The sequence below is a fragment of the Nocardia sp. NPDC056564 genome (assembly GCF_042793755.1).
Classification (GTDB): Bacteria; Actinomycetota; Actinomycetes; order Mycobacteriales; family Mycobacteriaceae; genus Nocardia.
In genome coordinates this window covers 1-57,098 of sequence record NZ_JBHTUR010000010.1, presented here as the reverse complement: position 1 = coordinate 57,098, position 57,098 = coordinate 1, and the positions used below count along the sequence as shown (strand labels likewise).

Below are 57,098 nucleotides of genomic sequence, written 5' to 3'. Positions count from 1 at the left end.
CTGGTTGTTGTTGGGGCGCTTCGCCGTCGGCGGCATCGGCGGGTCTCCCCTGCACCGGCTCAGCCGTTCCCAGCTCGATCGCACGCTGCTGCTGTGGATCATTCCGCTCAGCATCGCGCCGCCGTTGTTCAGCAACGACGTGTATTCGTATCTGGCCCAGAGCGAAATCGCGGCCCGCGGCATCGATCCCTATCAGGAGGGCCCGGTCGCCGGGCTCGGCATCGACAACGTGCTGACCAACAACGTGCCGAACATCTGGCGCGACACCCCGGCGCCGTACGGGCCGCTGTTTCTCTGGCTCGGTCGCGGGATCGCCGAGATCACCGGTGACAACATCATCGCGGGCGTGTGGGTGCACCGGATGCTCGCGCTGGCCGGCGTCGCGTTGATCGTCTGGGCGCTGCCCCGGCTGTCGGTGCGCTGCGGTGTGGCGCCGGTGAGCGCGCTGTGGCTGGGCGCCGCGAATCCGCTGGTGCTGTTCCATCTGGTCGGCGGCGTGCACAACGACGCGCTGATGCTCGGGCTGATGCTGGCCGGAATGGAGTTCTGCCTGCGCGCCATCGAGGACATCCATCCGTTCGACGGGCGGGCCTACACGTGGCTGATCGGCGGGGCGATCGTCATCACGCTGTCGTCGTCGGTGAAGCTCACCTCGATCGTCGCGCTCGGGTTCGTCGGCATGGCGCTGGCCCGACGCTGGGGATTCAACCTGCGCAATGTGCTCATCGCCGCGGCGATGCTCGGCGCCATCGCGCTCGGCACCACCCTGTTCATCGGGTCGATGAGCGGGCTCGGCTTCGGCTGGATCCACACGCTCAATGTCGCGAACAAGGTGCGCAGCTGGATGTCGGTGCCGACGGTGCTCGGCATCATCACCGGGTTCGGCGGGGTGCTGCTCGGGCTCGGCGATCACACCACCGCGCTGTTGAGCATCACCCGCCCGATCGCGGCGGTGATCGCCGGCTTCCTCACGGTGCGCATGCTGGTCGCCACCGGTGTCGGCCGGCTGCATCCGGTCGGCGCGCTCGGCGTCTCGATGGGTGCGATCGTGCTGCTGTTCCCCGTGGTGCAGCCCTGGTACGTGCTGTGGGCGATCGTGCCGCTGGCCGCCTGGGCGACCAGGCCGGCGTTCCGCGTTCCGGCCGTGGCCTTCTCGGCGGTCGTCAGCGTCATCCTGATGCCGCGCGGCGCCGACCTCGAGGTCTTCCAGATCGTCGGCGCGGCGATCGCCACCGTGATCGTCTCGGTGCTGTTCATCGTGATCACCAGGAACAAGCTGCCGTGGCGGGCGCAGCAGGGGGTGTCGGCTCCGTCACAACTGCCCACCTCTTACGGTGTGACATCGTGAACCGAGCCTCCGGACCTGCCGTTCGCGTCGACGGTGTCGTCAAGCGTTATGGCGAGACCACGGCGGTCGACGGGTTGAGCTTCGATGTCGAACGCGCGCAGGTGCTCGCCCTGCTCGGGCCGAACGGGGCGGGCAAGACCACCACGGTCGAAATGTGCGAGGGGTTCGTGACTCCCGACGCGGGGTCGGTGCGTGTGCTCGGGCTCGATCCGATCGCGGATTCGGATCGGTTGCGGCCGCGGATCGGGGTGATGCTGCAGGGCGGCGGCGCCTATCCGGGGGCCAAGGCGGGCGAGATGCTCGATCTGGTGGCCGCGTACTCCGCCGATCCGCTGGATCCGGAGTGGTTACTGACGACCCTCGGGCTGCAGGACAATCGGACGACGCCGTACCGGCGGTTGTCGGGTGGCCAGCAGCAGCGGTTGGCGTTGGCCTGTGCGCTGGTCGGGAAGCCGGAGATCGTGTTCCTGGACGAGCCCACGGCGGGGCTGGACGCCCAGGCGCGGCTCATCGTGTGGGAGCTGATCGACGCGCTGCGGCGCGACGGGGTGACGGTGGTGCTCACCACGCATCTGATGGACGAGGCGGAGCAACTGGCCGATCAGCTGGTGATCATCGATCACGGCCGGATCGTCGCCTCGGGGACGCCCGCCGAGGTGACCGCGCACGGCGCCGCCGGGCAGTTACGGTTCTGCGCCCCACCGAAACTCGACCTGGAGCTGTTGAAATCGGCGCTGCCGGAGGGTTTCTCGCCGCGCGAGACGACCCCGGGCACGTATCTGGTGGAGGGCGAGATCAATCCGCAGGTGCTGGCCACGGTCACCGCGTGGTGTGCGCGAGTGAACGTGCTGGCCACCGACATCCGGATCGATCAGCGCAGGCTCGAAGACGTCTTCCTGGAACTCACCGGACGGGACCTACGCGGATGACTCAGCCCGACCTGACCGCCAACCGCTTCACCCCGGGCACCTTCGCCCCTGACCCGCGGCCGAGCTCGCGCGCGGCGATGATGCTCGCGCAGACCCGGCTCGAGCTGATCCTGTTGCTGCGCAACGGCGAACAGCTGCTGCTGACCATGTTCATCCCGATCACCCTGCTGGTCGGGCTCAGCCTGCTGCCGTTCGGTGACCTCGGCGACGACCGGGTGGACAAGATCGTGCCCGCGGTGATGATGGTGGCTGTGATGTCCACCGCGTTCACCGGGCAGGCCATCGCGGTCGGCTTCGACCGCCGCTACGGCGCGCTGAAACGCCTCGGCGCCACCCCGCTCCCGCGCTGGGGCATCATCGCGGGCAAGAGCGCGGCCGTGCTGATCGTCGTTGTGCTGCAAGCGGTTCTGCTCGGCGCGATCGGCTTCGCGCTCGGCTGGCGACCCGAGCCCGCCGGACTCGCGTTGGGCGCGCTGGTGATCGCGCTCGGCACCGCGACCTTTGCGGCGATGGGCCTGCTGCTCGGCGGCACGCTGAAGGCGGAGATCGTGCTGGCGCTGGCGAACATCCTGTGGTTCGTCATGCTCGGCATCGCCAGCATCGTGTTCGCCTCCGACGACCTGCCCACGGCGGTGAATGTGCTTGCCCGCCTGGTCCCCTCGGGCGCGCTGGCGGTCACCCTGGAGGACGCCATGCGCAGCAGCGTCGACTGGTTCGGCATCGCCGTGCTCGCCGCGTGGGGCGCGATCTCCGGGCTGCTCGCCGCCCGCTACTTCCGCTTCGAATAGACCGCTCGAACGGTACCAACGACAGCGTGTAGTTGACCGTGCTCTACCATCGTGACGTGCTGTATCGCGCCTTCCTGCGACTCGTCGACAAGCTGCCGCTGCCCTCGCTGCGAGTGCAGCGGCTGATCGCGATCGCGGTCATCCTCACGCAGGCGGGCATCGCGGTCACCGGGGCCGTCGTCCGGGTCACCGCCTCCGGCCTCGGCTGCCCGACCTGGCCGCGGTGCTTCCCCGGCAGCTTCACCCCGATCGGCGTCTCCGAGGTGCCGGTGCTGCATCAGGCCGTCGAGTTCGGCAACCGGCTGCTGACCTTCGTCGTCTCGCTGTTCGCCGCGTTGATCGTGCTCGCGGTGATCCGCGCCCGGCGCCGCCGCGAGGTGCTGATCTACGCCTGGCTGATGCCCGGCGGCACGCTCCTGCAAGCCGTCATCGGCGGCATCACCGTGCGCACCGGCCTGCTCTGGTGGACCGTCTCGGTGCATCTGCTCGCCTCGATGCTGATGGTCTGGTTGTCCGTGGTGCTCTACGCGAAGATCAGCGAACCCGACGACGGCGTCGACACCGTCCAGGCACCCGCGCCGCTGCGCTGGCTCACCGCGCTCAGCGGTGTCGCGCTGAGCGGCGTGCTGATCGCAGGCACCCTGGTCACCGCCGCCGGACCGCACGCGGGCGACAAGAGCATCGAGCGTCAGGTGGAGCGGCTGCAGATCGAGATCGTCACCCTCGTGCACCTGCATTCCCAGCTGCTCGTCGGCTATCTCGCGCTGCTGATCGGCCTCGGCTTCGGCCTGTTCGCGGTCGGCGTCACCCCGGCGATCCGCAAACGCCTGTTCGTGCTGCTCGCGCTCGCCTGCGCGCAGGCCCTGGTCGGTATCGTGCAGTACTTCACCGACGTCCCGGCCGCCCTCGTGGTCGTGCACGTCGGCGGGGCCGCCGCCTGCGTCGCCGCCACCGCCGCCCTGTGGGCATCGCTGCGCACCCACGAACCGCTTCCGGCGACCGCCACCGCGAAGCAGTCCGCCTGACCGACGCGATCGCCGCCGCGGCGGGATCTGTGCTCGCGCTAGCATCGTCCCAGTGACGCAACCATTTCCGGAGATCGAGCCGTACGCGCGTGGCCTGCTCGAGGTCGGCGACGGCAACCGGATCTACTGGGAGACCAGCGGCAATCCGGAGGGCAAGCCGGCTCTGGTGGTGCACGGCGGACCGGGCAGCGGCGGTAAGCGCGGCGCTCGGCGGAACTTCGATCCGGCCGTCTATCGCATCGTGCTGTTCGATCAGCGCGGCTGCGGCGAGAGCCTGCCGCACGCCTCGGATCCGGCAGTCGACATGGCGCACAACACTACCGAGCACCTGATCGAGGACATGGAACGCCTCCGCGGGCACCTCGGCATCGAGCGGTGGCTGCTGTACGGCGGTTCCTGGGGTTCGACCCTGATCCTCGCCTACGCCGAACGCTATCCCGCCCGGGTGTCGGAGATCGTGCTGGTCAGCGTCACGATGACCAGGCCGGAGGAGACCGACTGGCTCTACCGCGGGGTCGCGCGCTTCCTGCCGGGCCCGTGGGAGACATTCCGCGACGGACTCCCGGAATCCGAACGCGACGGGAATCTGGTTGCCGCGTACAGCCGTTTGATGAACCACCCCGATCCGGACGTGCGCGCGGCCGCGGCGCGCAACTGGTGCGCGTGGGAGGACGCCGTGATCGCGCACGAAACCCTCGGCCGCCCAGGGGCATACAGCGACAAACCCGATGACGCGCTGCTCGCCTTCGTCCGGATCTGCACGCACTACTTCGCCAATGACGCCTGGATTCCGGACGGCCGGCTCCTGCACGAGGCGCACAAGCTGGCCGGCATCCCCGGCGTGCTGATCCACGGGCGGCTCGATCTCGGCACCCCGCTCCGGAACGCTTGGCAGCTGGCCAGGGCCTGGCCGGACGCGCGACTGCACGTCATCGACGAATCCGGCCACACAGGTAGCCCGGCCATGCGCGCGACCATCCTCGACGCCATCGACCGCTTCGGCCGCCGCTAGGGTTCGAGCGCCGCCCTGGCGAACCCGACCAGGTCGGTGCGCACCCGCGCCTGATCCAGCCCGTCCGCGCCGGCCCGGATCGCGGACAGCAACGCGGACAACAGGATCGAGAGCAGGATCTCCCCGGTCAGCCGCGGGTCGAGCGCGGAATCCAGATATCCGAGCGCGATTCCGTTCTTGATCCACGCGGTGGCCTCGTCGCCGTACATGGTCAGGTTCCGCACCGAACGCTCGGCCACCCGGTCATCGATCGAGGTCGCCTCCAGCAGGATGAAGGTCACCAAACCCGGTTCTTCTCGGACCAATTCGTAGCATTGATCGATGACCAGGGCCGACAGCGCACAGAACTCGTCCAGCGTCTGCGGCCGCTGTCCGGCCACCACCCGGCCGAACACCCGGTCGCGAATCAACTCGAAGTAGTGATCGATGACCGCGTCGAGAATGTCGCGCTTGTTGGTGAAGTAGTTGTAGAAGGTGCCGTGGCCGACCCCGGCCCTGGCGACGATATCGGCGACGACGACCGCGCGGTACCCCTTGTCCACGAACAGCTCATAGGCGGCGAACACGAGCTCGGCGCGCCGTCGGGCGGCATTCATAGCCCGGGTCCGGCCGCGACGGAATCGCGTGGCCGCAACGCCTTTTCGAGCATGGTGAGCACCCCGGCGGTGACCCGCTCCCGCGCCTGCGGCGTGTTGTCCCCGCGCATCTCCTGCAACAACCCGGGCACCGCCAGGGTCATCGTGATGTGCGCGGTCACCTCGGGATCTATGTCCGCGCGAATCCACCCGGCCGAGACCCCGCGCCGAAGCTCCTGCGCCACAAAGGTACTGACGAGCATCTCCAGCCCCAGCAGCCGATCGCTGAGCTCCTTGTCGATCGCGCTCGCCTCGACGAGCACCAGCCGGATGAAGTCCGGGTCGTGCTCGAGCATGGCGTACAGCCGCGCGATGGCCGCCCGCACCCCGTCCAGCAGCTCCGCCGCCGACGTCGGACGGCTGAGCAGGGTCTGCGGCTCCAACGCGCCGATCAGCTTCTCGAACCCGAAATCGACGACATGGTCGAGGATTTCGCGCTTGCTCGCGAAGTAGCGGTACACCGTGCCCTGCCCGATACCGGCGTGCGCGGCCACATCGGAGATCGCGGTCGCCTCGTACCCCCGCGCGACGAACACGGCGTACGCCGACTCGATGATCTGCCGCCTGCGCCGTTCCGGCAGACCGGCCAGCGGTGGCCGACCACGACGGGCGGCACGGGGCTGCTCCGGCACAGCACTCCTTCGTCAGAACCAAGCACAAACAGCTCGTCAGCCTATCAACGGGCCGGTGCCTCGCCCTTCGGCCCGTAGTCGACGACCTGCCAGTCACCGTTGTTCTTCGCCACGGTGACCACCAGCAGATTCGGCACGGTGGCCGGCGTCGGCTGCTGGATGTTCTGCGTCTTCTGGGTCGCGAACACCGTCACCGAGAACTGATCGTTGCCTTGCGCGTCCACCGCGGTGCCGAGCACCTGCCCGGTCGCCACCACCTGCGCCTCGTTCATGATCTTGGCCAGCGTGTCGTGCACCTCGTCGTAGCGCTTGCGCAGCGCGTCGGAGGTGCCGCGCCGCACGCCGTCGAAGAACCCGGGCAGATTCTTGTAGTCGTAGGTGAGCGAGCGCAGCGTGTAGTCCTTCGCGATCTCGGCCGCCCGGTCCCGGTCGGTGTTCTGCTGGCGCAGCGCGCCGAGGTCGTCGGAGGTGGACTGCCAGGACAGGCCGAGCGCGATGCTCAGCACGGTGAGCAGGACGGTCAGTCCGCCGAGAACATAGCTGACGCTGTTGCGGCGCAGCGAACCATCGACCGGTGGATGAGTAGCGGCTTCGCGCGGCGATGCGGCGCCGGTATCGGGTGTCGAGTCGGCGAGCGGTGTTGAATCCGTGCCGGTTTCGGCCGCGTCGGCGGGCTCGTTCGTGGTCATGCGGTCCTCAACTCTCTATTTCGGAACGTCGAGCGTGATGCGGGCGGTGCCGTCCGCCGGGAAGGCGGCCGACAGCAGATCGATGATCGAACCGGCGTCCACCCGAACGGGTTTCAGCACGCTGGTGGACGGCTTCACCGCGGTGGCGATGTGCGCGAGATCGGGGCCGAGCACCGCGAGGTACTGATCGATCTTCTGCACCAGCGGTCCGAGCGGCTCGTCCCAGACGTGCTCGCCCGCATAGGAATAGCCCTGGAAGCCCTTGATCAGGTGCACCACCTCGGGCAGCACCGAGGTGAAATCGTCGGCCCAGCCGCCGATCACCGGCCCGTACCCGTCGAAATTCTCGGCGAGGTTCTGTCCGTTCACATACAGCCGGGTGATCTCGTCGCGCTTGTCGTGCAGCATCCGCGCCGTCATGGTCAACGCCAGGGTGAGGTTGGCGATCTCCTTCTCCCGGCCCGCGTAACCCTGGGACAGGATGGCGGCCAGCCGTTCGATCTTCGCCGGATCGATCTGCGCGTTCAGTACATCGAGCTTGGCCAGCGCCTCGCTGACCGTCGTCGCGATGCGCACCTGGTGCGCGGGGATCACGCTGCCGTCGCCGAGATACGGGCCGGCCAGTCCGGTCGGGCGGAAGTCCATGAACTGCTCGCCCGCCGCGGACAGGTTGCTCACATGCACCTCGCTGCCGATCGGCACCCGGTACTTCGCGTCCAGCTCGATCCGCACCGCCAGACCGGTGCCGGTGGCGGTGATCGCCCGCACCTCGCCGATCCGCATGCCGCGCAGGTCGACCTGGGAGGTCTGCATCAGCCCGCCGGACGAATCCATCAGCACCGTCACGGTATTCGTCGTACGCCGCGGATCGATGTCGAGCACGCCGACGGCCATGTACGCCGCGCACACCACCGTCATGACCAGCAGCAGGGCCAGCGAGACCGGGCCGGAGAGCTTCATCGGACCATTCCCATCGAGCGCAGGACGTGGATCATCTGGTCCGCGCGGGCGGAGGCGTCGGCGGCGATCGCGTCCGCGCCGACCCGCTGCACCCGAATGTTCGGCGACGCGCTGAAGAACGGGATCAGCTTGTCGCGCAACAACCGGTTCATCGTGTCGACATTCATCGGGACCGTGGTGTCCGCGCTCCCGATGGTCCGCGCCGCGGGCGCGAGGACGCTGATCACGTCGTGCAGGTCGCCGCGCAGCGGCAGCGCGAGATCGCCTACGTACCTGGCCAATTCGCCGCCGTCGATGATCAGTTGGACCAGGCCGAACAGCACGTCGGACAGGCCGGCGGCCCGGCTCGGCCCGAGGGTGAGCGTGCGGTCGACGTTGTTCTTGTTCGCCTCCAGGGTGGTCGTCACACTGGCCGCGGCGGCCAGGATCCGGTCGATGTCCGCGCCGTGCGTGGCCAGATCGTGCAGCGCGTTCTTGCCGCCGGCCAGGATCTGCGCCAGGTCCGCCGGATCGGCCGGGAACGAGGCGTTGACGCTCGACACCAGCTCCTGCATTTCACCGAAACGCCCGCCGGTCACGATGTTCGACAGCGCCCGCAGGATGTCCTCCACGTTGGCGGCGGGGACGGTACGCGAGCGCGGGATGACGTCGCCGTTCACCAGGAACGGCGGGCCCGCGTTCGGCGGCGCCTGCAACGCGATGTGGATGTCGCCGAGAATGGTGCTCTGCCGCAGTTCCGCGGTGGCCGACTTCGGCAGTCGCACATCGGATTTGAGGTCGACGGTGGCGACGGCGGTGTCGCCGGTCAGTTCGATCCGGTCGAGCATGCCGACCTCGACGCCTTCGGAGATCACCTTGGCCCGGTCGGGCAGGTTGAGCACCGAGCCGAATTCGATCCGGATGGTGAAGGTGTCCCCCGCCAGATACGTTCCGGGAATAGGCACGTCGGTCGCGCGCAGCCCACAGCCGGTCAACAGCAGCAGCGACGCGGCGAGCGCGGGTATCAGTCGCTTCACCGCGCCCCCAAGGAGCCGAGGATCACCCGGGCCAGACCCGGCTGACTGCCGTCCGCCGATTCATAGTGCGGCGGCCGGTAATTCACCCGCAGCGCGCCGGTCGCCGGATCGAACACCTGGGTCAGTTGATTCGCCAGCGGCGGCAACTGCACGAGCAGGTCGACGATGCTGCCCGCCAGCACCGCGTACCGGTGCGCCTCCGGCACGATCCGGTCCAGGAACTCGTAGGACTGCTGGTCGTACTTGCCGACATTGCGGGCGATCACCGGCAGGAATTGCAGCGCGAGATCGACCGCCCTGGACAGTTCCGCGGAGAAGCCGTCGACCAGCTGCACGCCGTTCTGCAGATTGTCCAGCAGCGCCTGCATATCCGGCCAGTTGGTGATGAACATGGTGGTGAGCTGATCGAGGTTGTCCACCAGCCTGCGGATCACCACATCCCGGTCCGCCGGATCGCCGATGACCTGAGACAGGCGTTGCAGCAGGGCGTTCCACTGCGGCCCGGTGCCGTCGAGGGAACGGACCGCGCCGGTGATCGTCTGGTCGAGCAGGGTGTCCGAAGGTGCGCCCGGCGTCGGCGACTGCTGCCCGCCGAGCAGGTCGCCGGAGAGCTTGCCGAGCGCGTCCAGCGCCTCGCTGATGCCGACCGGCGTCTTGGTCCGCGCCAGCGGGATACAGTGCGCGGTATCGAACTTCGGCCCGCCGGTGTAGGTCTTGGTCAGCTCGACGTGCCGGTCGGTGACGATCGAGCTGGACATGGTCACGGCCTTGATGTCGGCGGGCAGGTCGCGCGTGCCGTCGATGCTCATCGTCACCTTCATGCGATCGCCGAGCGCCTCGATGCCGGCGACGGTGCCGACCTCCACGCCGAGCATGGTGACGGTGTTGCCTTCGTAAAGCCCGACGGTGTCGGTGAATTCGGCGCACATGCGCTGCTTCGCCGGCCGCGCCCGGTCCAGCCAGGTCGCGCCGCTCACCCCGGCCACCACCGCGACCGTGACCACCACGGCGGCGAGCACCGAACCCGTTCTGCCCCAGGTCCGCATCAGCACGTCCTCCCCTCGTACGGAATGCACAGTGCCGGGCCACGAATCACGCTGGCGGACTGGTCGATGGTCACCCCGTCCGCGCCGAGCATGGCCGAGATCTTCCCGATGAAGTCCTTGATCCCCGCGATCACCGAGTCGAGCCGGCCCGGATCCTGCACGAGCTTGTTGAACAGTGCCTCGAACTCCGCGACGGACGGCTCGATCGACTCGCCGTAGGCCAGCACCGGCCGATGCAGAACGGCGAAGAACCGCTTCAGCAGCTCGAAGACCTGGACGACCTCGCCCCTGCGCTGCCCGAGCACCACCGCGACGACACCGAGTTCCCGGACGAAGTCGGCGAGCACGGCCCGGTCGGTGGCGATCGCGCCGACGTACTCGTCGGACACCCGCACCGCCGAGTCCAGCTGCTGCGACCGGTCGGCCAGCACGCCGGTCAGGTCGGTGAAGTTGCCGATGATCGAGCGCACCGCGTCCGGCTGGCCGGCCAGCGCGGCGTTCACCTCGGCGATGGTGCCGCGCAGCGTGGTGCCGTCGACCTGGTTCAGCACCGGGGTGGCGACGTCGATGATGTCGGTCAGCTCGAACGGGGTGCGGGTCCGTTCCGGCGGAATGTGCTTGCCGCCCAGCGCTGACTCCCCCTGCGGAGCCAGCGACAGGTAGTGCCCGCCGATCGGGGTCAGCATCTTCACCGCCACTGACGAGGCGTCGCCGACCTGCACCTCGCGGTCCACGCCGAAGCGCACCTCGACGTGGTCGCCGACCAGTTCCACCGAACGGACCTGTCCCACTTTGATTCCCGCGATCCGCACCTCGTCACCGGTGCGGGTGCCGCCGGAACTGCGGAAGTCGGCCGTGTACGACTGCTCGCCGAACGGCACCACGTAGAGCACCGCGGCGGCCACCAGCGCGAGCACGCTCACCAGCACTCCCGCGATGCCCCAGCGCAATTGGGACCAGGATTCCGACTTCTCGCTGCGCAACTGCTTCAGCTCGCCGAACAGCCGCGACGGAAGCCCGGCCAGTTGCCTTGCCGCACCGGTCATTTGCACACCACCAGCTTCTGATTGCCGAGCACGACATCGCCGATGCCGGGCAGCCCGAGTTGCCCGCCGGCACAGGAGTACGTCTTCGCCTCGCCGCCGGCGGGGATGTTCTGGTTGAGCCCGGTGAGCAGGGACGGCACCAGCGAAAGGATCTCGACCAGCTGATCGGTCTGCGGCAGCAGCCTGCGCAGCAATCCGTCCAGCGGGAGATAGCTCTGGTCGTAGGCGCCTTGCAGCTCCTCGAGCAGCGGGATGAGCGGCACCAGCGTGCGATTGGCCTGTTCGATGGCGGTGATGATGGTCGCGGTCCGGCTGCCGAACGCGCTCAGCACGCCGTTCAGCTGTTTGACCAGATCGCCCACCGCGGCGGACTTTCCGCCGATCGACCGGGAGATCTCGCCCAGGTTGTGGATCAGCAGCACGACCACCGCCTCGCTGCTCTTGGCGTGCTCGGTGAGCCGATCCAGATCGGCCAGCGCGGGCCCGATGCCGCTGCCGTCGCCCTGCAGCACCCGCAGGATGTTGGTGCCGAACTGGTTGAGCTGCGCGGTATCCAGCGTCTCGAACAGCGGCTTGAAGCCGTTGAACAACTTGGACACATCGAAGCTCGGGATGGTGCGCTCCACCGGAATGGTGGCGCCCGCGCCGAGCCGCACTCCGCCGGTTTTCGGCGTCATCAACTCGATGTAGCGCTGCCCGATCAGATCCTGGTACCGCACGGCGGCCTCGGTGTTGTCGAACACCGGGCGCTGCCGGTCCACGGTGAACCGCACCCGTGCCCGCGGACCGTCCAGCGCGACATGGTCGACCTTCCCGACCGCGACACCGGACATCCGCACCACGTCTCCGGTGTAGAGCCCCGAGATATCGGTGAAGACCGCGTCATAGGAGACCTTGTCCTCCGGCACCGGCGTATTCAGCGCGGCCACAATGAAAGCCGAGCACACCGCGACGAGCGCGACGAAGACGCCGAGCTTGACCGCCGCCCCGGTCACGCCGTTCATCGTGGCGCCCCGATGATCGAATCGGCCAGATAGGGCATGTTTTTCACGATCACCTCCAGCTGCAGCTGCACCCGGCCGTCGACCACCGGGAACGCGCTGTCGATCCGGGCGAGCAAGGCGGGCAGCCGGTTGTACGCGGGCGCGACGGTGCCGATGGACGCGCTGATCGGCACCACCAGATCCAGTACGCCGCCGAGAATGACCGCCAGGTCGGGATTGTCCCGGCGCAACAGATCGGTGACCGGCAGCAGCAGCGCGGTATCCAACGTGGACAGCGAATGCTTTGTCCGCTCCCGGTTCTCGGCCGAGCCGAAGTACTCGCTGTTGTCGAGCACGCCGAGGATCACGTCGACCACCGGCGGTGTCGTCTGCGCGACGCCGGTGCTGACGTCCGCGCCGATGTCCAGGTAGTGCGCCAGCGGCGCGCGCTGATTCATGGCCAGCACCCTCGCGGTGGCGAAGAACGACTGCACCGCGGGACCGAGCGAGGCGGTGTTGTCCAGCAGCAGATCGAACAGCGCCCGCACGGTGTCGGAATCGAGCACCTGGGTCAGCCGCGCCGCCCGGCGGAACACGCTCGACACGGTCGCGTTGCTCGCGTTGGCGCCGATGAACAGCGTGGTGTTCTCCGGCAGTCGTCCGCCGTGTCCGGTGTTCACCAATTCGATGGCGCTGGAACCGAAGATGTTCGACGAGGTGAACCGCGCCGACACGTCGTCGGTCAGCGCCGCGGCCTGGGCACGGTCCAACGCCAGCTCGATGCGCTGGTGCCCGTAGTCGACGGTCTGCACCGTGCGCACGGTGCCGATGCCGAAGCCGCGGAACTTCACCTCCGCGCCCGGCGCGAGCCCCTCGCCGAGGGTGGCCGCGTCGATGGTCAGGATGAACTGGCCGGCGAACTTGCCCTGCGCGTACTGCGTGGTGAACACGGCCACCACCAGGATGACGGCCGCGACGACCAGCCCACGCAACCGCAACATCCACCGCCCGGCGGCGCGCCCCGAATGATCAACGAATATCGGCACGCGTCACCCCGAAATCTTGATTCCGACATCGACACCCCAGAAGACGATCGTCATGATCATGTCCGCGATCACCACCAGCACCAGGCTGGCCCGAATGGCCCGGCCCGACGCGCGGCCGACCCCCTCGGGGCCGCCGGTCGCGTAAAACCCTTGGTAGCCATGGATCAGGATGATCATCACCACGAACACGCTCGCCTTGATCAGCGACGCGATCACGTCGCCGGGTTGCAGGAAGGCGTCGAAGTAGTGGTAGTAGGTGCCCGAGGACTGGCCGTGCAGCACATTGACGACCACCGCGCAGGACAGATAGCTGAGGATCAGCGTCAGCAGATAGAGCGGGACGATGGTGATCAGGCCGGCGATCACCCTGGTGGTCACCACGAACGGAATCGGCCGGATACCAATGGCTTCCAGCGCGTCGATCTCCTCGGAGATGCGCATCGCGCCGATCTCCGCGGTCATCCGGCACCCGGCCTGCGCCGCGAAACCGATCGCGGCCACCATCGGCGCCATCTCCCTGGTGTTCGCGTAGGCGGAGACGAATCCGGTGAGCGGTCCCATGCCGACCATGTTCAGCGCGGTGAAACCCTCCACGCCGATCGAGCCGCCCACCGCGACGCCGAGGAAGACCAGCACCGCGACCGTGCCGCCGCCGACGATGATATTGCCGCTGCCCCAGGTGATGTCGGTGAGGATCAGCATGGTCTGACGGCGGTAGGCGCGCAGCGTGTGCGGCACCGCGGCGAGCACCTGGATCACGAAAGTCAGTTGGTGGCCGAGTGATTCGAACAGGGTCAGCGGGCCGCGGGCGCCCCGCTCGACGATGCGGCCCGCGCGGCCGAACGGCCGGTACTGGGCGGGAACCTCCGTCATCAGCCCACCTTCTGCGGCAGGAACATCGAAACCAGCTGGGTGATCACGAGATTCACGCCGAACGCGGCGATCACCCCGATCACCACGGCCGCGTTCACCGCGTTCGCGACGCCCTTCGGCCCGTGCGTCGCCTCCAGCCCGCGCTGGCAGGCCACGATCAGCACGATCACGCCGAACACGACCGACTTGGCGATCGCCACCGCGAGGTCGGCCATGGTCGCGAAGGCCGCGAACGACGACAGGTAGCTGCCCGGCGTCACGCCCTGGAAGCCGACCGCCACCACGTAACCGGTGAACACGCCCATGAAGATGACCAGCAGGCACAGCAGCGGCGTCAGCACGATCATCGCCGCCAGCCGCGGCGCGACCAGCCGTCGCACCGGGTCGATTCCCATGGTGCGCAACGCGTCTACCTCCTCGCGGATGGTGCGCGCGCCGAGGTCCGAGGCGATCGCCGAGCCCGCCGCGCCGCCGAGCAGCAGCGCGGTCACCATCGGCGCGCCCTGCCGGATCACGCCGAGCCCGCCCGCCGCGCCGGCCACCGAGGTGGCCCCGACCTGCTGGGTCAGGCTGCCGACCTGCACCGAGACGATCACGCCGAACGGAATGGCTACCAGCACAGCGGGGATCGCGGTGACGCTGACGATGAACCAGCCCTGCTGAAGCGTGTCCCGCCACGGATGGCGCAGGGCGAGGATGTCGCCGACCAGGAAACTGAACGCGGCGGCGGCCAGTTGTAGCGTCCGGCCGAAGGTCCGCAAACTCTTCAGCACCAGATCGAATCCCCACCGCACCAGTGGCTCGGACACCCGAGCGACCCTGTCTACGACCACCGCGACCTCGATTCCACCGGCTCCCCCCGGCGAGGCACAATTTAACCGACTGATATGTCACTCTGCGGTCGTTTTGACGCAATCCGCCCACCGACTGAGACAGTTGCGGACAAATGCGTTTCCCAGGGCCGACCGGCCGGAAAATGTCCGGACACCAGCCTGCGCGTCCGGTACCCCGGCCGCTAACCTGGCCTGCATGGCGGTCATTGTTCTGGTGCCGGACGACTACGGCATGACGGCGCTGTCCGGAATCGACGGCGTGCAACTATTGCGTTACCACGCAGGGGAAGCACTGCCGGACGGTGCCGAGCAGGCGGAGGTGCTGGTCCCCAGGTTCTTGTCCAAGGCCGACTCGGTCGACCTATCCCGGCTGACCAAGTTGCGCCTGGTGCAGACGATGACCGCGGGCGCCGAGGGCTGGATCAGTCAGTTGCCCGGCGACGTGCGTCTGTCCACCGGACGCGGCGCGCACGGCGGTAGCTCGGCCGAGTGGGTGATGGCCGCGTTGCTGCACATTTACCGCGACCTCGGCGCCTTCACCGACGCCAAGCGGGCACAGCACTGGGACTTCCATCAGACCGAGACGCTGGTCGGCAAGCGGATCCTGATCGTCGGGGCCGGCGATCTGGCCGCCGAACTGGTCCGGCGGCTCACCGGATTCGACACCGAGGTCACCCTGGTCGGCAGCCGGGCACGCGACGGGGTGCACGGCGTCGACGAACTGCCCGGCCTCATCCCCGGGCACGATGCTGTCGTGCTGACTGTCCCGGTCACCTCGCGCACCACCGGCCTGGTCGACGCCGCGTTCCTCGCCGCGATGGACGACCACGCCATTCTGGTCAATATCGCCCGCGGTCCGATCGTCGACACCGACGCCTTGGTGGCCGAACTGCTGTCGGGCCGGCTGCGGGCCGCGCTGGACGTCACCGACCCCGAGCCGCTCCCGCCGGGTCATCCGCTGTGGACCGCCCCGAACCTGGTGCTCACCCCGCACGTCGGGGGCAACAGCACCGGCAGTTTCGAACGCGGCTATGCCGTGGTCCGCGCGGAGATCATCCGCTTCCTCGCCGGCGAGGAGCCGAAAAACCTGGTGCGGGGCGAGTATTGAGCGCCGCACACCAGGCTTCGGGTCACGCTACGCGGCGCGACCGGCGCCGCGATGGCGCAGATTCACTTCGACAGCTCCGCCCCGGCGTGACCGTTCTCCGCCGGATTGACGCCGGAAGTCATTGCCGGAAGCAATGATTCGCGCGCCATCGAGGTGAGCGCGCCGGCCTGCTGAATGATCTCGGCCAGCGCCGAGGTCACCCCCTGGGCGCCGTTGAGCACGGTGAACTTGTCGATGTGCTCGAACGGTGCCGCGGCCGCGGCGACGATCTGCGGCAGCTTCTCGGCGATCTGCTGCGCGATCACCGCCTCCTGGTTCTGGCTCATCGCCTCCGAGCGCAGCTGGATGCCCGCCGCCTCCGCCGCCATGTGCGCACGGACCGCGTCGGCCTCGGCCAAGCCGCGCGCCTTGATCGCGTCCGCCTCGGCCTGGCCGGCCAGGCGGGTGGCGTCGGCCTGCGCCGCCGCGCGCAGCTTGATCGCCTCCGCCTCCGCCAGCGCCTGCATCTTCGTCTGTGCCGCAGCGGCTTCCGCGCGCAGCCTGGTCTCCTGGGCGTCGGCCTCGGCCTGACTGATGCGGGCGTCGCGGCTGGCGGTCGCGAGGGTGGTCTGCCGGTAGGCCTCCGCGTCCGCGGGCTTGCGCACGTCCACCTGCAACTGCTGTTCCATCTGCTGCGCCTCGAGCTGGGAGACCTTCGTCGCCACCTCGACCACGGCCTGGCGCGCGGTGGCCTCCGCGAGCGGACCCTGTTGCGCGGCTTCCTGACTGGCGCTGTCGATCTCGGCCTGGTATTCCGCCTTCTTGATCTGAGTGTCGCGCATCGCGAGCGCGATCTGCCGCTGCGCCGCCTGCTCCTGCTCGATGGCCTCCCGGTCGGCGTTCGCCCGCGCGATCCGCGCCTGCTGCTCCACCGCTGCCTGATGCGGAATGGCAAGGTTGGCAATGTAATTGGAGCCGCTGGCGATCGACTGGATCTGGAAGCTGTCGATTACCAGGCCGAAGGACTCCATCTCCTGCGAGCAGCGATCGCGCACCTGCTCGGAGAACTTGTCCTGATCGCTGATCATGTCCTCGACGGTCATCGAACCCGCGATCGCCCGCAGATGCCCGACGAACACGTTCTGCACCTTGGTTTCCAGCTCCTCGGCGGGCCGATCCAGGAAGCGGCGCGCGGCGTTGGCGATCGAGCGGTAGTCGTCGCCGATCTTGTAGACCACCACGCCGCCCAGTTGCAGGTTGATCTTCTGCTGGCTCACGCACGGCACCAGGATCTGACTCTCGTGCGCCTCCAGCGAGATGAAGCGCACCTTCGTCAGGCCGGGCATGACGAAGCAGCCGCGGCCGGTGACGATGCGAAAGCCCATGCTCTCGCCGACGCCCGACGGTCCCTCGCCGGCTCGGAAGCCCGAAATGATCAGTGCCTCATCGGGTTCGGCGACCCGCCAGGACAGGCGGAACAGCGCGGCCAACAGGATGAGAGCGACGACGATCCCGATGACGACCAAGAGTTGGACGTCCATGATGCACCTTCATTTCAAGGGAGTGACTTCGACCGTGCGACCACCCAGGCTCCCGATCACGAGCACCTGGGTGTGCTTCGGAATGGTTGTCTCCCCGTCGGCGGCCCGCGCCAGGAATCGTTCGGTCCCCGCCCGCACCTCGATCACCACCTCGCCGAGATGGTCCGGCCGAATCGCCGCGGTTACGCGCGCGACCTTACCGATCACGTCCGTCGCCACCGACACCTCCGACCCCTACGGTTCGACCCTTCACGGTGACCCCGCCGAATCCCCTGCCGCAAGCATCTTTACGAAAACCATACGGGCATTCGCAGGCGCGCGAGTCCCCGGCTGGGTGGGGCCCCTCGTTCGTCGGACCAGACGGCTCAGCCGGCCGGGACGGTCGCGTTCGGCCCGATCCACTGGTCGAACAGCCGGTCCACACCGCCGGTGGCGAGTTGCGTTGCCAGCCACGCGTTCAGCGCGGTGGACAGCACCGGATCGTCCTTGCGCACCAGCAGCACCTTGCCGAACGAGTCGAACGGCTTGTCCGGGTGCAGCACCTGAAGACCGGGATGCCGGCGAACACGGTAGCGGCCCTCGACGCCGTCGGTGACGAAGACGTCGGCGCGGCCCTGTTCCACCTCGTCGAAGATGGTGAGATTCTCCGGCCAGAGGGTGAGCTGGGCGTCCGGGAAGTTCTTGCGGGCGAACTCCTCGTTGGTGCCACCGCGATTCGCGATCACCCGCACCTCGGGGCGGTTGATCTGCTCGATGGTCGAGTAGTCGGTGTCGTTGCCGCGCCGGGTGATCGGCGTCTTGCCGTCGGTGCCGTAGGTGATCGAGAAGTCGGCGAAGGCGCGGCGAGCGGGCGAGTCGGAAATGCCGCCGACGGCGATATCGCACTGCCGCTCAGCGAAATCCGTCTTCAAGCCGGCCCAGGTGATCGGGACGAATTCGACCGGCCGCCGCAGGACGTCGGCGAACCCGCGGGCCAGATCGATGTCCACGCCGCGATATCCGCCCGCGGCGACCGAATACGGCGGATAGTCCCCCGGCGTGCACACGCGCAGGGCATTCGGCTCGGCGCCGGCCGGAATCGCCGGTGCGGCAACGACCGTCCCGGCCAGCAGCAGCGCGCCGAGCAGTCGCGTTCCACGCATGGCTCAGCTCTCGTTGCGCGCCTTGGGGAACCGCTTCTGGTGGGCTACCCAGCCCGCCATCTTGGCCCAGTGCGACTTGCGCGGGGTGACGATCGAGGTCAGCTCGCGGTCCCACTCGTCGGCCTCGGTCAGGCCGTCGACGGTGGCGACGAGCTCCTTCGCGGTCGCCAGGTCGGCGACCATCCGGTCGCCGAGGATGCCGTCGGCGCCGACCAGCGTCACCCGGACCCCGGCCCGGCCGACCGGCTGCAACACGGCGGTGGCCGAACCGTCGTGATCGGCGACGAAACCCTTGACGGACTCCACGAGGGCGCCCGACAACTTCACTGGCGCCGTGGCGGCTTGAGCACTCATGGCAGGAAGTTTACCGACCAGTAGGGAACCGTCCAGCATCTGTCGGTGTAGAACAGATCTCATGCGTGCGATCCAGGTGTCCGAACACGGTGGTCCCGAAGTGCTGAGCTATGTCGAGGTGCCCGATCCGCAGGTCGGCCCGGACCAGGTGCTCGTCGACGTGCAGGCGATCGGCATCAACTACATCGACACCTACATCCGGACCGGGCGCTACCCGCAGGCGGTGCCGTACATCCCCGGTTCCGAGGCGAGCGGGGTGATCGCCGAGATCGGCGCGAATGTCACCGAGTTCGCCGTCGGCGACCGGGTCGCGTGGGCCAGCGGGCCGGGCAGCTACGCCGAGCGGGTCGCGGTGGACGCGAGCGTCGCGATCAAGGTGCCCGACGCGGTCGAGCCGGCGGTCGCCGCGTCCGCACTGCTCCAGGGCATGACCGCGCACTACCTGATCGAATCGATCTACACCCCGCAGCCCGGCGAGTCCGTCCTGGTGCACGCGGGCGCGGGCGGCGTCGGCCTGATCCTGACCCAGCTCGCCGCGGCGCGCGGCGCCCGGGTGATCACCACGGTGTCCACGGACGCGAAGGAGCAGCTGTCCCGCGAGGCGGGCGCCGCCGAGGTGCTGCGCTACGACGACGATCTCGCGGATCAGGTCCGGGCGCTCACCGACGGGGTCGGCGTCGCCGCGGTCTACGACGGCGTCGGCGCGGCCACCTTCGAAGCCAGCCTCGCCTCCTTGCGCGTGCGCGGCATGTTCGCCCTGTTCGGCGCAGCCAGCGGCCCGGTCCCCCCGTTCGACCTGCAACGCCTCAACGGCGCGGGCTCCCTCTTCATCACCCGCCCCAGCCTCGCCTTCTACACCCGCGACCGGGACGAATTGGCCTGGCGCGCAACCGATATCTTCAACGCCATCGCGAACGGCACGCTGCGCATCCTGGTCGGCGCGACCTACCCCCTCGGCGAGGCCGAACAGGCTCACCGCGACCTCGAAGCCCGCAAAACCACCGGTTCGATCGTCCTGATCCCCTGACTCGACGCAACCAGCCGAGCTCTGCGGCGACAGCCGCACTGACACGCGTGCGGATGTCAAAAGGCGTGCGGTGGGAGCGATACCGCAGCTAAGTGTCCGGCCGCGTCAGTAGTCGAGGCCGGTCAGTCCGCGGTAGATGAAGCGGGTCAAGGCTTCTACGGCTTGCTTGTCGGTCAGCTCGACGGTGCCCTCCTCGACGGCCTGCACCATGCTGGTGGTGAGCAGGAACATCATCGCCAGGCTCGCGTCGGGGGTGGTCGGCAAGGTGAGTCCACGCGGACCGAACTGGTCGAGGTGATCGGCGATGTCGCGCCGCTGCTGGATCGCGAACTGGCCTGCCTGCCTGGCGAATTCCTCGTTGACCAGGGCCGCCTGCTGGATCGATCGATACACCGCCCAGTGCTGGCGGGCCGCGAGCCAGTAGCCCTCGACGTGGAAGCGGATCGCCGCCGGATCGGTGAAGTCCGGGTTGTGGTCCGGACCCTCCGCGGTCACGTCGCCCGCCGCCGCGACGTCGTTCAGCAAAGCCTGGAGTAGTTCTTCCTTGCCGGCGAAATGGTTGTAGAACGACCCGGCCGCGCGGTTGGCCGCGGTCGTGATGTCGGCGATCTTGGTGTTCAGGTAGCCCCGCTCCGCGAACAGCCGCAGGGCCGCCGTCTTCAGCGCGAGTTCGGTCTCGGCCGACTTCTCCTTGCGACTCATCGACACCTGCACCCACCTCCTTGACAGGGAAGGTACCAACTCCAATACTGAATCAGAATTCACTGAATTTAAGTTCATATAGGAGAAGAGCATGCGAACCCAGGTACTCGTCGCCGGTGCCGGACCCACCGGACTGACCCTCGCCCTCGATCTGGCCCGCCGGGATGTGCCGGTTCGGATCATCGATCAGGCCACCGAATTCTTCGCGGGCTCGCGTGGCGACGGCATCCAGCCGCGCACCCTGGAGGTGTTCGACGACCTCGGCGTGCTGGACGCGGTGCTGGCCGCGGGTATTCCGACGCCGATCATGCGGGCCTACCTCGGTGGCGAGTTCGTCGGCGAGCGCCGGATGTGGGAGCCGATCGAGCCGACGCCCGCGCTCCCCTACCCGAATCCGTGGGTGCTCGGGCAGGCCGGGACCGAGGCGATCCTGCGCGCGCGGCTCGCGGAATTCGGTGTACGGGTCGAACTCGGCACGGCGCTGGCCGGATTCGAGCAGGACGCGAGCGGGGTCACCGTCACCTTGCGCAGCGGCGACGCCGCGGAGACCGTGCGCACCGGCTACCTGGTCGGCGCGGACGGCGGGCGCAGCACCGTGCGCAAGCGGCTCGGCATCGCGTTCGAGGGCAGCACCGACGAATCGTTGCGCATGCTGCTCGGCGACGTCCGTGCCGACGTCCTCGATCACGAGTTCGGCTACTGGTTCGCGGGGGCCGATCGGCCGATGGAGGGAATCGCCCTGTCCCCCTTGCCGGGTGGGCGGCAGTTCCAGTTCGCCGCCCCGCTGGCCGGCGACGCCGAGCCGACCCTCGCGGTGTTGCAGGAGTACGCCGACCGCTATTCCGACCGCGCCGACCTCACGCTGACCGAGCTGACCTGGGTCACCGTCTGGCGGCCGAACGTCAGGCTGGCCGAACGGTTCCGCGCCGGACGCGTGTTCCTGGCCGGCGACGCCGCCCACGTGCATCCGCCGACCGGCGGGCAGGGCATGAACACCGGCGTCCAGGACGCCTACAACCTCGGCTGGAAGCTGGCCGCCGCGCTCGACGGCGACGAATCACTGTTGGACAGCTACGAATCCGAGCGCCGGACGGTCGCCGCGCGCGTGCTCGGCGTGAGTTCCGCATTGCTGGACAAACTGGTCGACGGCGACGAGGACGCGATGGAACGGGGCCCGGAAACCCAGCAGCTCGACATCAGCTACCGCGACCTCGACGACCACGGACCGCTCGTCACCGGCGATCGCGCGCCCGACGCGCCGCTGAAAGACATGGCGGGCAACTCGATCACCCTGTTCGACCTGTTCCGCGGGCCGCACGCGACGCACCTGCACTTCGGCGAAACCGGCGACCTCCCCGCCGACGCCTACGCGGTCGTCCGTCCCGGCACCGTCGCGGCCGACCGGCACGTCATCGACGTCGAGGGTCACGCGTACGCCGCGTACCACGCGGTCGACGGGACCAGGGTCACCGTCCGTCCGGACGGCTACCTCGGCGAACGAATCAGCTGAACAGGCTGCCGATGGTGTCCCAGCCCAGCACGGAATCCACCGCGAGGCCGCAGAACACCACGGCGAGATAGTTGTTCGACTGCAGGAACAACCGCAGCGGCTTCACCGACTCGCCACGCCGCACGCCCGAGTACAGCTGGTGCGCCATGAGCAGGAACCACGCTCCGGCCACCAGCGCCACGGCCGCGTACACGACACCGGTCGCCGGGACCAGGGCGAGCGTGGTGAGCACGGTGAGCCAGGTGTAGATGACGATCTGCTTGGTCACCACCTGCTCGGTCGCCACCACCGGCAGCATCGGCACGCCGGCCGCGCGGTAGTCCTCCTTGTAGCGCATGGCCAGCGCCCAGGTGTGCGGCGGCGTCCAGAAGAAGATGACGCCGAACAGCGCGATGGCCGGCCAGCCGATGCCGCCGGTCACCGCGGACCAGCCGACCAGCGCGGGCATGCAGCCCGCCGCGCCGCCCCACACCACGTTCTGCGAGGTGCGGCGCTTGAGGCCGAGGGTGTAGACGAAGACGTAGAACAGGATCGTCGCGACCACGAGCACGCCGCTGAGCAGGTTCGCCTGCCACCACAGCCAGGTGAACGAGGCCAGGCCGAGCAGCACGCCGAACACGAAGGCGTGCGAGGTCGGCACCGCCTCCCTGGCCAGCGGGCGCTTCGCGGTCCGCTTCATCACCTTGTCGATATCGGCGTCGGCGACGCAGTTCAGGGTGTTCGCGCTGGCCGCGCCCATCCAGCCGCCGAAGAGGGTGACCAGGATGAGCCGGATGTCGATGTGCCCGCGGTCGGCGAGCAACATCGTCGGAATCGTCGCCACCAGCAGCAGTTCGATGACCCGCGGCTTGGTGAGCGCGATATACGCCAGCACCCGCCGGGTCAATCGGGACGGCAGGCCCGGACCCGCGAACCGGTCGGCCAGCGCCGTCGGAGCGGAGCCGTGCGCGCCATTGCCACCCGGCTGTTGCCCAATCCGCACTGTTTCTCCTCGCACGCTGTGCATCGCATCCGGCATGGACCAAGCAGCGCGCTCGGTCCCGCCGACCTGGATGCGCGAGAGCTGGACCTTCGCCCGCCTCGGCGCCCCTTCAGCCGTGCGGCGCGGCTACTACTACAGAGGATGGTAGACCCCCACCGACCCTGCTCCGCGCATAGCCCCACGCAACAACATCCGAAATGTGGTCCAGCACACGGGGCACCACCCCCACGCAGCGACCCCGCCGCGAGCTAACACCCAACCCACCCCAACACAGCCAACCCCGCCGCAAGCTACCCACCCAACCAACCCCAACGGAGCGAGTTTTGCGAGCGACCGTTCGCGGCCCGTCTCGTGTCCGAGCGGTCGAAGCGCATGCGCCGCAGGCGCGAGTCTCGACCGCTCGGACACGAGACACCCGGGGGCCGCGAACACGTCGCGCCCGCGCGACCAAAAACACAGGGTTCCCCTCGTAGCGCTGAGCGGGCACATCTAGGGTGGTTGGGTACACACCGGCTTGCACGCGCCGCTGCCGTGCGTTCATCGCCGCCAGTAATGCCGCCGTCGACGAAACCAATGTCAGGAGAACCTCGGTCGTGTCAGTCACAGACGACATCCGCGCCCTCACTCAGCCGAATCACCCGGACGACTGGACGGATCTGGACACCAAGGCCGTCGACACGATCCGAGTGCTCGCCGCGGACGCGGTACAGAACGCCGGAAACGGGCACCCGGGCACCGCGATGAGCCTGGCGCCGCTGGCGTACTCCCTCTACCAGCGCACCATGCGGATCGACCCGAGCGATCCGAGCTGGGTCGGCCGGGACCGCTTCGTGCTGTCCTGCGGTCACTCCAGCATCACCCAGTACATCCAGCTGTACCTGGCCGGTTTCGGCCTGGAGCTCGATGACCTGAAGAACCTGCGCAAGTGGGGCTCGCTCACCCCGGGCCACCCCGAGTTCCGGCACACCGACGGCGTCGAGATCACCACCGGCCCGCTGGGTCAGGGTCTGGCCTCCGCGGTCGGCATGGCGATGGCGGCGCGCCGCGAGCGCGGCCTGTTCGATCCGAACGCCGCGCCGGGCGCCAGCCCGTTCGATCACTTCATCTACGTGATCGCCTCCGACGGCGACATGGAGGAGGGCGTCACCTCCGAGGCGTCCTCGCTCGCGGGCACCCAGCAGCTGGGGAACCTCGTGCTGATCTACGACGACAACAAGATCTCCATCGAGGACGACACCACCATCGCGTTCGACGAGGACGTGGCCAAGCGCTACGAGGCCTACGGCTGGCACGTCCAGGTCGTCGAGGGCGGCGAGGATGTCGTCGCCATCGAATCCGCGCTGGCCGCGGCCAAGGCGGAGACCGGCAAGCCGTCGATCATCGTGCTGCGCACCATCATCGGCTACCCGGCGCCCAACAAGATGAACACCGGCGCCGCACACGGCGCCGCCCTCGGCGCGGACGAGGTGGCCGCCACCAAGAAGATCCTCGGCTTCGATCCCGAGCAGACCTTCGAGGTCGACGCCGCGGTGATCGAGCACACCCGCAAGGCGATCGAGCGCGGCAAGCAGGCGCACGCCGCCTGGCAGGAGCAGTTCGACGCGTGGGCGCAGGCCAACCCGGACAACAAGGCGCTCTTCGACCGGCTGGCCAAGCGCGACCTGCCCAAGGGCTGGGCGGAGAAGCTGCCGACCTACGAGCCGGACCCGAAGGGTGTCGCCACCCGCAAGGCCTCCGGCAAGGTGCTCGCCGCGCTCGCGCCGGTGCTGCCGGAACTGTGGGGCGGCTCGGCCGACCTCGCCGAGTCCAACAACACCACGATGCCCGGTGAGAGCAGCTTCGGCCCGGAGTCGATCTCCACCGGCATGTGGAAGGCCAACCCGTACGGCCGCACCCTGCACTTCGGTGTGCGCGAGCACGCGATGGGCGCGATCCTCAACGGCATCGCGCTGCACGGCCCGACCCGTCCGTACGGCGGCACCTTCCTGGTGTTCAGCGACTACATGCGGCCGGCGGTGCGCCTGGCCGCGCTGATGCGCGTGCCCGCCATCTACGTGTGGACGCACGACTCCATCGGTCTCGGCGAGGACGGCCCGACGCATCAGCCGATCGAGCACCTGGCCGCGCTGCGCGCCATCCCCGGCCTCAATGTCGTTCGCCCCGGCGACGCCAACGAGACCACCTACGCGTGGCGGACCATCCTCGAGCGCGACAGCAGCGAGCACACCTCGCACTTCTCGGTCTCCGAGCCGCCGCACCAGGACGGCCCGTCGGCGCTCGCGCTCACCCGCCAGGACCTGCCGATCCAGGCGGGCACCAGCTACGAGGGCGTCGCCAAGGGCGGCTACATCCTGGCCGAATCCTCCACCGGCACTGCGCAGGTGATCCTCATCGCCACGGGTTCGGAGCTGCAGCTCGCCGTCGAGGCCAGGACTACGCTGGAGGCGCAGGGCATCGGCACCAGGGTGGTTTCGATGCCGTGTGTGGAGTGGTTCGACGCGCAGGACAAGGCGTACCGGGACGAGGTGCTCCCGCCCTCGATCCGCGCCAGGGTCAGCGTCGAGGCCGGCATCGCGATGCCGTGGCACCGGTTCGTCGGTGACGCGGGCGAGATCATTTCGATCGAGCACTTCGGTGCCTCGGCCGACTACAAGACCCTGTTCCGCGAGTTCGGCTTCACTCCGGACCACGTCGTTGCCGCCGCGCAGCGCGCACTCGAGAACGTGAAGGGATAAGCGCTCATGGCACAAAACGCGAATACCGCCGCCCTGTCCGCGGCAGGTGTGTCCGTATGGCTCGACGACCTGTCCAGGGACCGGATCCAGTCCGGCAACCTGGCCGAGCTGATCGAGACCCGCAACGTCGTCGGGGTCACCACCAACCCGACGATCTTCCAGGGCGCGCTCAGCAAGGGGCACGCCTACGACGGCCAGCTGAAAGAGCTCGCCGCCCAGGGCGCGGATGCCGACGCCGCGATCCGCATCATCACCACCGACGACGTGCGCTTGGCCTGTGATGTCTTCGCCGACGTCTTCGAGGCGTCCAACGGTGTCGACGGCCGTGTCTCCATCGAGGTCGACCCGCGCTTCGCCTTCGACGCGGACAAGACCCTCGCGCAGGCGATCGACCTGTGGAAGACCGTCGACCGGCCGAATCTGTTCATCAAGATCCCGGCCACCGAGGCGGGCCTGCCCGCGATCACCAAGACGATCGCCGAGGGCATCAGCGTGAACGTGACGCTGATCTTCTCGGTCAAGCGCTACCGCGCGGTGATGGGCGCCTACCTGGACGGCCTGCGCAGCGCCAAGACCGCGGGCCACGACCTGGGCAAGATCCATTCGGTCGCTTCGTTCTTCGTGTCCCGGGTGGACACCGAGATCGACAAGCGGCTGGAGGCGATCGGCACCGACGAGGCGCTCGCGCTGCGCGGGCAGGCCGGAATCGCCAACGCGCGCTTGGCCTATGCCGAATACCAGGACGTGTTCGACGGTGGCGCGCACACCTCCACCTACAACCACCTGGCCGCCGCGGGCGCGAATCGTCAACGGCCGCTGTGGGCTTCGACCGGCGTGAAGAACCCCGAGTACTCCGACGTCATGTACGTCACCGAGCTGGTGGGTGCGAACACGGTGAACACGCTGCCGGAGAAGACGCTGGAGGCGGTCGCCGATCACGCCGAGATCCGCGGCGACACGCTCACCGGCACCGCCGCGGCGTCGCAGGAGGTCTTCGACAAGCTCTCCGCCATCGGCGTCGACCTGGACGACGTGTTCCAGGTGCTCGAGACCGAAGGCGTGGACAAGTTCGAAAAGTCTTGGGCGGAACTGCTTTCCGCCACGACCGAAGAGCTGGCGGCCGCCGATGGCGACGCGTCGGCCGAGGCCGGGGACAACTGACGACGATGGCCGGCAACAAGAACCCGACCTGGCAGAACCCGCTGCGCGACGAGCGGGACAAGCGGGTGCCGCGGATCGCGGGCCCGTGCAGCATGGTGATCTTCGGTGTCACCGGTGACCTGTCCCGGAAGAAGTTGATGCCGGCCATCTACGACCTCGCGAACCGGGGGCTGCTGCCCCCGGGCTTCGCGCTGGTCGGCTTCGCCCGGCGCGACTACGCCGACGAAGACTTCGCCGAAGTCGTGCTCGACTCGGTGAAGACGCACGCCCGCACGCCGTTCCGCCAGGAGGTCTGGGACCACCTGGCCGAGGGAATCCGGTTCGTGCAGGGCAGTTTCGACGACGACAAGGCCTTCGCCACCCTCGCCGACACCCTGACCAAGCTGGACAAGGAGCGCGGCACCGGCGGCAATCACGCCTTCTACCTGTCGATTCCGCCGAACATGTTCCCGGTGGTGCTCAACCAGCTCTCCGAGCACGGACTCGCGCAGCCGAGCAGCACCGACGCCGCCGGGCGCAAGCCGTGGCGCCGGGTGGTGATCGAGAAGCCGTTCGGGCACGACCTGGAGAGCGCGCAGGAGCTCAACGCGCTGGTCAACGGAGTGTTCCCGGAGGAGACGGTCTTCCGGATCGACCACTACCTCGGCAAGGAGACGGTGCAGAACATCCTGGCACTGCGCTTCGCCAACCAGCTCTACGACCCGATCTGGAACGCCAACTACGTCGACCATGTGCAGATCACCATGGCCGAGGACATCGGATTGGGCGGGCGCGCAGGCTATTACGACGGCATCGGCGCCGCCCGCGACGTGATCCAGAACCACCTGCTGCAGCTGCTCGCGCTCACCGCGATGGAGGAGCCGATCAGCTTCCAGCCCAAGCAGTTGCAGGCGGAGAAGATCAAGGTGCTCTCGGCGACGAAACTCGTCGAGCCGCTGGACGAGACGACCGCGCGCGGGCAGTACGCGGAGGGCTGGCAGGGCGGCGAGCACGTGGTCGGCCTGCTCGACGAGGAGGGTTTCGACCCGCAATCGCGCACCGAGACCTACGCCGCGATCACGCTGGAGGTCGACACCCGCCGCTGGGCCGGCGTGCCGTTCTACCTGCGCACTGGAAAACGGCTGGGGCGCAGGGTGACCGAGATCGCGGTGATGTTCAAGCGAGCGCCGCACCTGCCGTTCGACCAGACCATGACCGAGGACCTCGGGCAGAACGCGCTGGTCATCCGGGTGCAGCCGGACGAGGGCATCACCACCCGGTTCGGCTCGAAGGTGCCGGGGTCGAGCATGGAAGTGCGCGACGTCAACATGGATTTCAGTTACGGCGAGGCGTTCACCGAGTCCTCGCCCGAGGCCTACGAGCGCCTGATCCTCGACGTGCTGCTCGGGGTGCCGTCGCTGTTCCCGGTGAACGCGGAGGTCGAATTGTCCTGGGGCATCCTGGATCCGGTGCTCGAACGCTGGGCCGCCGAAGGCAAACCCGAACCGTACGAGGCCGGCACCTGGGGTCCGGCCTCGGCCGATGAGATGCTCGCCCGCACCGGGCGCGAATGGCGGCGGCCGTGATCATCGACATCCCGAACACCACCACCGGCGAGGTCACCAAGCGCATCGTGCAGCTGCGCGAGAGCAACGGCGTGATCACCATGATGCGGGTGCTCACCCTGGTGGTGTGCACGCTGGACAGCTCCGAGGCCGAGGACGCGATCGACGCCGCCAACGACGCGAGCCGCGAACATCCTTGCCGGGTGGTTGTTTTGGCCCGCGGTGACCGCGAGGCCGAAACCAGGCTGGACGCGCAGATCCGGGTCGGCGGTGACGCGGGCGCGGCCGAGGTGATCGTGCTGCGGCTGCAAGGCGAGCTGATCAATCATGAGAGCAGCGTCGTCATCCCGTTCCTGCTGCCGGACACCCCCGTGGTCGCCTGGTGGCCGCGCGGCGCCCCGGAGTTCCCGTCCAAGGATTCGGTCGGACGCCTGGCGACCCGGCGCATCACCGACGCCACCTTCGCCGCCGACCCGCAGGCCGCGATCAAGAAGCGGCTCGCGTCCTACGCCGCCGGCGACACCGATCTGGCCTGGAGCCGGATCACCTACTGGCGGGCGCTGCTGGCCGCCGCGCTGGACGAGCCGCCGTTCGAGCCGGTCGAATCGGTGCTGGTCTCCGGGCTGCGCGATGAACCGGCGCTGGACACGCTGGCCGGGTGGCTCGCCATCCGCCTCGACTGCCCGGTGATCCGCCGTTCCGGCGCGCTGCGGGTGGAGATCCACCGCCCGTCCGTATCGGTCACCATCGAACGACCGCAGACCGGGCGCACCGCAACCCTGACCCGCACCGGCGACCCCGATCAGCGAATCGCGTTGGCCCGCCGGGAAACTCGCGACTGCCTCGCCGAGGAACTGCGCCGACTCGACGCCGACGAGATCTACGCCGAGGCCCTCGCCGGAATCGAGAAGGTGACCTATGAGTGAGTCCGCCGAAGATACCGTCGAAGTCCACATCGACACCGAATCCCTGATCGCCGCCGCGGCCGCGCGCTTCGTCGACGTGGTGGTGGCCGCCCAGGCCGAGCGCGGCACCGCCTCGGTCGTCCTGACCGGCGGCGGCACCGGCATCGGCCTGCTCGAACTGGTCCGCAAGTCTCCCGGTGACATCGACTGGTCCAACGTCGACTTCTTCTGGGGCGACGAACGTTTCGTCCCCGCCGCCGACGCGGAACGCAACGATCGCCAGGCCCGCGAGGCGCTGCTCGACCACGTCCCCGTGGACCCGGCCCGGGTCCACCCCGTGGCCGCCTCCGACGGCGAATACCCCGACCCGCTCGAGGCCGCCGCCGAATACTCCGCCGCCGTCCACGCCTACCTGGCCGAGCACGGCTCCTTCGACCTCCACCTCCTCGGCATGGGCGGCGAAGGCCACATCAACTCCCTCTTCCCGCACACCGACGCCGTCCGCGAAACCCACGACCTCGTCGTCGCCGTCACCAACTCCCCCAAGCCACCCCCCGTTCGGGTAACCCTCACCCTCCCCGCCATCCACCGCACCCGCCACGTGGTCCTGGTCGTCGGCGGCGCAGCCAAAGCCGACGCCGTAGCCGCCGCCATCTCCGGCGCCGACCCCATAGACATCCCCGCCGCCGGCGCAATAGGCCAAGAATCCACCACCTGGCTCCTCGACCAAGAAGCAGCCTCCGCCCTCCAACTCCCCGACTGACCCCCCACCACATCCCGTCCGGCGCCACACCCTTCGCCAAACGGGACATGAGTGAGCCAAACATCGAGTGATGGCTCCGTCAGGTCCCGACCGATGCACCAGCGCACAACCGGCGGGACATAGATGAGCCAGACGTCGAGTGAGCGCTCCGTCAGGTCCCGGTCCACGCACCAGCACACCACGAGCGGGACACGGCTGAGCCAAAGGCCAAGTGAGCGCTCTGTCAGATCCCGGTCGATGCATCAGCGCACAACTGGCGGGACGTGGCTGAGCCAAAGGCCGAGTGGGCGCTCCGTCAGGTCCCGGCCGAAGCACCAGCACACAACCAGCGGGACATGGATGAGCCGAAAGGTCGAGTGGGCGCTCCGCTGTGCCCCGTTTCGGGCATCGGGTGCGCCGAGTGGGACACCCGAGGTACGCATCGAGTACGCGATGGGTGACGTCCCGTTCGGCACCATACCCTTCGCCAATCGGGACACCACTGAGCCAAACATCGAGTGGACGCTCCGTCAGGTCCCGGCCGAAGCACCAGCACACAACGAACGGGACATGGAGGAGCCAAAGGCCGAGTGGGCGCTCCGCTGGACCCCGTTTCGGGCATCATGCGCGCCGAGTGGGACACGGCCGAGATAAGCATCGAGTCGGCGCCCGGTGACGTCCCGTTCGATGCCATACCTTGCGCCAAACGGGACACAGCTGCGCCAAACATCGAGTGGACGCTCCGTCAGGTCCCGGCCGAAGCATCGGCGCACAACGAGCGGGACATGGAGGAGCCAGACGTCGAACAGACGTTCCCCTTAGGCCTACTCGGTGCGCCGTCGCGCAGGGCATTGTTGAGGCAAGCAGGAGGGGGCGCTCCGCTATGCCCCGTTTCGGGCATCACGCGCGTCGAGTGGGACACGGCCGAGATAAGCATCGAGTCCGCGATGGGTGACATCCCGTTCGATGCCATATTTTGCGCCAAACGGGACACGGCTGCGCCGAACATCGAGTGGACGCTCCGTCAGGTCCCGGTCGATGCATCAGCGCACAACTGGCGGGACGTGGTTGAGCCAGACGCCGAACAGGCGTGCCTCCTAGGCTTACTCGATGCGCCGGCGCACAGGGCATTGTTGAGGCAATCAGGCGAGTCGCGCTGCGCTGGACCCCGTGTCGGGCACCATGCGCACCGCGCGGGACACGGCTGAGGTCGGCGGCATCGGGTGACATCCCGTTCGGCACCATACCCTTCGCCAAACGGGACACCACTGAGCCAAACACCGAGTGGACGCTCCGTCAGGTCCCGGTCCACGCGCCAGCACACAACGAGCGGGACGTGGATGAGCCAAGGCCGAAAAGGCGTTGCTCCTAGGCCTACTCGGTGCGCCGTCGCACGGGGCATTGTTGCGGCAAGTAGGCGAGTCGCGCTCCGCCATGCCCGTTTCGGGCATCGGGTGCGTCGAGTGGGACGCGGCCGAGGTACGCATCGAGTCGGCACCGGGGAAGTCCCGTTCGGTGCCATACCCGCCGCCAAACGGGACACCGCTGGGCCAAACGTCGAGTGGACGCTCCGTCAGGTCCCGGTCCACGCACAGCACACAACGAGCGGACATGGAGGAGCCAAAGGCCGAAAAGTCGTTCCTCCTAGGCCTACTCAGTGCGCCGTCGCACGGGGCATTGTTGAGGCAAGCAGGCGAGTCGCGCTCCGCTATGCCCCGTTTCAGGCGTCATGCGCGTCGAGTGGGACACGGCTGAGGTAGGCATCGAGTCGGCGCTGGGTGACGTCCCGTGCGGTGCCATACCTTTCGCCAAACGGGACAACACTGAGCCAAACATCGAGTGGACGCGCCGTCAGGTCCCGGTCCACGCACCAGCACACAACGAGCGGGACACGGCTGAGCCAACGGGCGAGTGGGCGCTCTGTCAGGTCCCGGTCGGTGCGTCAGCGCGCGGCGCGTGGGGCGGGGTTGAGTCAAATGTGGAGTGGGCGTTCGTCGTAGGGCTGCTCGGCGTACCTGTAGTGCGCCGGGTGGGGCGTGGTTGAGGTACGAGAGGAGTGGGCGCTCTGGGGGGTTCTGTTTCGGGTATCGGGCGGGGCATGGCTGGGGTGGGCGTCGAGGTGGGGGGTGGCGTCCCGATCGGTGCAGTGTTGTGGGATCTGGGCGTTGGGGGCACCATTCGGGGCCGGTTTCAGGTCTGGTTGGGTGCTGAGACAACAGGTCTTCGACTGGGGGGTTGGGCATGGGGGCGTCGGTGCGTTGGGGGGTGGAGGGATGGCGGGCTGATGCCGCCGGGGCCGACCATTCAGGTGGAATGGTGGGGGATGGCGGGAATTTGTTCGGTGGGGGTGGCTATTGCGCGCAAAATCATCGGGTGGGCGATATGCTGGCGCGAATGAGCGAGCGGGACGCGAAGGCTGGATCCAGTCCGGGCAAGGTTCTTGATGATCGGTTTCGGGCGGCGGTCGAGGCGCTGACGCCGGGGCAGGCGGCGGTGGCGGAGATTGCACCGGGGATCACCGGCGAAGTGCTGCTGGAGCTGTTCGAGTCGCAGGCGACGAGCAGGCAATTGGATCTGGCGGCTCGGCAGTTGGGGGCGAGCAAGCGCGGTTACTACAGCATCGGGTCGTCGGGGCACGAGGGGAATGCGGCGCTGGGCGTGGCGCTTCGGGTGACCGATCCGGCGTTGCTGCACTATCGGTCCGGCGCATTCTTCGTGCAGCGGACTCGGCGGGTGCCCGGCCTCGATCCGATTCGCGACGTGCTGCTCGGCATTGTCGCCGCGGCGGCGGATCCGATTTCCGGTGGGCGGCACAAGGTATTCGGCAGCAAGCCGGCCGCCATCATCCCGCAGACCTCGACCATCGCCTCCCATCTGCCGCGAGCGGTCGGGCTCGCGTTCGCGATCGATCGTGCCGCGCGACTGGGCGTTTCGAGCGAATGGCCGTCGGATGCGGTGGTGCTGTGCAGTTTCGGTGATGCCTCGGCCAACCACTCCACCGCGGCGGGCGCGATCAATGCCGCGATTCATACTGCGCGCCAGGGTGTTCCGCTGCCGATCCTGTTCCTCTGCGAGGACAACGGCATCGGGATCAGCGTCCCCACCCCGGCGGATTGGATCCAGCAGGCGTACGGATCGCGGGCCGGCCTGGAGTATTTCGGCGCCGACGGCTGCGATCCCGTTGACGCACTGACCACGTCGATCGCGGCCGCCGACTGGGTCCGCGAGCACCGCAAGCCCGCCTTCCTGCACCTGCGCACGGTCCGGCTGATGGGCCACGCCGGTTCCGACGTCGAGGCCGCCTACCGCAGGCCCACCGACATCGCCGCCGACATCCTCCGCGACCCGGTCACCGCGACCGCCCGCCTGCTCGTCGCCACCGGCGTCGCCACCCCCACCGAGATCCTGGCACGCTACGACGACATCGCCCACCGCGTCACCGCCACAGCCGAACTCGTCTGGCGCGAACCGAAATTGACCTCGGCTACCTCGGTGATCGCACCACTCGCCCCGGCCCACCCGGCACAGGTGCGCGAGGATGTATTCCGAGGCGCGGAACCGGTGGAGACCGGGCGGGTGACGTCGCTGCCCGACACGGCGGGTAGCGGCACATCACAACGCGCCGTTCCGGTTTCCGCGAGCGATCCGAATCTTGTTGCGGGAGTGCCGGATCCCCTGACCCTCGGGCAATCGATCAACCGCACCCTGGCCGGTCTGCTGACCCGCGACCGCGACGTACTCGTCTTCGGCGAGGATGTCGGCCGCAAGGGTGGCGTGTACGGCGTGACCAAAGGCCTGCAAAAGCAATTCGGCAAACGCCATGTCTTCGACACCCTGCTCGACGAGCAGAGCGTGCTCGGCACCGCACTCGGCACGGCCCTCGCCGGGTTCATCCCGATCCCCGAGATCCAGTACCTGGCCTACGTGCACAACGCCGCCGACCAGTTACGCGGCGAGGCGGCCACCCTGTCGTTCTTTTCCGCTGGGCAGTACCGCAATCCGATGGTCGTTCGGATCGCGGGCTACGCGTATCAGAAGGGTTTCGGCGGGCACTTCCACAACGACAATTCGATTGCCGCGTTGCGTGATATCCCCGGGCTGGTGATCGCGTCACCGTCCCGCGCCGACGACGCCGCCGCCCTGCTGCGCACCTGCGTTTCGGCCGCCCGGGTAGACGGCCGCGTCTGCGTCTACCTCGAACCGATCGCCCTGTACCACACCCGCGATCTCTACGAACCGGGCGACAACGCCTGGCTCGCAACACCTTCCGATACCGCCCACGCCGAGATCGGCCGCGCCCGCGGCTACGGAGACGGCACCGACCTCACCATCGTCACCTTCGCCAACGGCGTCCCCATGAGCCTGCGCGTCGCTCGCCGCCTGGCCGACCGGGGCATCCGAACCCGAGTCCTCGACCTCCGCTGGCTCTCCCCCCTCCCCCTCGACGACCTCCTGCACCATGCCCGCGCCACCGGCCGCGTCCTCATCGCCGACGAAACCCGCCACAGCGGAGGCGTTTCCGAATCCGTCTGCGCCGCCCTCATCGACGCCGGCTTCGACGGCCGCATCGCCCGAGTTACCAGCGAGAACAGCTTCGTCCCGCTGGGCCCCGCCGCCGACACCGTCCTCCTCGACGAAACCAAAATAGAAACCGCCGCAGGCAAACTCCTGGCCGAGTAGTCCCACCAAGACCACCGCCGGTCAACTACAGCGCGGCAAACGATCCACCTCAACCACTCCCGACATCACCCACGTTCGACAACCACACTCAACGCACGTCGCCCGAACCCGCACCCTGCCTCGGGACGCGCACCGAGAATGGGCCCATTGCGCGTGCGATCCGAGAGAGTGCGAATCCCGAGAGTGGGTGCCCCCACCCGAGCACGTGCGCCAACCCTGAACGCAGGCACGCACCCAAGCACGAGCGCCCAACCCACAACACAGACACACACCCAAGCACAAGTCCCCAACCCACAACACAGACACACACCCAAGCACGAGCCCCCAACCCACAACACAGACACACACCCAAGCACAAGTCCCCAACCCACAACACAGACACGCAACCCAGGCACGGACGCGCGCCCGAGTCGCGCTACGGATGGAGGGGCAGAAGTGTAGGCCGGTGTGCCGTCAGCCCAAATGCACTGGGAACGCAGCCAAGTCGTTCTGAGTCAGGACGGGGAGGTTGCGGATTTCCGCGTCCGGGACTGCCAGGCGCAGGTTCGGGAAGCGCTCGAACAGGGCGGGCAGGGCGATGCCTGCCTCGAGGCGGGACAGCGCCGCGCCGGGGCAGATGTGCGGGCCGTGGCCGAAGGTCAAGTGGCGGTGGGAGGTTGCGCGGGTGATGTCGAAATCGTCGGAGTCCTCGCCGTGCACGGCGGTGTCGCGGCCGATGGCGCGGTAGGACATGACCACGCCCTCACCCTTCTCGATCACGGTGTCGCCGATGGTGATGTCCTCGGTGGCGAAGCGCATCAGCAGGTGGCTGACCGGGCTGTCCCAGCGCAGCGTTTCCTCCACCACCTGCTTCCACTCGACGTCGCCGGTGCGCACCTTGTCCAGTTGTTCGGGCCGGGCCAGCAGCGCGCGAACCGCATTGAGGATCAGCCCGACCGTGGTCTCGTGCCCCGCGGCGACCAGCGCCTTCAGGTTGCCGACCACCTCCTCCTCGGTCAGCGGCTCCCCGCCGTCGGCGGCCAGGATGAGCGCGCTGGTCAGATCGTCGGTCGGATTCGCGGTCTTCTTCCGCACCAAATCCGTGTAGTAGACGTCCATGTCGTCGATCACCCGCAACCGCTCGTCCTGCGGTGTGAGCAACGAGAAGAACGCTTTGTACCAGGTGAGCAGCATGGGATGATCGGCGCGATCCACGCCCATCAACTCGCTGATAACGCGCATGGGCAGCGGATAGGCGAAGACCTCCTTGAGGTCGACGACCGAATCCCCGCTGCCCACGGCACTGAGATCGTCCAGCAGTTCCGCCGTTAGTCGCTCGATGACCGGGCGGATATCCGCTAGTCGGCGCGGCGACAACGCCTGCGTCGTCTTGATCCGCAGCCGCCGGTGCTCGGCCCCGTCCACGGTGAACATCGAACGCCCGGCGTCGATCATGCCGATCAGCGGCCACTGCCGGGTTACCACACCGGAGTTCCACAGCGACCATCCGCTGATGTCCTTGATCAGCCGAGGGTCGACGAGCAGTTGCCGCGCCACCGCGTGCTCGGTGATGGTCCACGCGGGAACGCCGAGCAGTTCGATCCGCGCCACCGGACCGTTGGTGCGCAGATAGGTGGTCTCTCCAGCGAGGTCACCGACCATCGGATCGATGGCGAATGGACATGTTTGGGTCACTGGGTACCTCCGACTGCACGAACTGGGGTGAAACGAACCGGCAAAGAAGTCATGCCGCGCAGGAACGCCGACGGACGCCGGACCAGGTTCTGTGCGGGAACGGACAGGTCGATGTCGGGCAACCGGTCGAGCAGCACCTCGATGCTGGTCCGCGCGATGATCTCGGCCAGTTGCTGCGCCGGGAACGGGCACCGGTACTCGCCGTAGCTGAACGCGAAGTGCGCGCTGTTGCCCGTGTGCGCAGGTTCGACGCCGTCGACCAGATGCTGGCGCACGTGCGGATCCGCGTTGGCGGCGGCCAGGCCGAGCAGCAGCAGGTCACCGGCGCGAATCACCTTGTCGGCCAACCGGGTATCACGCGCCGCCCAGCGTCCGGCGAGGATCTGGGTGGGCGTGTCCTCCCACAGCACCTCGTTCATCGCCTCGCCGACGCTGCGCCGCCCGCCGCCGAGCGCCGCGGCGAACCGGTCGTCGGTGAGCATCAGCCGCACCGAGTTGCCGATCCAGTCCGCGGTCGGCAGGTGCCCGGCCGCGGTGACCGCCATCAGGTCCTGCACGTACTCCTCGTCGCTGAACGGGCCGGGGTGGGCGAGCATCCTGGACACCAGGTCGGTGCCGGGCCGCGCCTTCTTGGCGGCCAGCACCTGCTGCATCTGCTCGTAGTAGCGGCCGTACGCGGCCTGCGCGTCGGCGCCGCCGTCGGCGAGCGCCTTCATGCTCCAGGCCAGCCGCGGGCCGTCCTCGTCGGGGAAGCCGAGCGCCCAGGCGAGCGCGAGCACCGGCATCGGCACCGCGAACTCGGCGACCAGGTCGGCCTCGCCGCGACCGCAGAATCCGTCGATCAGCCGGTCGGCCAATTCCTCACAGGTGCGGCGCAATTCGAACGGATCGACCGATTCCAGCGCGGGCTCGACCATGGCCACGTGCCGGCGATGCTCGGCGCCGGCAGTGAAGTAGATCGACGGTCGCGGTTGCCCGACCATCGGCAGCAACGGCCAATCCTCAGGGATGTTCGGCCACTGGTTCCACAGGCTGACGTCGCGCGGAAACAGCTCGGGGTCGCTGGTGACCTGATGCAGCTCGCGGTACCCGATGACCAGCCAGGCGGGCACGTTGCCGGGCAGTTCGACGGCGACGACGGGACCGTGCTCGCGGCGCATCTCCCGGTAGAGATGCTGCGGGTCGGTGTGGAAGCGAGGGCCGCTCAGCGGCACCGCGCCGGTGACCGGGCAGCCGCCGGTGGCGGCCGCGGCTGCGCTGGAGGTGGTCATGATGCGGTCTCCGCTCGCGGGGCATCGGCGTAGATGTGCTCGACCAGGGTGATCAGCACGCCTTTACAGGATTCGCGCGACCTCGCGTCGCAGTCGACCAGCGGCACCTGCGGATCCAGATCGAGGGCGTCGCGGACTTCTTGCAGCCGGGTGGGCTCGCCGAAGTTGTTGCAGGCCACCACGAATCGAGTACGTTGCGCCTCGAGCCGGTCGATGGCGTACCAGGAGTCGGCGATCCGGCGCTGGTCGACCAGCACGATCGCGCCCAACGCACCGGAGAACAGCCGGTCCCAGAGGAAGAAGAACCGTTCCTGCCCTGGCGCGCCGAACAGGTAGAGCACGTTCTCGGCGTCGATGGTGATGCGGCCGAAGTCGAAGGCGACCGTGGTGGTCGACTTGCCCGGCGCGCCGCTCGGATCGTCGATGCCGATGCCCGCGTTGGTCATCGTGGCCTCGGTGTCGAGCGGGCGGATCTCGCTGACCGCGCGGACCATGGTGGTCTTGCCGACCCCGAAACCGCCGACGATGACGATCTTCAGTCCCTGGCGGGTCGCGCTGTTCAGCGGTGCGTCGGCACGGGCGGGCCGAGCGTCAAAGGTTGCGGAGTCCAACGAGCACCTTCTCGAGGGTGGTGGAGTCGGGCACCGAATTCCACGGCGCGTCAGGGTAACTGGGGCCGGTACCGGGGTGCCGGACGGTGATCTTGCCTGCGTGCAGCAGATCCGACAGCAGGATGGTGGCGATGCCGACCGGGATGCGCAGCTCGGCGGCGATCTCGACGACCGCGGTCGGCGCGCGGCACATGTCCAGGATCGCGACGTGCTCGGACTGCATACCCTGGGTCGGATCGCATTCGCTGACCACGAGCGTGACCAGGTCGAAGCTGTCGGAGTCCGGTTTGCTGCGTCCTCCGGTCAGTGTGTAGAGCCGGTCCGGATCGTCGTCGCGCCCTGGCCTGTTCACGACACGCTCGCTCCCCCGACTCGTGGCTTCGACGCTAGGTGATGGCCGAGTTGCTCGACCAGCTCCCGCATGTTGTGCCCGACCAGGCCCGCGTCCGCGTCCTCGGCGGCGACGACCGCGATGTGCGCGGCCAGGCCCGCCTCGACGATGAACAGGATGCCGCCGTAGAACTCCGTCATCGATTGGCGCACACCGCCTCTGCCGTCACCGAACTCGACGGAGGCGCCGTGCGAGAGACTCTGGATGCCCGCGGCGATGGCGGAGAGCTGGTCCGCCTTGTCCATGCTGAGTTCCGGCGTGTGGCAGATCTTGAGGCCGTCGCCGGACAGGAGTAGGGCGTGTCGGGTGCGCGGGGTGCGGGCGAGTAGTTGCTCCAACAGCCAGCTGAGTTGCGACGGCACGGACGTTGTCATCGATCATTCTCCACGGCAACGGTAGGGGACGGGGAAGGTGTTGCGGCAGCGGAGTTGTCGGGGTCACGACCGGCCAGCGCACGCTGGAACGCACCGAAGTTCGCCGGTGTCGACGCGGGCGGGGTCGCCGCGGGCGCGTCGAGCGAGGGTAGGGACAGGCCAGCGGGGTGGACCGCGGCCAGGGTGCTGCCGCGGCGGCGTTTCGGCAGGCCCATGCTGGTGTGCTCGGCGACCGGCACCGGCTCGGGCGCCGGTTCGACGGCGGCGGGCTGCGGGGCGGCGGCGATCGGCGCGGACGACAACGACGCGGCCGCGGTGGGCAGCGAGGCGGTCGGGATCGCGGGGTTGGTGGCCAGCGAGGCCGGTTGCGAACGGTCGACGCGCGCGGTGAGATCGCGCGGCACCACCACCACGACCGCGGTGCCGCCGATGGCGGACGGGCGGAAGGACACGGTGAGGCCGTGCTTGCGCGCGAGGTGGCCGACGACCGCGAGGCCGAGCCGCGTGCCGCTGAGCGAGGACAGGTCCGAGGAGCGCTGGCCGCGGCTGTCGGTGCTCGTGCTCGACACGGTCTGCTCGGCGCGGCGCAGCGCCGATTCGCTCATCACCAGGCCGCTGTCCTCGATGGTGAGCACCACGCCCGCGGGCACCTCGGCGGCATAGACGTGCACCTCGGTGGTGGGCGGGGAGAAATTGCAGGCGTTGTCGAGCAGTTCGGCGAGGGTGTGCATCACGCCTTCGGCCGCGTGACCGGCGATGGCGATCTCCGCGATGGCGCGCAACCGGACGCGCTGATAGCCCGCGACGCGCCCCATCGCACCACGCAGGATCGACTCCATGGCAATGGGTTTGGCCCAGCGGCGCCCGGATCGGGCGCCACTGAGCACGGCGATGCTGTCGGCGAGGCGGCCGGCCTGCGCGGTGCGATGGTCCAGGTGCAGCAGGTCGGCGAGTACCTTCGGATCCGCGTGCCGGTGCTCCATCTCGCGCAGTTCGGCGAGCATGCTGGTGGTCATCGCCTGCATCCGGCCCGCCGCACCGGCGAACGCGGCCATGGCCGCGGACCGGCGGCTGTCGCTGTTCTTCGCCTCCCACGCGTGCACGCCGGCGGCCTCGCTCGCTGCGGCCACCCTGGCGGTCGCCTCGGCGGTGATCGCCGCCGCGGATTCCCTCGCGCGCCGGGCCGCGCCGCGATAGTGCACGGCCGCAGTTACCGTGGCGCACAACGCGATAGCGGCCGTGACCGCGCCCACAGTGAGCGGAACGCGGAAGTCGGTCGGGGCGAAGTACACCGCGATCACCACCACGACCGAGGTGATGGCAGCGCAGGTCAGCAGGGCTAGCAGCGGCGTCCGCAGCCGCCGAAACAGTGGTTCCCGACGCTCGCCTTCCGGCGCGATCAATGACTGTGACAAGTTCCGTACTTCCGCACTCACGTTGACCAAGAAGGCATGCTGATGGCGTCCCGACCCCTCCTGCGCGTTCGGGCTGCACCAAATGTACAGACCACCAAGCAGTTCCGCATCTCGGCGAAGACAACTCACCAGCGCCGTGAGCACATTGCGCGATAGTTGTATTGTATTGCGCTACTTTATTTTTCAATGATGTCGGCAATCCGGAAGCTACCATCCGGTAGCGATCGCGGACACCGCTTCGTCATCCAGCGGTCATGTCGCGGCCGTCCGCGGTCCGCACCGGGGCAATGTGGAATCGCGGGGCAGGCACGCCGTGGCGGTATTCCCGCGATTCGGATTCGACAGGGGAATACTGGAGCCACAGTGACGGTGACGACCAGCGGTGGAGGGCACGGCGATGACGATGATGTCCATGCTCGGCGAGGTTCGGCCGGAGCACGATCGCGCGGCGGACGGCGACCTGGTGCTCCTGCACTATCTGCGCTCCTTCCGAAAGCCGGTGCTCGAGGTGTGGTCGGCCGCGACCGACCGCGGGCAGCTGGCGCACTGGCTCGGCGCGGTGTCGGGCGGCAACGGCAATCTGACCATCGAACCGATGGACGGACCGGTGTCGCGGCCGGTCGCGGTGCGGGTCGGGCACTGCCAGGCGCCGCACGAGTTGATCGTGCACATCGACGGGTGCCTGCTGGAGGTGCGGATGACCCAGGTCGGTGTGGTCACCAACGTCGAACTGATCCGTCGCCACGTCACCCCCGCGGACGCGCGCGAAATCGGCCCGCGCTGGCAGTACCTGCTGGATCGGCTCACCGCCTACCTGGATTACCAACCGCTGCCGCAGTGGGCCGACTACCCGAAGCGGGCCGACGAATACCGCTGAGCGGTCAGACGAAGAAGCCGGCGATCCCCCAGCCCGGCCGGGCCTGCGCCTCGCGGATCCACTCCATGCACGACTCGATCGCCGCGAGCACCTCGTGGTCGACCTCCTCGCGCTGCCTCGGGCTCGTCGATTCCCATTGCACCAGGGCTTCGGCGCACTGCTCCGGGGTCCATTCGCCGTAGCCGGGTAGCTCTTCCGGTTCGGGTAGCGCGGCGGGCAACGCGTGATAGACGAAATCGGCGAGGCTGATCGCCTTGATGCCGAGCTCGGCCAGGCCCTCGTCGACCTGTTCCAGCCAACTGCCACGGAACGGGGAGAAGTAGCGGTTGTCCAGGAACCTGCCGTAGAACTGGCAGATCGTTTGGTACGCATAGGCGTATTGGAAGCCGTAGCCCGGATCGAACGGGCCGCCGTCGATGACCGCGCGCACCGCGTCGTACCGGGCGGGCGCGCCGTTCGCGATCTCCTCGGCGAACCAGTCGTCGGCGTGCGCCAGCTGCGCCTTGAACCGGCCGCCGATCATGCGCCGGAGCTTGTCGTCCCGCGAGCCGATCGCGGCCCTGACCCTATCCAGTTCGACGACGTAAACGCTCAGGCTGTAACTCATGAGCGAACATTAGCGGCACCCACCGACATGAACGGCGCACCGACGGAAGGCGTTTGACGCTAGGCCGGGACGTCGGAGGGGTTGGGGACCAGGTCGTGGAGGTGGGTGACGAGCAGGGTGTCGACCTCGGCGGCGCGTTCCAGTTGGACGAGGTGGCCCGCGTCGGCGATCTTGGTGACCGCGCGCAGGTCGGGGACGTGGTTGCGCAGGGTGGCGAGGGGGTCGCGGCCGCTGAACCCCTCCATGTCGGGGTCGTGGTCGCCGTACATGAAGTAGGCGGGGACGGTGACGGACGCGTCGGCGTAGTCGGCGGTGAGTTCCCAATTACGGTCCAGGGCGCGGTACCAGTTCAGGCCGCCGGTGAAGCCGGTGCGTTCGAAATCCTGGGCCAGGGTGTCGAATTCGGGTTCGGTCAGCCAGCGCCAGGGCAGCGGCGGGGCCTCCGGCAGCACGTCGAGGTAGCCGGTGCCCTCCGCCGGGAACTGCCAGGTGTCGAGATAGTGGTAGTCGGCGCTGAGCGAGTAGTAGACACGCTGAAGGAATTCCCTTGGGCGGGCTGCGAGTTCGGCGTCGGCCACGCCGGGCGCCTGAAAGTAGTGCAGGTGCAGGAAGTGTCGCGCGGCGGCCTTGGCCCACAGTTGCGACGGCGAGCGCGGCGGGCGGGGCGCGAAGGGATTGTTCAGCACGATGACGCCGCGTACCCGTTCCGGGGCGCGTAATGCCAACTCCCACACCAGGGCCGCGCCGAAATCCAGCCCGACGAAGACCGCCTGCTCGGCGCCGATGTCGTCGAGCAACGCGAACAGGTCGCCGATCACCGCCTCGTTCGTGTACGAATCCACATCCGCGGGCCGGTCGGTCTGCCCATACCCGCGCAGGTCCGGAGCGATGGCCCGGTAGCCCGCCGCCGCGACCGACTCCAGCTGGTTGTGCCAGATGAACCAGGTGTGCGGGAAGCCGTGGCAGAAGATCACCGGATACCCCTCACCCTGCTCGGCGACGTGCATCCGGACGCCGTTGGTCGTCACGAACCGATGCGTCAACTCCACTGCGGCCTCCAAAACCTAGAACGTGTTCTTGTTTCACGGTAGTGTCCTGAAGTCGTGAGCGGAATACCTAACCCACTGACCGGCAAGATCGCGGTGGTCACCGGCGCGAGTCGCGGCATCGGCAAGGGCATCGCCCTCGAGCTCGGGGCGGCGGGGGCGACGGTGTTCGTCACCGGGCGCTCGGATGCGCCCGGGCGGTTGCCCGGCACGGTCGGTGAGACCGCCGCCGCGATCGACGCGGCGGGCGGGGTCGGCGTTCCGATCGTCTGCGATCACCGCGACGACGACGCGGTGCAGCGACTGTTCCAGCGGATTCGCGACGAGCACGGGCGCCTCGACGTGCTGGTGAACAACGTCTACAACTCCCCCGCCGCGGCCCGCTGGCTCGGCAAGCCGTTCTGGGAGGTGCCGCCGAAGGCGTGGGACGAGACCTTCGATATCGGCGTCCGATCGCACTATGTGGCAAGCGTTTTCGGCGCGCCGCTGCTGATCGAGTCGGACGGGTTGATCGTCAACATCTCCTCCCCCGGCGCGATCCGGTACATGCACAACGCGGTGTACGGTGTCGCGAAGACCGCCCTGGATCGCCTCACCGCCGACCTGGCGCACAACCTGGCCGACACCAAGGTCACCGTCGTCTCGTTGTGGCCCGGCATCGTGGATACCGAACTGCTGCAACTGGTTCCGGCCGACGCACAGGGCCGGCGCCTGGTCACCCTGCCCGGCGAAGGCACCTTCGACCTCGCCGAGGCCGAGACCCCCCGCTTCCCCGGCCGCGCCGTCGTCGCCCTGGCCACCGACCCCGACCGCCGTTCCCGCACCGGATCGGCATGGCGGGTAGCCGATCTCGCCGATACCTACGGCTTCACCGACCTGGACGGCCGCATCCCCCGCGCCGACTGACACTCGGGACCCGGGTCCTGAGGTCAGGCGAGGGTGAGGAAGCGCTGGACCGCACGGGTGGGTTCGGGTTTGGCGCGCCAGGCCAGGTAGACGTGGGAGGGCGGTGCGTCGGGGACGTCGAGGTAGACCACGCCGGGGTGGGGGGCGCGGGTGCGGGCCAGGGCGGGGGCGCCGCCGATGCCGCGGTTCGCGGCGACGAGTTCGATCCATTCGTCGAAGTTGCGGCAGGTGATGATCTGCCGGTTCGGGTCGGCCGGTACCCAGGAATCGGCATGGGTGGTGCCGGAGACCTCGTTCACCACCAGCGGGTATCCGGCGAGATCGGCCCAGTGCAGGGCGGTCGCCCCGGCCAGCGGTGAGTTGGCGGCGACCGCGAGCACGCGCTGCTCGGTCGCGATCCGGCGGGATCGGAGGTGGCTCGGCAGCCGAGTCTCCCCGCGGTAGATGGCGATATCGATGGCGCGGGTATCGAGCGCGGCCAGCGGGTCGTCGACGCGGTGCAGGGTGATGCGGCCGCCGAGGGCCTCGTAGCGGCGGCGGGTGGCCGCGAGCCAGGTGGCAGGCAGCAACCAGGCGAAGCCGATCTCGATGGCGGCGCGCGATCGCAGCTGCGCGGTGACCGTGTCGACGTCGGCGAGGATCCGCCTGGCGTGCGCCAGCAGTTCGGCGCCCTCGTCGGTGAGAGCGAAACGCCGGGACGTGCGTTCGATGAGGCGGCACTCGAGCTGCCGCTCCAACTGCTGAATAGTCCTGGTCAGCGCCGGTTGGCTCAGGTGCAGGCGAACGGCGGCGCGGGTGTAGTTCTGCTCGTCGCACAGCGCGACGTACGCGCGCAGGTGCCGCAATTCGACGTTCGCCGATCCGCCGGCCTCGACCGGCGCGGGCGCGCCGGACGGCGGCACTTCCTCATCCATGCACCCAGCGTATACACGGTGCGTAGAAAGCATTTCTCCGATGGGAAAAAGGACCGTACGGTCGCTGAGGTGACCGTTACTCTCGCTCGACCTCCGCGCAGCAGCCTCGCCCCTGCCTTCGCGGCCGCCGCCGGCCTGGCCGCCGCGATGGGCGTCGGCCGGTTCGTCTACACGCCGCTGCTGCCGATCATGGTGGACGCGCACCGGATCGACGCCAACGACGGTGCGGTGATCGCGACCGCCAACTACGCGGGCTATCTGCTCGGCGCCATTCTGCTCACCCGCTGGCCGGAGCTGAACTCCCGCACCGTCTTCCGGCTCGCCGCCGCGCTGCTGATCGTCAGCGAACTGCTGATGGCGGTGCCCGCGCCCACGATTGTCCCTGCGGCCCTTCGCCTTATCGCCGGCGTCAGCAGCGCCGTCGTCTTCGTCGCCTGCGCCGGGGTGGCGGCCAGGCACGGCAGCAGCCGGGACGCGGCCGGAATCGCCATCAGCGGAGTCGGTTTCGGGATCGCGCTGACCGGATTGCTGGTGCTGGCCGTGCGGCCGTTCCTCGGCTGGCAGAGCATGTGGCTGGTCTCGGCCGCGCTGACCGTGCTGTTGCTGCTGCCCGCGTGGCGGCTCGACATCCAGCCCGGACGCCGGGCGGGCAAGGCCGCCATCCGGTCGACGGGTGCGTGGCGGGCGCTGCTGGTCTCCTATTTCCTGGAGGGCCTCGGGTACATCGTGATCGGCACGTTCCTGGTGGCGGCGATCAGCGATCAGCGCGGGCAGGTGGTCGGCGCGTGGATCTGGGTGGTGGTCGGCGCGGCCGCGGTGCCCGCCACGGTGCTGTGGGGCATTGCCGCGCGACGCTGGAGCCCGGCGGTCGCGATGCCGATCGCGCTAGTGGCGCAGTGTGTTTCGGCGGTGCTGCCCGCGCTCACCACCGCGGTGTGGCCCGCCGTGCTGTCGGCGGCCCTGTTCGGCGCGACGTTCCTCGGCATCGTGATGCTGGCGATCCGGATCGGTGGGGAGCTGTCGGACGGCAATGCGGCGGCACCACTGACCGCCGTCTATGGCGCGGGGCAGATGCTCGGTCCGTTGGTGGTGGCGCCGGTGATCGGCGACAGCTATCCGGCCGCGTTCGTCATCGCCGCCATCGTGCTGGCGGGTGCGACGATCGCGGCCGGTGTGGTGACGCGCCTGATCAGGCGAACTTGATCTCCAAGCCGATGCCGATGATGGCGATGACCCATACCAGGCCGGTGAAGACGGTGATTCGGTCGAGGTTTTTCTCCACAACGGTCGAGCCAGAGAGGCTGGACTGCACACCGCCGCCGAACAGGCTGGACAGACCTCCACCCTTGGCGCGGTGCAGCAGCACCAGCAGCACCAGCAGCACGCTGGCGATGATCAGGAGGATATCGAGGAACATCCGCATGCCGCACAGTGTATGCGGACGATCCGATCCCACCGAATCAGGCACTCGGCAAGGCCGATCCTAAGCAGGCAAAATCGCGACCAGATGGGTGATCCGGTCGTCGCCGATGGTGTATTTCGACGCCTCCTGCTCGCGCAGCTGGTCCTGCGCGGTGAGCCTGACCTGGTGTTGGTGCATGTGTTCGGCCCAGGAGCGGACCACGAACGCCTCGACGTAGCGATCGAGCACGCCGACGTCGCGATACAGTCGCCACTCCATCGCCCCAGTTCGCTGCCTGGACCGGCCGACGAACGCCATCGCGGCCATGAACTCGTCCACGTTCTCCGCCGGGACGTCGTAGGTGCGCAGCACCATGACCGGTCCGTCGGCGGGTTCGGGTTCGACCACGAGCTGCGGTTCCGGCCAGTACGCCGACGGGGTCTGATCCAGGTTCTCCGCGTTGTGCCCGATCGGCAGCCACACCGTGCTCACCGCGCAGAGCGCGAGCAGCCCCGCCGCGGCCAGCAGCGCGAACACCGGTCCCAGCGCACCCGCGACCACACCCCAGGCCAGCGAGCCGATCGCCTGCCCGCCCATGAACACCAGCAGGTACACCGACAGCCCGCGCGCACGCACCCAGGCGGGCAGCAGCAACTGCATGGTCGAGTTCATCGTGGACATGGCCAGCAGCCAGGCGAAGCCGGCGAAGACCAGCAGCACCAGCACGACGGGGACGATGTGCACCAGCGCCGTGGTCGCGGACGCGATCCCGAACAGGACGGCGGCCAGGGCCAGTCGCTGGGTAGGCGTCAGCAGGGTGCGCAGCCGGGACAGGCCGACGGCGCCGAGCACCGCGCCGATGCCGAGCGCCGCCAGCATCAGCCCGTAGCCGGAGGAGGACAGCCCGAGTTCGTCGCGCGCGATCACCGGCAGCAGCGCCCACACCGCGCTGGCCGGGGCGATGAACAGGATCGAGCGCAGCAGCACGCGCCGGATCGCGGGCGCGGCCTTGATGAACCTGGTCCCGGCCTGCAACGCCGCCAGCGGGCGTTCGCTCGGCAGTTGCCGATCCGTCGCGGGCCTGCGCCACAGGGCGAGCACCGCGACGATGCCGCCGAAGGACACCGCGTTGAGCACGAACACGAACGTCGGGCCGGACAGCGAGACGAGCACGCCCGCGATCGCGGGCCCGACCGCGCGCCCGATATTGATGCTCATGCTGCCGAGCGCGGCGGCCGACGGAATCTGTTCGCGCGGTACCAGTTCCGGCTGAATCGCCTGCCAGGCGGGACCGGTGAGCGCCTGCCCGCAGCCGATCAGGAACAGCAGGATGAGCAAGACCGCAGGCGTGGTGTGCCCGGTCGCCGTCGACACCGCCAGCAGCGCGGCAAGGATCGCCATCGTCGACTGCGCCCCCAGCAGCAGCCTGCGCCGATCGACCAGATCCGCGATCACCCCGGACGGAATGGCCAGGAGCATCACCGGCAACGTGATCGCGGTCTGCACGAACGACACCAGCACCGCCGCGTTCGGCTCGTCGACCAGCACCCACTGCGCGCCGACCGTCTGCATCCAGGTGCCGAGGTTCGAGACCAACTGCGCGATCCACAACGCGCGATACACCGGCGACCGCAGCGGAGCCCAGGTCGAAACAGCGGTGTTCGGAGCAGTGATCACTCACCGAAGCTTAGGCTGGCCCGCCTCCGCGACTCGTTCGGGCGGTCGAGGAGTCGCGAGCGGCCTGCTGAGGTGATGGCCATCCGGACGCGGCCAGCGCTCCTGCGCGGCCGGACACCGGCGAGCACGAACTCGAACCGAGACGAACCGTTGCCGCGATTCGTCTCGGTCGATAGTCATCAGGGAGTACGACCTGCCGGACGGGTGCGCACAGCACCGAACAGGACCGCACCCGTAGTCGAGGTCAGCGAACGTATCGCCATCCGCGCCGGCGGCAATAGCGACCACCCGCGGTGGCAACCGGCAGCAGCACTGGCGACCGGCGGCGATGGTGTGGGTGGCTCCTGCGACCTGTGGGCCACCCGGGTGCCCGCGACATCGGGTGACCTGAGCATTCGTGGCTATTCGACCTCGCCGGTACGCGGCTGGTTGCCCGCGAGGATGAGGGCCACGGTCAGCAGGGCCGCTCCGAGCAGGCCGAGGGGGGTGAGGCGTTCGCCGAGGACGATGGCGGCGAGGAGGGCGCCGGTGAGGGGTTCGAGGAGGGCGAGGATGGCCGCGGTGCCGGGGCCGGCGTCGGGGAGGCCGCGGAAATAGAGGGTGTAGGCGATCGCGGTCGGCACCAGGCCGAGCGCGGCGAGGAGGGCGAAACCGCCGGGGCTCGGGGCGAAGGTGATGCCGGTGGCGAGGGCCAGTGGGGCGAGTAGGGCTGCGCCGCCGGTGAATCCGAGACCGGTGGTGGTCATCGGGTCGAGGCCCTCGACCGGTTGGGAACTGATCACGGTGACCGTGGCGAAGGCGGCCGCGGCCGCGACGGCGAGGGCCGCACCGGCGAGCAGGCCGGTCGCGCCGACGTCATCGGCGGGGACGCCGACCAACAGGGCCAGGCCGGACAGCGCGAGACCGATGGTCGCCGCGCGCCTCCGGTCGACGGCGCGTCTGCCGGTGAACTGTTCCAGCAGCGCGACCACCACGGGTGACGCACCGATGGTGATCAAGGTGGCGACGCTGACCGACGATGCCGCCACCGCACCGAAATAGCAGGCTTGGAATGTAGCCGCGAGGACAGCGACCGCGCCGATTCTTCGCCAGGCCACGAGGTTTCGCGGCCAAGGCCGACGTGCCGCCGCGAGTAAGGCGACGAGCAGCAAGCCGCCGACGGCGAGCCGGCAGGTAGCCACCGCGACAGGTGACAAACCGGTGGCGCGGCCCAGCAGCGTGCCGAGCAAACCACCGGTCCCCCAGAGCATTCCGGCGCCGACGAGGTAGACCAGCCCGGAACGGCCGGCCGTGGACAGAGATATGGACATGAAAGGGTGCGCTCCTGCGACAGAGAGGGATGGGGTCGCGGAAGCGAGGTGCACATCGAATGCCGAAGAACCGCAGCTTTTCTCGATCGATCGCAGTCCGTCAGCCGACCCGAGTTCGCCGAAACGAACGCGGGCACGCGGAACAGGCGCAATCCACCAGGACTGGCCCCGCTGACGCGAGCGCGAAGCAATGCGGAAAGGTCGCAGCCGCTCCGAACCCAGCGTCACCGAAGCGAACACAGGCAGTGCGGAACGGACGCGATCCGTTCCCGACCCGGGCGTCCCCGAAGCGGACGCGCAGGTACGCGGAACGGCGCTACCGGATGCAGCCTGGTCGTCAGGCCGCTGACCGGAGCGAATGCGGAAGTACGCCTACACCTCGCTCAGGAGGCGAGCGGCGGGGAGATCGGGAGGAATCGATGCACGCGGCCGAGCCTAGCGCCTGTCCGCGCGACTTGTCGCCTGCATATATGGCGCCGATGCGCGCAACGCTCGAGCTGCCACAATTCTGGCCGGGACCTCGGCACCCAGGCGGTACGCCCCAGCCAGCAAGATCGTCCCCACGGCACGCGCCGCAACGGATCCGCCGCGGTCGCGATCGCCACGAGGTAGGTCCGGCAGCACGAGCCCTCCCCGTCGCGACTATCGCTCGGGCGCGCGCAGCAACGGATCTGCGGCGATCCTGGCGGCGGTCTCGGCATCGGGCAAGTAGGGCCGCGCTCGCACGATCCATTCGGCGCGGAGTTCGGGGATGGTCACCTGCTGTTCGTCCCACTCGGTGTGCAGCAGGCCGGTCCAGTCCATCGCCGCGGCGCCGTCGGGGTCGCCGAAGGTGTAGGCGAGGTGGTCGTTCCATGCGGAGTAGGAGGTGACGAGCGTAACCGCCGCCGGCACACGGAGTTCGAGCAACCACCGGCCGTGCGCCCATTCGTGGTCGCCGAGAAGCGCATTCGCGGTGCGCCGCACGGCCTTACCGCGAAGGGCGCGCCCCGGCCAGCACCACACCGGCGGCCCATCCGGGCAATCGATACCGCGCCTTGCCATTTCGGCCACCACCGCCCGATACGCGGGCCGGAAGTTCGCGGACACGAGATCCCAGTCGGCGCGGTAGCGACCGCTCGCCCGAACCGCGGCGACCACCTCGGGCGCCTGCAGCGTCCACAACCGCACCTTATTCGTCGATCGATTCGGCATAGTTGCGCAGCATGTCCCCGACCAGCTTCAGTACCTGTTCATCGAGTTCAGGCCGCTGGTACACGCCGCGCACGACCGCCTGCCCGGAGAACACGTGCAGCGCCATGAAGAACATCGGCTCGTGCAGGCGCTGCGGAAACTGGCCGAGCACCCCGGTGCGGTCCACGGCGGCGACGATATCGTCGTAATAGTTCTCGACCGTCGGCGCGATCCTGGTCCGCAGCTCCGCGTCCGAGCGGGCGGCGAGGTAGATCTCGCGCAACGCGTGCGTGGTGTTGTCCTGCTGCGCGGCCTGCAGGAACCGCAACGCCGTGTCGAGCGGATTCGCTTGATCCCCAATATGTTCCATCACCAGGCTGAACGCGGCCAACTGCCGGGTGACGATCGCCTCCGCGGTGCGCACGATCAGGTCGAGCCTGCTGTCGAACTGCCGGAACATGGCCCCGACGGACAACCCCGCGCGCCCGCAGATCTCCTGCACGGTCGTGCGCTGGTAGCCGACCTCGCCGATGGCGGCGATCGTCGCATCGATCAGCTTGGCGACGGTGGCCGCGCGGCGTTCCTGCTGCGTCCGCCGTGGACGCGATGTTTCGGCGCTCCCGGTCATGATTACCCATCCTGCCCGCCCGGCCACGCGGGGGCGGTCACGGGGTCAGCGTGATCGTTGACACAGCGACAGGGCGCGCTCTACAGTCGACGCGCCAATTAGGAAGCATCTGCTCTCTTTTTTCGGGAGCCGTGGCGCGCAGCGTTGCGTAGAGGTCGAGGAGTTCCACATGAAGATGGGCACTGCCGCGGGCACCAAGCGGATGGTCGCGCACACTTGCCTGGCATTGGCCGCGGGTTTGACCGTGGCGATGAGTCCCGTGCTGGTCGGGCTGGCCCACGCGGATCCGGTGCCGGTCGCGCCACCGCTGCCGTTCCCGCTCCCGCCCGCGCCGCCGTACCTGGACCCGGGCTTCTACAACCCGGACCCGGCCAAGGTCGCCGCGGCGCAGCCCGGCGAGATCCTGGGCGCCCGGCAGGTCAATCTCGCGAACTTCTTCCTGATCCCGCTCAACGTGCGGGCCTGGCAGTTGTCATATCGCAGCACCAACACCCGCGGCGAGGCGATCCCCGCGGTCGCCACGGTCATCGTGCCGTACCGCCCGTCGCCGACCCCCGACCGGAGCCTGGTCTCGTTCCAGTTCGCCGAGGACTCGCTGTCGGTGAACTGCGCGCCGTCCTATGTGCTGCAGATGGGCTCGCTGCCCAACCCGACCAATCCGGTGATCAGCGCCGAGTTCATCGAGGTCCAAGCCATGTTGCAGCTCGGGCACGCGGTCGTCGTACCCGACCATCAGGGACCGAACGCGGCATACGCGACCGGCCCGCTCGGCGGCCGGATCACGCTGGACGCGATTCGCGCGGCGCAGAACTTCGAACCCGCCGGGCTGCCGGGAACGGCGACCCGCACGGCACTGTGGGGCTACTCGGGCGGCGCGATCCCCACCGCGCACGCCGCCGAACTACAGCGCGAGTACGCACCGGAGCTGAACCTGGTCGGCACCGCGGCGGGCGGCGTGATGGCCGACATCCGCACGGCGATCGATTACAACAACGGCACCTCTACCTTCGGCGGCGCGGTGCTCGGCGGATTGTTCGGCGTGGCACGGGAATACCCGGAACTCGATCAGTTCGTCGACCGGTACATGAACCCGCTCGGCAAAGCCATCCGGGTGGTGCACGAAGGGCAATGCGTCGTACTGCAATTCGCCGGATTCCCGTTCGTGAACATCAAGGGCCTGTTCGACTATCCCGGCGGTGACCCGCTCAGCGCGCCCGAACTACAGCCCATGCTCGAACAGATCAGCCTCGGCCGCCGCGGCACTCCGATGTCGCCGATGTACTTCTACGAGGCGCCGCTCGACGAGGTGATGCCCGTCAACGCGCTCAACAAGGTCTACGACACCTACTGCAAGGATCCGAGCGCCAAGGTGTTCTACACCAGGGAGCTGATCAGCGAGCACGGCATCGCCGCGGTCTCGGGCGCGGGTTCGGCCGCGCTGTGGCTCAACGATCGGCTCAACGGCATCCCCGCGCCGGCGGGGTGCAGCAACCGCGACGTGCCGTTGCAGATCCTCGATCCCGGCGCGTTCGCCGCCTTCGCCAACGCCGTCGGCCAGACGCTCGCCTCGGCTCTAGGCATGCCGGTCTGACCGGCCGAAAACCCGGCCGGACCGCACGACGTCGGTACCATCGCGTCATGTCGGCTAACTTCGTGCGGTTCGGCCCGGTCGCCCTGCTGGCCCTGCTCGCGGTCGGCGCCTGCTCGAGCGGCGACTCGAAGCCCCCCTCGACCACGCCCGAACTGGCCGGCCACACCTTCCTATCGACCGGGGTCGAGGGCACGCCGATACCCGGCGGCGGCCCGCTGACCCTCACCTTCAAGGACGACCGGATCGCCGCGGACGCGGGGTGCAACTCCTACTCGGGCGCGGTCACGCTCGACGAGCACAAGCTGCGGGTGTCCGGCCTGGCCAGCACCCTGATGGCCTGCACGGGCGACCGGCAGGGCGCGGACGAGTGGCTCAACGGCCTGCTGAACTCCGACCCCACCTGGCAGCTCGACGGCGCGAAGCTGACCCTGAAGTCGGACAACCTGACCGTCACCCTGCTGGACAAGAAGGTCGCCGTGCCGGACCGGCAGATCAAGGGCACCACCTGGACCGTCACCGCCCTGATCACCGCGGACGCCCAAATCCGTTCGCAGACCATCGACGAGGTGAAACCGACGCTCACCATCGCGGCGGACGGCAGCGTCACCGGAACCGCCGGCTGCAACCGGATGACCGGCCGCGCAACGGGTCCCGACACCGAACCGACCTTCCAGATCGCCACCACGAAGATGCTCTGCCCGGTCGAGGTGATGGACGTCGAGCAGTCGGTCCTGAAAGCCTTGGACGGCAAGACGACCGCGACCGTCGACGCGGACATCCTCACCCTGCGCAACGCCAACGGCAACGGGCTCACCCTGCGCGCGCAGTAGCGTTCGCACGAGCAGAGCCGGGCACCCGAAGGTGCCCGGCTCTGCTCGGGAAAACGGTTACGGCAGTGGACCGCCCGCGGCGATCGCGGACAGGGTGGCGAACTCGTCACCCTTCAGCGAGGCACCGCCGACCAGCGCACCGTCGATATCGGCCTGTCCGACCAGCTCGCCGACATTCTTGGCGTTGACCGAGCCGCCGTAGAGCACCCGGACACCCGCGGCGACCTCCGGGGAGGCCAGCTCGGCCAGCTCCGCCCGGATCGCGCCGCAGACCTCCTGCGCGTCCGCCGGGGTGGCGACCTTGCCGGTGCCGATCGCCCAGACCGGCTCGTAGGCGATGACGACCTTCGAGATCTCCTCCGCCGTCAGGCCTTTCAGCGAACCGCGCAGCTGCTCGAGGTTGTACTCGACGTGCGTCTTCGCCTCGCGCACATTCAGGCCCTCGCCGATGCAGACGATCGGGGTGAGCCCGTACTTCAGCGCCTGCTTGGTCTTGGCCAGCACGAGGGCATCGTCCTCGTGGTGGTACTGCCTGCGCTCGGAGTGCCCGACCGCGACGAAGGTGCAGCCGAGCTTGGCCAGCATCGAGCCGCTGACCTCACCGGTGTAGGCACCCGAGTCGTGCGCCGAAATGTCTTGCGCCCCATAGGTGAGCAACAGCTTGTCGCCCTCCACCAGCGTCTGCACGCTGCGCAGGTCGGTGAACGGCGGCAGCACCGAGACATCGACCTTGGCGAAGTACTTCTCCGGCAACGCGAACGCGATCTTCTGCACCAGCGCGATCGCCTCGAGGTGGTTGAGGTTGAGCTTCCAGTTACCCGCGATGAGCGGCTTCCTGGCGAGAGACTTGGTCACAGTCGTAGCACTCCTCAATCGTCCAGCACTGCGATGCCCGGAAGTTCCTTGCCCTCCAGGTATTCCAGCGACGCGCCGCCGCCGGTGGAGATGTGCGAGAAACCGTCGTCGGGCAGCCCGAGCGCGCGCACGGCCGCCGCGGAGTCGCCACCGCCGACGACGGTGAACGCACCCTTGCCGGTCGCGGTGACGATGGCCTCGGCCACGCCCTTGGTGCCTGCCGCGAAGCTCTCGAACTCGAACACGCCCATCGGGCCGTTCCAGAACACCGTCTTCGCCTCGGTCAGCAGCGCGGTGAACCGGGAGGTCGACTCGGGGCCGATGTCCAGGCCCAGCCAACCGTCCGGAATCTCGTGCGCCGGAACGACCTTCGAGTCCGCGTCGGCGGCGAACTTGTTCGCCACCACGATGTCGCGGGGCAGGTGGATGACGTCGGCGTACCGGTCGAGCAGGCCCTTGCAGGTGTCGATCATCTCCTCCTGCAACAGCGAGGCGCCGACCGAAAGGCCCTGCGCGGCAAGGAAGGTGAAGCACATGCCGCCACCGATGACCAGCGTGTCGACCTTCGGCGCGAGCGCCTCGATGACCGCGAGCTTGTCGGAGACCTTCGACCCGCCGAGCACGACCGCGTACGGCCGTTCGGTGTCGGTGGTCAGCTTGGCCAGCACGTCGACCTCGGCCGCGACCAGCTGACCCGCGTAGTGCGGCAGCAGCTTCGCCACGTCGTACACCGACGCCTGCTTGCGATGCACCACACCGAAGCCGTCGGACACGAACGCGCCGTCGTCGCCGACCAGTTCGACCAGCGCGGCGGCCAGCTTGCCCCGCTGCGCGTCGTCCTTGCTGGTCTCGCGCGGATCGAAGCGGATGTTCTCCAGCAGGAGGACATCGCCGTCGGTCAGCCCCTCCGAGCGCGCGAGCGCGTCCCCGCCGACCACGTCACCGGCGAGCTGGACGTTGCGGCCCAGTTCCTCGGCGAGCTTCGCGGCGACCGGGGCCAGCGAGAGCTTGGCGTCCCGCTCGCCTTTCGGCCGGCCGAGATGCGCGGTGACGATCACCTTCGCGCCGGCCTCGGCCAGCGCCTTGATGGTCGGCACGGACGCGATGATCCGGCCGGGGTCGGTGATCTGGCCGTTGTCGTCGAGGGGGACGTTCAGGTCGGAGCGCACGAGCACGCCCCGACCTTCGACACCCTCGCTGAGCAGATCGTCGAGAGTTCGGATTGTCATGGCCTCAGAGCGACTTGCCGACGAGGCCGATGAGGTCGGCGAGACGGTTCGAGTAGCCCCACTCGTTGTCGTACCAGCCGACGACCTTCACCTGATCGTCGATGACCTTGGTCAGCGGCGCGTCGTAGATGCAGGAGTGCGGGTCGGTGACGATGTCGCTGGACACGATCGGGTCCACGTTGTACTTGAGGTAGCCCTTCAGCGCACCCGCGGCGGCGGCCTGATAGGCGGCGTTGATCTCGTCGATCGAGGCCGACTTGGCCAGCTTGACCGTGAGGTCGGTGACCGAGCCCGTCGGGACCGGCACGCGCAGCGCGTAGCCGTCCAGCTTGCCCTGCAGTTCGGGGAGCACCAGGCCGATGGCCTTCGCGGCGCCGGTGCCGGTGGGCACGATGTTCAGCGCGGCGGCGCGGGCGCGGCGCAGGTCGGCGTGCGGCGCGTCCTGCAGGTTCTGGTCCTGGGTGTACGCGTGAATGGTGGTCATCAGGCCACGCTCGATGCCGAAGGCATCGTGCAGCACCTTGGCCAGCGGGCCGAGGCAGTTGGTGGTGCACGAGGCGTTGGAGATGATGTTCTGGCTGCCGTCGTACTTGTCGTCGTTGACGCCCATGACCACGGTCAGGTCCTCGCCCTTGGCGGGCGCGGAGATGATGACCTTCTTGGCGCCGGACGCGAGGTGGCCCTTGGCCTTGGTCGCGTCGGTGAAGATGCCGGTCGACTCCACGACCACGTCGACACCCAGGTCGCCCCACGGCAGCGCCGCCGGGCCCTCCTTGATGGCCAGCGCCTTGAGCCGCTGGTCACCGACCACGATGGTGTCGTCGCCGTCGAGCGAGACATCCTGCGGCAGACGGCCGAGGATCGAGTCGTACTTGAGCAGGGTCGCGAGAGTCGCGTTGTCGGTGAGGTCGTTGACCGCGACGATCTCGATGTCGGTGGTGCCCAGCGCCTTCTGCGCCTCCACCGCCCGGAAGAAGTTACGTCCGATACGACCGAAGCCGTTGATGCCTACCCGGACAGTCACGTTATCGCTCCTCAGCTTTCAAGCGGATCATTCCGATGTCTAGTAACAGTAGTGCCCACCCGTTACCGCCCTGACATGCACCTGCACACACCACCACGGTAACCAGCGAAATCAATCACCAACCGGTCTGTTTCCTCACAGTACGGATCGCCTACCAGCGGCGCAGCGCTGTCAATCACCCTGGCAATCCGATGCGGTTACCCAGCATGGGCGACATGTGCGCCCTGTGCCGCTTTTCGCCCGCTCCGTTGCGGGTCCAGCACACAGAGACACCCGGCCGGTCGCCGTGCGGGCGACCGGCCGGGTGCGGGCTCTGGTCA

54 protein-coding genes (1 of these 54 running past the window's edge) are annotated in these 57,098 nt (G+C 68.6%); 20 read left to right on the top strand and 34 right to left on the bottom strand.

All coding sequences use genetic code 11. The annotated features are described in order from the left end of the window. The 5 genes in view from mptB to pip are tightly spaced (at most 56 nt apart) and all read left to right on the top strand, a layout consistent with a single transcriptional unit that may run on beyond the window. On the top strand, positions 1-1,348 hold the 3' portion of the coding sequence (gene mptB / locus ACFQ9K_RS24150; RefSeq protein ID WP_378721358.1) for a polyprenol phosphomannose-dependent alpha 1,6 mannosyltransferase MptB. The gene continues 347 nt to the left of window position 1, outside the view; only the last 1,348 of its 1,695 coding nucleotides appear in the window; its start codon lies off the left edge, out of view; its stop codon occupies positions 1,346-1,348. Next, entirely contained in the window at positions 1,345-2,277 is a 933-nt protein-coding gene (locus ACFQ9K_RS24145; protein ID WP_378721357.1) for an ABC transporter ATP-binding protein, read from the top strand. Before mptB ends, ACFQ9K_RS24145 begins: the two co-directional genes overlap by 4 nt. Beyond that, positions 2,274-3,065 carry an ABC transporter permease gene (locus ACFQ9K_RS24140; RefSeq protein WP_378721356.1) on the top strand — a complete coding sequence of 264 codons (792 nt, stop codon included), beginning with the start codon at positions 2,274-2,276 and terminating at the stop codon, positions 3,063-3,065. Before ACFQ9K_RS24145 ends, ACFQ9K_RS24140 begins: the two co-directional genes overlap by 4 nt. A gap of 56 nt (positions 3,066-3,121) precedes the next feature. After that, the gene (locus ACFQ9K_RS24135) at positions 3,122-4,090 is read left to right on the top strand and encodes a heme A synthase (protein ID WP_378721355.1); all 969 of its coding nucleotides are present in this window, start codon (positions 3,122-3,124) and stop codon (positions 4,088-4,090) included. Positions 4,091-4,142: 52 nt separating this feature from the next. Beyond that, positions 4,143-5,102 carry a prolyl aminopeptidase gene (gene pip / locus ACFQ9K_RS24130; RefSeq protein ID WP_378721354.1) on the top strand — a complete coding sequence of 320 codons (960 nt, stop codon included), beginning with the start codon at positions 4,143-4,145 and terminating at the stop codon, positions 5,100-5,102. Here pip and ACFQ9K_RS24125 read toward each other — a convergent pair. Genes ACFQ9K_RS24125 through ACFQ9K_RS24075 form a run of 11 tightly spaced genes read right to left on the bottom strand, consistent with a single transcriptional unit; the run spans position 5,099 to position 14,861 of the window. Then, positions 5,099-5,698, bottom strand: coding sequence for a TetR/AcrR family transcriptional regulator (locus ACFQ9K_RS24125; RefSeq protein ID WP_378721353.1), 600 nt, complete (start codon positions 5,696-5,698; stop codon positions 5,099-5,101). The genes pip and ACFQ9K_RS24125 overlap by 4 nt on opposite strands. Further along, on the bottom strand, positions 5,695-6,369 hold the full coding sequence (locus ACFQ9K_RS24120; RefSeq protein WP_378721352.1) for a TetR/AcrR family transcriptional regulator: 675 nt from the start codon (positions 6,367-6,369) through the stop codon (positions 5,695-5,697). The genes ACFQ9K_RS24125 and ACFQ9K_RS24120 overlap by 4 nt, the downstream gene beginning before the upstream one ends. A 44-nt stretch (positions 6,370-6,413) precedes the next feature. After that, positions 6,414-7,058, bottom strand: a complete 645-nt coding sequence (locus ACFQ9K_RS24115; protein WP_378721351.1) for a hypothetical protein — start codon at positions 7,056-7,058, stop codon at positions 6,414-6,416. A gap of 15 nt (positions 7,059-7,073) precedes the next feature. Beyond that, a complete protein-coding gene (locus ACFQ9K_RS24110; protein WP_378721349.1) occupies positions 7,074-8,018 on the bottom strand; it encodes an MlaD family protein in 945 nt (314 codons plus the stop codon). Further along, a complete protein-coding gene (locus tag ACFQ9K_RS24105) occupies positions 8,015-9,034 on the bottom strand; it encodes an MlaD family protein (protein WP_378721348.1) in 1,020 nt (339 codons plus the stop codon). The genes ACFQ9K_RS24110 and ACFQ9K_RS24105 overlap by 4 nt, the downstream gene beginning before the upstream one ends. Beyond that, positions 9,031-10,080: an MCE family protein gene (locus ACFQ9K_RS24100; RefSeq protein WP_378721374.1), complete on the bottom strand. Its 1,050-nt coding sequence runs from the start codon at positions 10,078-10,080 to the stop codon at positions 9,031-9,033. Before ACFQ9K_RS24100 ends, ACFQ9K_RS24105 begins: the two co-directional genes overlap by 4 nt. After that, complete coding sequence (locus ACFQ9K_RS24095) at positions 10,080-11,126, bottom strand: MlaD family protein (RefSeq protein ID WP_378721347.1); 1,047 nt, start codon at positions 11,124-11,126, stop codon at positions 10,080-10,082. Before ACFQ9K_RS24095 ends, ACFQ9K_RS24100 begins: the two co-directional genes overlap by 1 nt. Further along, entirely contained in the window at positions 11,123-12,130 is a 1,008-nt protein-coding gene (locus tag ACFQ9K_RS24090; protein WP_378721345.1) for an MlaD family protein, read from the bottom strand. The genes ACFQ9K_RS24095 and ACFQ9K_RS24090 overlap by 4 nt, the downstream gene beginning before the upstream one ends. After that, positions 12,127-13,155 carry an MlaD family protein gene (locus ACFQ9K_RS24085; protein WP_378721344.1) on the bottom strand — a complete coding sequence of 343 codons (1,029 nt, stop codon included), beginning with the start codon at positions 13,153-13,155 and terminating at the stop codon, positions 12,127-12,129. Before ACFQ9K_RS24085 ends, ACFQ9K_RS24090 begins: the two co-directional genes overlap by 4 nt. A 3-nt stretch (positions 13,156-13,158) precedes the next feature. Further along, positions 13,159-14,028 (bottom strand): MlaE family ABC transporter permease, encoded by an 870-nt coding sequence (locus ACFQ9K_RS24080; protein WP_378721343.1) that lies wholly within the window; start codon positions 14,026-14,028, stop codon positions 13,159-13,161. Then, positions 14,028-14,861 (bottom strand): MlaE family ABC transporter permease, encoded by an 834-nt coding sequence (locus tag ACFQ9K_RS24075; protein ID WP_378721342.1) that lies wholly within the window; start codon positions 14,859-14,861, stop codon positions 14,028-14,030. Before ACFQ9K_RS24075 ends, ACFQ9K_RS24080 begins: the two co-directional genes overlap by 1 nt. Positions 14,862-15,057: 196 nt before the next feature. Between ACFQ9K_RS24075 and ACFQ9K_RS24070 the strand changes: the two genes are divergently transcribed. After that, positions 15,058-15,969: a 2-hydroxyacid dehydrogenase gene (locus ACFQ9K_RS24070; RefSeq protein ID WP_378721341.1), complete on the top strand. Its 912-nt coding sequence runs from the start codon at positions 15,058-15,060 to the stop codon at positions 15,967-15,969. 62 nt (positions 15,970-16,031) lie between these two features. Here the strand turns inward: ACFQ9K_RS24070 and ACFQ9K_RS24065 are convergent, their stop codons facing one another. From ACFQ9K_RS24065 to ACFQ9K_RS24050, 4 genes are all read right to left on the bottom strand, one after another. Continuing rightward, positions 16,032-17,489 carry a flotillin family protein gene (locus tag ACFQ9K_RS24065; RefSeq protein WP_378721340.1) on the bottom strand — a complete coding sequence of 486 codons (1,458 nt, stop codon included), beginning with the start codon at positions 17,487-17,489 and terminating at the stop codon, positions 16,032-16,034. A gap of 9 nt (positions 17,490-17,498) precedes the next feature. Further along, on the bottom strand, positions 17,499-17,714 hold the full coding sequence (locus tag ACFQ9K_RS24060) for a hypothetical protein (RefSeq protein ID WP_378983628.1): 216 nt from the start codon (positions 17,712-17,714) through the stop codon (positions 17,499-17,501). Between the two features lie 140 nt (positions 17,715-17,854). Next, positions 17,855-18,631 carry a transporter substrate-binding domain-containing protein gene (locus tag ACFQ9K_RS24055; RefSeq protein WP_378721339.1) on the bottom strand — a complete coding sequence of 259 codons (777 nt, stop codon included), beginning with the start codon at positions 18,629-18,631 and terminating at the stop codon, positions 17,855-17,857. Between the two features lie 3 nt (positions 18,632-18,634). Beyond that, positions 18,635-18,985, bottom strand: coding sequence for a hypothetical protein (locus tag ACFQ9K_RS24050; RefSeq protein ID WP_378721338.1), 351 nt, complete (start codon positions 18,983-18,985; stop codon positions 18,635-18,637). A gap of 61 nt (positions 18,986-19,046) precedes the next feature. Here ACFQ9K_RS24050 and ACFQ9K_RS24045 point away from each other — a divergent pair, with 61 nt between their 5' ends. Continuing rightward, on the top strand, positions 19,047-20,012 hold the full coding sequence (locus ACFQ9K_RS24045; RefSeq protein WP_378721337.1) for a quinone oxidoreductase family protein: 966 nt from the start codon (positions 19,047-19,049) through the stop codon (positions 20,010-20,012). 105 nt (positions 20,013-20,117) lie between these two features. Here ACFQ9K_RS24045 and ACFQ9K_RS24040 read toward each other — a convergent pair whose 3' ends face one another. Continuing rightward, entirely contained in the window at positions 20,118-20,714 is a 597-nt protein-coding gene (locus ACFQ9K_RS24040) for a TetR/AcrR family transcriptional regulator (RefSeq protein ID WP_378721373.1), read from the bottom strand. Between the two features lie 91 nt (positions 20,715-20,805). On the opposite strand from ACFQ9K_RS24040, the gene ACFQ9K_RS24035 reads away from it, so the two are divergent. After that, positions 20,806-22,224, top strand: coding sequence for an FAD-dependent monooxygenase (locus ACFQ9K_RS24035; protein ID WP_378721336.1), 1,419 nt, complete (start codon positions 20,806-20,808; stop codon positions 22,222-22,224). On the opposite strand, the gene ACFQ9K_RS24030 is transcribed toward ACFQ9K_RS24035, so the two are convergent. Then, entirely contained in the window at positions 22,217-23,242 is a 1,026-nt protein-coding gene (locus tag ACFQ9K_RS24030) for a heme o synthase (RefSeq protein WP_378721335.1), read from the bottom strand. The two genes, ACFQ9K_RS24035 and ACFQ9K_RS24030, sit on opposite strands and share 8 nt — an antisense overlap. 557 nt (positions 23,243-23,799) lie before the next feature. Here ACFQ9K_RS24030 and tkt point away from each other — a divergent pair. From tkt to ACFQ9K_RS23995, 7 genes are all read left to right on the top strand, one after another. Continuing rightward, positions 23,800-25,941: a transketolase gene (tkt, locus tag ACFQ9K_RS24025; RefSeq protein ID WP_378721052.1), complete on the top strand. Its 2,142-nt coding sequence runs from the start codon at positions 23,800-23,802 to the stop codon at positions 25,939-25,941. A 6-nt stretch (positions 25,942-25,947) separates the two neighbouring features. Continuing rightward, a complete protein-coding gene (gene tal, locus ACFQ9K_RS24020) occupies positions 25,948-27,102 on the top strand; it encodes a transaldolase (protein WP_378721053.1) in 1,155 nt (384 codons plus the stop codon). A 5-nt stretch (positions 27,103-27,107) separates the two neighbouring features. Next, positions 27,108-28,667: a glucose-6-phosphate dehydrogenase gene (gene zwf, locus ACFQ9K_RS24015; protein WP_378721055.1), complete on the top strand. Its 1,560-nt coding sequence runs from the start codon at positions 27,108-27,110 to the stop codon at positions 28,665-28,667. Further along, on the top strand, positions 28,664-29,572 hold the full coding sequence (opcA, locus tag ACFQ9K_RS24010) for a glucose-6-phosphate dehydrogenase assembly protein OpcA (protein WP_378721056.1): 909 nt from the start codon (positions 28,664-28,666) through the stop codon (positions 29,570-29,572). Before zwf ends, opcA begins: the two co-directional genes overlap by 4 nt. Then, the gene (gene pgl, locus ACFQ9K_RS24005; RefSeq protein WP_378721057.1) at positions 29,565-30,314 is read left to right on the top strand and encodes a 6-phosphogluconolactonase; all 750 of its coding nucleotides are present in this window, start codon (positions 29,565-29,567) and stop codon (positions 30,312-30,314) included. The genes opcA and pgl overlap by 8 nt, the downstream gene beginning before the upstream one ends. 569 nt (positions 30,315-30,883) lie before the next feature. Next, positions 30,884-31,501 (top strand): hypothetical protein, encoded by a 618-nt coding sequence (locus ACFQ9K_RS24000; RefSeq protein ID WP_378721058.1) that lies wholly within the window; start codon positions 30,884-30,886, stop codon positions 31,499-31,501. A gap of 1,186 nt (positions 31,502-32,687) precedes the next feature. Next, entirely contained in the window at positions 32,688-34,973 is a 2,286-nt protein-coding gene (locus tag ACFQ9K_RS23995) for a thiamine pyrophosphate-dependent enzyme (protein ID WP_378721059.1), read from the top strand. Between the two features lie 453 nt (positions 34,974-35,426). On the opposite strand, the gene ACFQ9K_RS23990 is transcribed toward ACFQ9K_RS23995, so the two are convergent. Genes ACFQ9K_RS23990 through ACFQ9K_RS23965 form a run of 6 tightly spaced genes read right to left on the bottom strand, consistent with a single transcriptional unit; the run spans position 35,427 to position 40,709 of the window. Then, entirely contained in the window at positions 35,427-36,647 is a 1,221-nt protein-coding gene (locus ACFQ9K_RS23990) for a cytochrome P450 (RefSeq protein WP_378721061.1), read from the bottom strand. Further along, positions 36,644-37,918 carry a cytochrome P450 gene (locus tag ACFQ9K_RS23985; RefSeq protein WP_378721062.1) on the bottom strand — a complete coding sequence of 425 codons (1,275 nt, stop codon included), beginning with the start codon at positions 37,916-37,918 and terminating at the stop codon, positions 36,644-36,646. Before ACFQ9K_RS23985 ends, ACFQ9K_RS23990 begins: the two co-directional genes overlap by 4 nt. Beyond that, on the bottom strand, positions 37,915-38,529 hold the full coding sequence (locus ACFQ9K_RS23980) for an ATP/GTP-binding protein (protein WP_378721063.1): 615 nt from the start codon (positions 38,527-38,529) through the stop codon (positions 37,915-37,917). The genes ACFQ9K_RS23985 and ACFQ9K_RS23980 overlap by 4 nt, the downstream gene beginning before the upstream one ends. After that, a complete protein-coding gene (locus ACFQ9K_RS23975; RefSeq protein WP_378721064.1) occupies positions 38,510-38,881 on the bottom strand; it encodes a DUF742 domain-containing protein in 372 nt (123 codons plus the stop codon). Before ACFQ9K_RS23975 ends, ACFQ9K_RS23980 begins: the two co-directional genes overlap by 20 nt. Continuing rightward, positions 38,878-39,294, bottom strand: coding sequence for a roadblock/LC7 domain-containing protein (locus tag ACFQ9K_RS23970; protein WP_150408408.1), 417 nt, complete (start codon positions 39,292-39,294; stop codon positions 38,878-38,880). Before ACFQ9K_RS23970 ends, ACFQ9K_RS23975 begins: the two co-directional genes overlap by 4 nt. Continuing rightward, entirely contained in the window at positions 39,291-40,709 is a 1,419-nt protein-coding gene (locus ACFQ9K_RS23965; RefSeq protein ID WP_378721065.1) for an ATP-binding protein, read from the bottom strand. The genes ACFQ9K_RS23970 and ACFQ9K_RS23965 overlap by 4 nt, the downstream gene beginning before the upstream one ends. Before the next feature lie 397 nt (positions 40,710-41,106). On the opposite strand from ACFQ9K_RS23965, the gene ACFQ9K_RS23960 reads away from it, so the two are divergent. Then, the gene (locus tag ACFQ9K_RS23960; RefSeq protein ID WP_378721066.1) at positions 41,107-41,586 is read left to right on the top strand and encodes a hypothetical protein; all 480 of its coding nucleotides are present in this window, start codon (positions 41,107-41,109) and stop codon (positions 41,584-41,586) included. Positions 41,587-41,590: 4 nt separating this feature from the next. On the opposite strand, the gene ACFQ9K_RS23955 is transcribed toward ACFQ9K_RS23960, so the two are convergent. Both ACFQ9K_RS23955 and ACFQ9K_RS23950 read right to left on the bottom strand, forming a co-directional pair. After that, complete coding sequence (locus ACFQ9K_RS23955) at positions 41,591-42,193, bottom strand: hypothetical protein (protein WP_378721067.1); 603 nt, start codon at positions 42,191-42,193, stop codon at positions 41,591-41,593. Between the two features lie 59 nt (positions 42,194-42,252). After that, positions 42,253-43,242, bottom strand: a complete 990-nt coding sequence (locus ACFQ9K_RS23950) for an alpha/beta fold hydrolase (RefSeq protein ID WP_378721068.1) — start codon at positions 43,240-43,242, stop codon at positions 42,253-42,255. A 54-nt stretch (positions 43,243-43,296) separates the two neighbouring features. On the opposite strand from ACFQ9K_RS23950, the gene ACFQ9K_RS23945 reads away from it, so the two are divergent. Then, positions 43,297-44,145: an SDR family NAD(P)-dependent oxidoreductase gene (locus ACFQ9K_RS23945; protein ID WP_378721069.1), complete on the top strand. Its 849-nt coding sequence runs from the start codon at positions 43,297-43,299 to the stop codon at positions 44,143-44,145. Between the two features lie 23 nt (positions 44,146-44,168). Here ACFQ9K_RS23945 and ACFQ9K_RS23940 read toward each other — a convergent pair whose 3' ends face one another. After that, positions 44,169-45,059, bottom strand: a complete 891-nt coding sequence (locus tag ACFQ9K_RS23940) for a LysR family transcriptional regulator (RefSeq protein ID WP_378721070.1) — start codon at positions 45,057-45,059, stop codon at positions 44,169-44,171. A 69-nt stretch (positions 45,060-45,128) separates the two neighbouring features. Between ACFQ9K_RS23940 and ACFQ9K_RS23935 the strand changes: the two genes are divergently transcribed. Next, positions 45,129-46,262: a YbfB/YjiJ family MFS transporter gene (locus ACFQ9K_RS23935; protein ID WP_378721071.1), complete on the top strand. Its 1,134-nt coding sequence runs from the start codon at positions 45,129-45,131 to the stop codon at positions 46,260-46,262. Here the strand turns inward: ACFQ9K_RS23935 and secG are convergent. From secG to ACFQ9K_RS23910, 5 genes are all read right to left on the bottom strand, one after another. Beyond that, positions 46,249-46,482, bottom strand: a complete 234-nt coding sequence (gene secG, locus ACFQ9K_RS23930; protein ID WP_150408414.1) for a preprotein translocase subunit SecG — start codon at positions 46,480-46,482, stop codon at positions 46,249-46,251. The two genes, ACFQ9K_RS23935 and secG, sit on opposite strands and share 14 nt — an antisense overlap. Before the next feature lie 60 nt (positions 46,483-46,542). Further along, positions 46,543-48,138, bottom strand: a complete 1,596-nt coding sequence (locus ACFQ9K_RS23925; RefSeq protein WP_378721073.1) for an MFS transporter — start codon at positions 48,136-48,138, stop codon at positions 46,543-46,545. Between the two features lie 401 nt (positions 48,139-48,539). Beyond that, a complete protein-coding gene (locus tag ACFQ9K_RS23920; protein ID WP_378721074.1) occupies positions 48,540-49,448 on the bottom strand; it encodes an EamA family transporter in 909 nt (302 codons plus the stop codon). 642 nt (positions 49,449-50,090) lie between these two features. Beyond that, on the bottom strand, positions 50,091-50,642 hold the full coding sequence (locus ACFQ9K_RS23915) for a hypothetical protein (RefSeq protein WP_378721075.1): 552 nt from the start codon (positions 50,640-50,642) through the stop codon (positions 50,091-50,093). Next, the gene (locus ACFQ9K_RS23910; protein WP_378721076.1) at positions 50,620-51,249 is read right to left on the bottom strand and encodes a TetR/AcrR family transcriptional regulator; all 630 of its coding nucleotides are present in this window, start codon (positions 51,247-51,249) and stop codon (positions 50,620-50,622) included. The genes ACFQ9K_RS23915 and ACFQ9K_RS23910 overlap by 23 nt, the downstream gene beginning before the upstream one ends. 169 nt (positions 51,250-51,418) lie before the next feature. On the opposite strand from ACFQ9K_RS23910, the gene ACFQ9K_RS23905 reads away from it, so the two are divergent. Together ACFQ9K_RS23905 and ACFQ9K_RS23900 are read left to right on the top strand one after the other, a co-directional pair. Next, positions 51,419-52,840, top strand: coding sequence for a lipase family protein (locus tag ACFQ9K_RS23905; RefSeq protein ID WP_378721077.1), 1,422 nt, complete (start codon positions 51,419-51,421; stop codon positions 52,838-52,840). 47 nt (positions 52,841-52,887) lie between these two features. Continuing rightward, complete coding sequence (locus tag ACFQ9K_RS23900) at positions 52,888-53,670, top strand: META domain-containing protein (protein ID WP_378721078.1); 783 nt, start codon at positions 52,888-52,890, stop codon at positions 53,668-53,670. 57 nt (positions 53,671-53,727) lie between these two features. Here ACFQ9K_RS23900 and tpiA read toward each other — a convergent pair whose 3' ends face one another. From tpiA to gap, 3 genes are read right to left on the bottom strand one after another with little or no spacing between them, the layout of a single operon-like run. Next, on the bottom strand, positions 53,728-54,525 hold the full coding sequence (gene tpiA, locus ACFQ9K_RS23895; protein ID WP_378721079.1) for a triose-phosphate isomerase: 798 nt from the start codon (positions 54,523-54,525) through the stop codon (positions 53,728-53,730). A gap of 14 nt (positions 54,526-54,539) precedes the next feature. Beyond that, positions 54,540-55,754, bottom strand: coding sequence for a phosphoglycerate kinase (locus ACFQ9K_RS23890; RefSeq protein WP_378721080.1), 1,215 nt, complete (start codon positions 55,752-55,754; stop codon positions 54,540-54,542). Positions 55,755-55,758: 4 nt separating this feature from the next. Further along, positions 55,759-56,778 (bottom strand): type I glyceraldehyde-3-phosphate dehydrogenase, encoded by a 1,020-nt coding sequence (gene gap / locus ACFQ9K_RS23885; RefSeq protein ID WP_378721081.1) that lies wholly within the window; start codon positions 56,776-56,778, stop codon positions 55,759-55,761. Between the last annotated feature and the right edge of the window lie 320 nt (positions 56,779-57,098).

Excerpts from the sequence above, each read along its gene's own strand:
- ACFQ9K_RS24140 (WP_378721356.1), top strand. The coding sequence starts at position 2,274 with ATGACTCAGCCCGACCTGACCGCCAACCGCTTCACCCCGGGCACCTTC.
- ACFQ9K_RS24125 (WP_378721353.1), bottom strand. The coding sequence starts at position 5,698 with ATGAATGCCGCCCGACGGCGCGCCGAGCTCGTGTTCGCCGCCTATGAG.
- ACFQ9K_RS24115 (WP_378721351.1), bottom strand. The coding sequence starts at position 7,058 with ATGACCACGAACGAGCCCGCCGACGCGGCCGAAACCGGCACGGATTCA.
- ACFQ9K_RS24110 (WP_378721349.1), bottom strand. The coding sequence starts at position 8,018 with ATGAAGCTCTCCGGCCCGGTCTCGCTGGCCCTGCTGCTGGTCATGACG.
- ACFQ9K_RS24100 (WP_378721374.1), bottom strand. The coding sequence starts at position 10,080 with ATGCGGACCTGGGGCAGAACGGGTTCGGTGCTCGCCGCCGTGGTGGTC.
- ACFQ9K_RS24095 (WP_378721347.1), bottom strand. The coding sequence starts at position 11,126 with ATGACCGGTGCGGCAAGGCAACTGGCCGGGCTTCCGTCGCGGCTGTTC.
- ACFQ9K_RS24090 (WP_378721345.1), bottom strand. The coding sequence starts at position 12,130 with ATGAACGGCGTGACCGGGGCGGCGGTCAAGCTCGGCGTCTTCGTCGCG.
- ACFQ9K_RS24080 (WP_378721343.1), bottom strand. The coding sequence starts at position 14,028 with ATGACGGAGGTTCCCGCCCAGTACCGGCCGTTCGGCCGCGCGGGCCGC.
- ACFQ9K_RS24070 (WP_378721341.1), top strand. The coding sequence starts at position 15,058 with ATGGCGGTCATTGTTCTGGTGCCGGACGACTACGGCATGACGGCGCTG.
- ACFQ9K_RS24065 (WP_378721340.1), bottom strand. The coding sequence starts at position 17,489 with ATGGACGTCCAACTCTTGGTCGTCATCGGGATCGTCGTCGCTCTCATC.
- ACFQ9K_RS24055 (WP_378721339.1), bottom strand. The coding sequence starts at position 18,631 with ATGCGTGGAACGCGACTGCTCGGCGCGCTGCTGCTGGCCGGGACGGTC.
- ACFQ9K_RS24050 (WP_378721338.1), bottom strand. The coding sequence starts at position 18,985 with ATGAGTGCTCAAGCCGCCACGGCGCCAGTGAAGTTGTCGGGCGCCCTC.
- ACFQ9K_RS24045 (WP_378721337.1), top strand. The coding sequence starts at position 19,047 with ATGCGTGCGATCCAGGTGTCCGAACACGGTGGTCCCGAAGTGCTGAGC.
- ACFQ9K_RS24040 (WP_378721373.1), bottom strand. The coding sequence starts at position 20,714 with ATGAGTCGCAAGGAGAAGTCGGCCGAGACCGAACTCGCGCTGAAGACG.
- ACFQ9K_RS24035 (WP_378721336.1), top strand. The coding sequence starts at position 20,806 with ATGCGAACCCAGGTACTCGTCGCCGGTGCCGGACCCACCGGACTGACC.
- ACFQ9K_RS24030 (WP_378721335.1), bottom strand. The coding sequence starts at position 23,242 with ATGCCGGATGCGATGCACAGCGTGCGAGGAGAAACAGTGCGGATTGGG.
- tal (WP_378721053.1), top strand. The coding sequence starts at position 25,948 with ATGGCACAAAACGCGAATACCGCCGCCCTGTCCGCGGCAGGTGTGTCC.
- zwf (WP_378721055.1), top strand. The coding sequence starts at position 27,108 with ATGGCCGGCAACAAGAACCCGACCTGGCAGAACCCGCTGCGCGACGAG.
- pgl (WP_378721057.1), top strand. The coding sequence starts at position 29,565 with ATGAGTGAGTCCGCCGAAGATACCGTCGAAGTCCACATCGACACCGAA.
- ACFQ9K_RS23995 (WP_378721059.1), top strand. The coding sequence starts at position 32,688 with ATGAGCGAGCGGGACGCGAAGGCTGGATCCAGTCCGGGCAAGGTTCTT.
- ACFQ9K_RS23985 (WP_378721062.1), bottom strand. The coding sequence starts at position 37,918 with ATGACCACCTCCAGCGCAGCCGCGGCCGCCACCGGCGGCTGCCCGGTC.
- ACFQ9K_RS23970 (WP_150408408.1), bottom strand. The coding sequence starts at position 39,294 with ATGACAACGTCCGTGCCGTCGCAACTCAGCTGGCTGTTGGAGCAACTA.
- ACFQ9K_RS23960 (WP_378721066.1), top strand. The coding sequence starts at position 41,107 with ATGACGATGATGTCCATGCTCGGCGAGGTTCGGCCGGAGCACGATCGC.
- ACFQ9K_RS23955 (WP_378721067.1), bottom strand. The coding sequence starts at position 42,193 with ATGAGTTACAGCCTGAGCGTTTACGTCGTCGAACTGGATAGGGTCAGG.
- ACFQ9K_RS23940 (WP_378721070.1), bottom strand. The coding sequence starts at position 45,059 with ATGGATGAGGAAGTGCCGCCGTCCGGCGCGCCCGCGCCGGTCGAGGCC.
- secG (WP_150408414.1), bottom strand. The coding sequence starts at position 46,482 with ATGCGGATGTTCCTCGATATCCTCCTGATCATCGCCAGCGTGCTGCTG.
- ACFQ9K_RS23920 (WP_378721074.1), bottom strand. The coding sequence starts at position 49,448 with ATGTCCATATCTCTGTCCACGGCCGGCCGTTCCGGGCTGGTCTACCTC.
- ACFQ9K_RS23915 (WP_378721075.1), bottom strand. The coding sequence starts at position 50,642 with ATGCCGAATCGATCGACGAATAAGGTGCGGTTGTGGACGCTGCAGGCG.
- ACFQ9K_RS23910 (WP_378721076.1), bottom strand. The coding sequence starts at position 51,249 with ATGACCGGGAGCGCCGAAACATCGCGTCCACGGCGGACGCAGCAGGAA.
- ACFQ9K_RS23905 (WP_378721077.1), top strand. The coding sequence starts at position 51,419 with ATGAAGATGGGCACTGCCGCGGGCACCAAGCGGATGGTCGCGCACACT.
- ACFQ9K_RS23900 (WP_378721078.1), top strand. The coding sequence starts at position 52,888 with ATGTCGGCTAACTTCGTGCGGTTCGGCCCGGTCGCCCTGCTGGCCCTG.
- ACFQ9K_RS23890 (WP_378721080.1), bottom strand. The coding sequence starts at position 55,754 with ATGACAATCCGAACTCTCGACGATCTGCTCAGCGAGGGTGTCGAAGGT.